Raw genomic sequence first — 57,671 nt, 5'->3', positions numbered from 1 at the left:
GCTCGCCAAGGAGGGCAAGTCCCGCCACGACCTGGGCCGCGAGGCCTTCGTCGAGCGTGTCTGGGAGTGGAAGGCCGAGTCCGGCGGCCAGATCGCCGGCCAGATGCGGCGCCTCGGCGAGGGCCTGGCCTGGAGCCGGGACCGGTTCACCATGGACGAGGGGCTGTCCCGGGCCGTCCAGACCGTCTTCAAGAAGATGTTCGACGACGGCCTGATCTACCGCGCCGAGCGCATCATCAACTGGTGCCCGCGCTGTCTGACGGCCATCTCCGACATCGAGGTCGACTACCAGGACGACGACGGCGAGCTCGTCTCCATGAAGTACGGCGAGGGTGACGACACCATCGTCGTCGCCACGACCCGCGCGGAGACGATGCTCGGTGACACGGCCGTCGCCGTCCACCCCGACGACGAGCGCTACGCCCACCTCATCGGCAAGCAGATCAAGCTGCCGCTGACCGACCGTACGATCCCCGTCGTCGCCGACACGCACGTCGACCCGGAGTTCGGCACCGGTGCCGTCAAGGTGACCCCGGCGCACGACCCGAACGACTTCGCCATCGGCCAGCGCCACAACCTCGAATCCATCGAGGTCCTCGACGAGCGCGGCGTGATCACCACCCACGGCCCCTTCCAGGGCCTGGACCGCTTCGAGGCCCGCTCCGCGATCGTCGCCGCCCTGCGCGCCGAGGGCCGGATCGTCGCCGAGAAGCGCCCGTACGTCCACTCCGTGGGCCACTGCTCGCGCTGCAAGACGACGCTGGAGCCCCGCCTCTCGATGCAGTGGTGGGTCAAGGTCGAGACGCTGGCCAAGGCCGCCGGTGACGCGGTCCGCGACGGTCGGGTCAACATCCACCCGGCCGACATGTCGCAGCGCTACTTCGACTGGGTCGACAACCTCAACGACTGGTGCATCTCGCGCCAGCTGTGGTGGGGCCACCGCATCCCCGTCTGGCACGGCCCGAACGGCGAGCTGGTCTGCGTCGGCCCCGACGACGAGGCGCCCACCGGCGAGGGCTGGACGCAGGACACCGACGTCCTCGACACGTGGTTCTCGTCCGGCCTGTGGCCGTTCTCCACGCTCGGCTGGCCGGAGCAGACGCCGGACCTGGAGAAGTTCTACCCGAACTCCGTCCTGGTCACCGGCTACGACCTGATGTTCTTCTGGGTCGCCCGGATGATGATGTTCGGCCTGTACGCGATGGACGGCCAGCCGCCGTTCCACACGATCGCGTTCCACGGCATGGTCCGCGACGAGTTCGGCAAGAAGATGTCGAAGTCGTTCGGGAACACGGTCAACCCGCTGGACTGGATGGACAAGTACGGCTCCGACGCCCTGCGCTTCACCCTGGCCAAGGGCGCCAACCCCGGCGTCGACGTCCCGATCGGCGAGGACTGGGTCCAGGCGTCCCGGAACTTCGCCAACAAGATCTGGAACGCCACCCGCTTCGCGATGATGAACGGCGCGACGGTCGAGGGCCCGCTGCCGGACGCCTCCGCGATGTCGGCGACCGACCGCTGGATCCTGTCCCGCCTGAACAAGGTCGTCGCCGAGGCGGACGCCTACTACGACGACTACCAGTTCGCGAAGCTCGCCGACGCGCTCTACCACTTCGCGTGGGACGAGGTCTTCGACTGGTACGTCGAGCTGTCCAAGACGACGTTCTTCGAGGGCGGCGAGCAGGCCGAGGTCTCGGCCCGCGTCCTGGGCGAGGTCCTGGACGTCACCCTCCGCCTGCTGCACCCGATCGTCCCGTTCGTCACGGACACCCTGTGGACCACGCTGACGGGCCGCGAGTCGGTCGTCATCGCCGAGTGGCCGACCGACTCCGGGTTCCGCGACGAGGCCGCGGAGAAGGAGATCGAGCTGGTCCAGCAGGTCGTCACCGAGGTCCGCCGCTTCCGCTCCGACCAGGGTCTCCAGCCCGGCCAGAAGGTCCCCGCCCGCCTGGAGCTGGCCGGCACCGCCATCGCCCCGCACGAGGCCGCCATCCGCCAGCTGCTGCGCCTCCAGCCGGAGGGCGAGGGCTTCGCCGCCACCGCCTCCCTGCCGGTCGCCGGTGCGACGGTCTCGCTCGACCTGTCGGGCACGATCGACGTGGCCGCCGAGCGCAAGCGGCTCGCGAAGGACCTCGCCGCCGCCGAGAAGGAGAAGGCGCAGGCCGAGGGCAAGCTCGGCAACGAGGCGTTCCTGGCCAAGGCGCCGGACAACGTGGTCGACAAGATCCGCACCCGCCTCGCCAAGGCGGACGAGGACATCGCCCGCATCCAGGCGCAGCTGGAGCGCCTGCCGCAGGCGTAGCCCGTAGGCAGTACGGAAGGGCCCGGTACCGCACGCGCGGTGCCGGGCCCTTCCCCGTATCGCCGGCGCGTCGTCTGTCCCCGCCCGCGCGCCCCCGGACCGCGGGCCGACGCCCTCGCCGGGTCCCGTCCGGTCCTGTCGGTGGTGCTCCGTAGACTGGACGCGTGAGTGAGCCGAGCGAACCGACCGACCCGCGCGATGCCAGCGACGACCTGTTCGACGACATCGTCGACACCGAGACAGACCGCGACCCCGACCTGGCGGTGATCGAGGCCGGCAGCCGCACTCTGCGCACCATGGGCGGCCCGCCGCAGGGCGACCCGGTGCCGGCCGTGCCGGCCGACCCCGAGGTCGCCAAGGCGCTGCGCGAGGTCGAGACCGAGCTGTCCACCCGCTGGGGCGAGACCAAGCTGGAGCCCTCCGTCACGCGCATCGCCGCGCTGATGGACGTGCTCGGCGAGCCGCAGCGCGCGTACCCCTCGATCCACATCACCGGGACCAACGGCAAGACCTCCACCGCCCGGATGATCGAGGCACTGCTCGGCGCCTTCGACCTGCGCACCGGCCGCTACACCTCGCCGCACGTGCAGACCATCACCGAGCGCATCAGCCTGGACGGCGCCCCGATCACCCCGGAGCGTTTCGTCGAGACCTACCGGGACATCGCGCCGTACGTGGAGCTGGTCGACGCGCGCGAGGAGTACCGGCTCTCCTTCTTCGAGGTCCTCACCGGAATGGCGTACGCGGCCTTCGCCGACGCCCCGGTCGACGCGGCCGTCGTCGAGGTCGGCATGGGCGGCACCTGGGACGCCACGAACGTCATCGACGCCTCCGTCGCCGTCGTCACCCCGATCGACCTCGACCACACCGACCGGCTCGGCGAGACGCCCGCCGAGATCGCCGGCGAGAAGTCCGGGGTCATCAAGCAGGGCGCGACCGTGATCCTCGCCCAGCAGCCGGTCGACGCGGCCCAGGTCCTCCTGAAGAAGGCCGTCGACGTGGACGCGACCGTGGCCCGCGAGGGCATGGAGTTCGGCGTCGTCTCCCGCGAGATCGCGGTCGGCGGCCAGCTCCTCACCCTGCGCGGCCTCGGCGGCGAGTACGACAACGTGTTCCTGCCGCTGCACGGCGCGCACCAGGCGCACAACGCGGCCGTGGCGCTCGCCGCCGTCGAGGCCTTCTTCGGCATCGGCGCGCAGCACGCCCGCACGCTCGACCTCGACACGATCCGCCGGGCCTTCGCCCAGGTGTCCTCGCCGGGCCGCCTCGAGGTCGTGCGCAAGTCCCCGACGGTGATCCTGGACGCCGCGCACAACCCGCACGGCGCGCGCGCCACCGCCGAGGGCGTCAGCGAGGCCTTCGGCTTCTCGCGGCTCATCGGCGTGGTGTCCACCAGCGGCGACAAGGACGCGAAGGGTCTCCTGGAGGCCTTCGAGCCGATCTTCGCGGAGGTCGTGATCACCGCGAACTCCAACCCGCGGGCCACCGACGTCGACGCGCTCGCCGCGCTGGCCGTCGAGGTCTTCGGCGAGGACCGGGTGGTGGTCGAGCCGCGGCTCGACGACGCCCTGGAGACGGCGATCACCCTCGCCGAGGAAGAGGGCGAGTACGCGGGCGCGGGAGTCCTCGTGACCGGTTCGATCTTCACGGTCGGCGACGCCCGGCTGCTGCTCAAGAGGGGCTGAGGCGGGGCCATGCGGGTGCTGTGTTCCTCGACGCTGATCGGCGAGTTCTTCGTCATCGGCTTCGCCGGTCTGGTCGCCATGAAGGACGACTCGCTGGCGATGTCCACGGTGTGGTGGGTCTGCGGGAGCGCCATGCTCCTGTCGGTGCTGCTCTGCGGGACGCTCACCCGTCCGGGCGGCGTGCAGCTCGGCTGGGCCCTCCAGATCGCGCTGATCGCCAGCGGTCTCTTCGTGCCGGTGATGTTCTTCCTCGGCGCGGTCTTCGCCGTCCTGTGGTGGGCCTCGGTGCACTACGGACGCCGGATCGACCAGGTCAAGGCCGACTGGGCCGCCCGGCAGGAGGCCGCCCAGGCCTCCGTAGGGCCTGACGCTGCGTGATCGGGGCCGGTGAAGGCCCTGTAGATTCGGAGTTCCGCACACCGTAGGAGAAGGAGTTCCCCCGTGAGCCAGCGCACGCTCGTCCTGCTCAAGCCCGACGCCGTCCGCCGTGGTCTGATCGGCGAGATCATCGGCCGTATCGAGCGCAAGGCCGGCTGGAGCATCGCGGCCCTGGAGATGCGCGAGCTGGACCAGGAGACCCTGGAGCAGCACTACGGCGAGCACAAGGGCAAGCCGTTCTACGAGCCGCTCATGGGCTTCATGGCCTCCGGCCCGATCGTCGCGCTGGTCGTCGAGGGCGAGCGGGTCATCGAGGGCCTGCGCACCCTGGCCGGCCCGACCGACCCGATCGCCGCCGCGCCCGGCTCCATCCGCGGCGACTACGGCACCATCGTCCGCGAGAACCTGATCCACGCCTCGGACTCCGAGGAGTCCGCCGCCCGCGAGCTGAAGCTCTTCTTCCCGGGCCTCTGACCTGGCCTTCGGCCGACCTCACGGGGCTCGGCTGAACGGGTGTCAGCCGAACGGCGTCATCGCCTGGGGGCGACCGAAGGAATTCGGTCGCCCCCAGGCATATGAACGCCGAACCCGGGAACGGATCGCCGCGTCCTACCGTCACCACTACAGAGGTGGACTGGGGCGGTCCGCCGCGCGGTATCCGTGCGGGCGGCACTACGATGGGAAAACTCCACGCCGCACCACCTGCAGTCACCACCTCGCCGACCTGAGAAGCCGTCAACGCTCCGCTAGGGAAGGCCCGACGCATCCTCATGGGAAACAAGGGGAACTCAATGTCGTTCATCGGCCGTGACATGGCTGTCGACCTCGGGACCGCCAACACGCTGGTGTACGTCAGGGGTCGAGGCATCGTTCTGAACGAGCCGTCCGTCGTCGCGATCAACACCAACACCGGCGGCATCCTCGCGGTCGGTTCCGAGGCGAAGAAGATGATCGGCCGGACGCCCGGCAACATCGTCGCCGTCCGCCCGCTCAAGGACGGCGTCATCGCCGACTTCGAGATCACGGAGCGGATGCTCCGCTACTTCATCCTCAAGATCCACAAGCGCCGCTACCTGGCCCGCCCCCGGGTCGTGGTCTGCGTGCCCTCCGGCATCACCGGAGTCGAGCGCCGCGCCGTCATCGAGGCCTCCACCCAGGCCGGCGCCCGCCAGGTGCACATCATCGAGGAGCCCATGGCCGCGGCCATCGGCTCGGGCCTCCCGGTCCACGAGGCCACCGGCAACATGGTCGTCGACATCGGCGGCGGCACCACCGAGGTGGCCGTCATCAGCCTCGGCGGAATCGTCACGGCACAGTCCATCCGGGTGGCCGGCGACGAGCTGGACAACGCGATCATCCAGCACATCAAGAAGGAGTACTCGCTCCTCCTCGGTGAGCGCACCGCCGAACAGATCAAGATCACCATCGGCTCGGCGTACGACCTCGAACAGGACGAGCACACCGAGATCCGCGGCCGCGACCTGGTGTCCGGACTGCCCAAGACCGTGGTGATCTCCGCCGCCGAGGTCCGCAAGGCCATCGAGGAGCCGGTCAACGCGATCGTCGACGCGGTCAAGACCACCCTGGACAAGTGCCCGCCGGAGCTCTCCGGTGACGTCATGGACCGCGGCATCGTTCTCACGGGTGGCGGCGCCCTGCTCCGCGGCCTCGACGAACGGCTCCGCCGCGAGACCGGCATGCCGATCCACATCGCCGAGGACCCGCTGGACTCGGTGGCGCTCGGATCCGGCAAGTGCGTCGAGGAGTTCGAGGCCCTCCAGCAGGTCCTGGACGCCCAGCCGCGTCGCTGACCCGCGTCGCTGACCCGCGGCGCGCCGCCGACCCGGGGCGCCGCACCCGTACCCGTACAACTTCATCTTCAACACCCGTCACATCCCGTCGTTTCGAGGAAGGGCACGGCCGCCGCACGTGAGGGACACACGAGAGAGCCGGCTGCTCCTGGTGCTGCTGATCGCCATCGCGTTCGCACTGATCACGGTGGACATCCGAGGAGGCCAGGAGTCGCCGGTCGACGGTGCCCGACAGGCCGCGGCCGCGGTCTTCGGCCCCGTCGAGAACGGAGTCGCCTCGGCGGTCGACCCCATCGGCAACGCCATAGGGGCGGTCCGCGACTCCGGCGAGCGGCACGACCGGATCGCCGCCCTGGAGCAGGAGAACGCCGCCCTCAAGGCCAGGCTCGGCAGCGACGACCGCAACCGCAGCCGGCTGCGCGAGCTCGACGCCATGCTGAAGACCGCCGGCGCCGGCCAGTACGGCATCAAGGGCGCCGAGGTCATCGCCATAGGAGCGGCCCAGGGCTTCTCCTGGACCGTCACCATCGACGTCGGCGCCCGCGACGGCATCCGCCGCGACATGACCGTGCTCAACGGCTCCGGCCTGGTCGGCCGGGTCACCACCGTCGGCCCGAGCACCTCCACCGTGCTGCTCGCCAACGACCCCGACTTCACCGTCGGCACCCGCATGGAGAAGACCGACGAGCTCGGCTTCGCCACCGGCCAGGGCGACCGTCCGCTGCTCGTGCAGCTCCTCAACGGCAAGGCCAAGGTCAAGGCGGGCGACCGCCTCGTCACCTTCGGCTCGCAGGCCGACAAGCCCTTCGTGCCCGGCGTGCCGGTCGGCGAGGTGGTCCGCGTCGACCCCTCGGGCGGCGGCCTCACCCGCAACATCTACGTCCGCCCGTACGTCGGCTTCACCAAGCTCGACATCGTCGGCGTCGTCGTCCAGGCCCCGCGCACCGACCCGCGCGACATGGTCCTGCCGCAGAAGCCCAAGCCGGCCCCGACCGTCACCGTCACGGTCACCCCGCCGCCCCCGGACGGACAGCAGCAGCCGGGTGCGAACCAGAACCAGGCACAGCAGCAGGGCGTGAAGCCGGAGGACCAGGCCCGGCAGCCGAACCAGCAGCAGCCGCAGGACCAGCAGCCGCAGGACCAGGGGGAGACACCGTGAAGATCAACCGCATCCTCCTCTCCGCGGCCCTGATCGTCGTCGCCCTCGTCGTCCAGGTCTCCGTCCTCGCCCGCCTCCAGCTCCCCGGCGCCGTCCCCGACCTCGTCCTGCTCACCGTCGTCGCCCTCGCCCTCGTGTACGGGCACGTCACCGGCGCCCTCGCCGGCTTCACCGCCGGACTGCTCGCCGACCTCGCGCCGCCCGCCGACCACGCCGCCGGGCGCTACGCCCTGGTGCTGTGCGTCGTCGGCTACCTGTGCGGACTCGCCAAGCCCGAGAACGGCCGGCTCAAGTCCGCCTCCGGCCCGATGACCGTGGTCGTCGTCGCCGCGATCGGCTCCACCCTGCTGTACGCGGGCGTCGGCGCCCTCGTCGGCGACACCGCCGCCCGCCATGTCGGCCTCGGTTTCCTGCTGTTCACCGCGGCCCTCTACGACCTGCTCCTCGCGCCCTTCACCGTGCCGCTGATCATGGCGATCGCCCGGCGCGCGGAGAACGACCCGCTGGCCGACACCAACGGAGGCAGCGGCTCCGACGTCGCCTCCGGCTGGCTGTCCTCCGGCACCGGCCTGAGGATCGGCACCCAGCGCGGCGGCCTGCGCGTCAAGGCCGCCCGCACCCGCGCCTCACGCGCCGGACGCATCAAGGGAGTCAAGCGACTGTGACCCAGGGGGAAGCCGCAGCATGAGCAACATCCCCGAGACCGGGCGGACCCCCCGGGTCCAGATCCGGCTCGTCGTCATCCAGGTCCTCGTCTTCTCGCTGCTCTTCACCCTCGGCGGACGCCTCTGGTACCTCCAGATCCGCAACGGCAAGGAGTACACGGACGAGGCGAAGAACAACCACGTCCAGCAGGTCGTCCAGCCCGCCGTCCGCGGCTCCATCCTCGACGCCCGCGGCGTGCCGCTCGCCGACAACGAGACCCGGCTCGTGGTCTCCGCCTCGCGCACCGAGCTGATGAAGATGAAGGACGACGGCAAGGGCGTCCTCACCCGCCTCGCCGGCATCCTCGGCATGAAGCCCGAGGAGGTCGTCAACAAGATCCGGCTCTGCGACTCCAAGACCCCCAAGCCCTGCTGGAACGGTTCGCCCTACCAGCCGATCCCGGTCACCGACGAGGCCACCACCCAGCAGGCCCTGCAGATCCGCGAGCGCGCCGAGGACTTCCCCGGCATCACCGCCGAGCCCGCCGCCGTGCGCCGCTACCCGGCCCCCGGCAAGTCCCGCACCTCCCAGGTCCTCGGCTACCTCTCGCCCGTCACCGACGACGAGATCACCAAGGCCAAGGACACCGACTCGCCCTATCTGCGCTCCGACCAGGTCGGCCGCTCCGGCCTCGAGCGCACCTACGACAAGCAGCTGCGCGGCAAGGCCGGCGTCACCCGCTACGAGGTCGACAACCTCGGCCGGGTCATCGGCCAGGCCAAGAGCGACGAGGCCGTGCCCGGCGCAAACGTCGTCACCTCCATCGACGCCCGCGTCCAGGCGGTCGCCGAATGGGAGCTGCACAACGCGATGGTCGAGGCCCGCAAGACCTTCGACAAGAACACCAACGAGAACTACAAGGCCGACGCCGGCGCCGTCGTCGTCCTGGAGGCCAGGACCGGCCGCGTCGTCGCCATGGCCTCGCAGCCCGACTACGACCCCAACGCCTGGGTCGGCGGCATCTCCGCGAAGGACTACGCGGCCCTCACCGGCAAGAACTCCAACTTCCCGCTGCTCAACCGGGCCATCCAGGGCCAGGCCGCCCCCGGCTCCATCTTCAAGGTCATCCCGACCACCGCCGCCGTCAACGCGGGCTACGACTTCGACGGCCGCTACCCCTGCACCAGCTCGTACTCCATCGGCAACCAGGTCTTCAAGAACTTCGAGTCCCAGAACCACGGCCCCATCAGCCTCGGCCGCGCCCTCGAGGTCTCCTGCGACACCGTCTTCTACGCCCTCGCCCACCAGCAGTGGATCAAGGACGGCGGGATGAAGCCGAAGAAGAACCCGGCCGACTGGTTCTACAAGACGGCCCATCAGTTCGGCCTCGGCGCCGAGACCGGCATCGACCTCCCCAACGAGGTCACCGGCCGCGTCCCGGACCGCCAGTGGAAGCAGAGGTTCTGGCAGGACAACAAGGAATGGTGGTGCAAGAACGGCAAGAAGGGCGGCACCTACGTCCAGCAGCTCTCCTACGAGAACTGCCTCGAAGGCAACCTGATGCGCGCCGGTGACTCCGTCAACTACTCCATCGGACAGGGCGACACCCTCGTCACCCCCATCCAGATGGCCACCATCTACGCCGCCATCTCCAACGGCGGCACCCTGTGGAACCCCACTGTCGGCAAGGCCGTCATCAGCGCCGACGGCAAGACCGTGAACGAGATCGCGCCCAAGTCCCACGGCAGGCTCCCCTTCGACGCCAAGACCCGCGACTTGATAGACGAAGCCCTCGCGGGAGTCGCCACCCGCGGTACGGCCGCCTGGCGCTTCGGCGGCTGGCCGCAGGACAAGATCCCGATGCACGCCAAGACGGGTACCGCAGAGGTCTACGGCAAGCAGACGACCTCCTGGTTCGCCACGTACACCAAGGACTACGCGATCGTCATGACGATCGCCCAGGGTGGTACGGGCTCCGGCGCCTCCGGCCCCGCCGTGCGCAACATCTACGACGCGCTGTACGGGCTCGACGACTCCGGCAAGCAGGACCTGAAGAAGGCCCTCCTGCCGCAGCCGCAGAAGGCGCTGCCGAAGATCGAGGCCGACGGCTCCATCGACGCGCCGAAGATCAAGCCGTACGACCCGGAGGCCGGGAAGATCGACCCGGAGAAGGCGACCGCGGACGGCACCCAGCCCGCCGACCCGCCCGCCGACCCGGCGAAGAAGCCCGACGACGACCCACAGGAACTCGCGGGCCCGCCCGCCACCCGGGGAAGGCTGTGACCCGATGAGCGCACCCCACGGCTTCTCCGTCTCCCGTTACGCCCCCGAGCGCGGCGCCCTCGCCAAGCTCACCGCCCGCGACTCGGTGCTGCGCCGGCTCGACTGGCCGATCCTGCTCTCGGCGCTCGCGCTGTCCCTCATCGGCGCGCTGCTCGTGTGGTCCGCGACCCGCGGCCGCACCGAGCTCAACCAGGGCGACCCGTACTACTTCCTCTTCCGGCACGTCCTCAACACCGGCATCGGGCTCACCCTGATGATCGGCACGATCTGGCTCGGCCACCGCACCCTGCGCGGGGCCGTGCCGATCCTCTACGGCATCTCGATCCTGCTGATCCTCGCCGTCCTCACCCCGCTCGGCGCGACCATCAACGGCGCGCACGCGTGGATCGTGATCGGCGGCGGCTTCTCGCTCCAGCCCAGCGAGTTCGTGAAGATCACCATCATCCTGGTGATGGCGATGCTGCTCGCCGCGAAGGTCGACGCCGGCGACCAGCTCCACCCCGACCACCGCACCGTCGCCAAGGCGCTCGGCCTCGCCGCCCTGCCCATGGGCATCGTCATGCTGATGCCCGACCTCGGGTCCGTGATGGTCATGGCGGTCATCGTGCTCGGCGTGCTGCTCGCCTCCGGCGCCTCCAACCGCTGGGTCCTCGGCCTGATCGGCGCGGGTGTCCTCGGCGCGGTCCTGGTCACCACGCTCGGCATGCTCGACGAGTACCAGATCAACCGCTTCGCCGCCTTCGCCAACCCCGACCTCGACCCGGCCGGCGTCGGCTACAACACCAACCAGGCCCGTATCGCCATCGGCTCCGGCGGCCTGCTCGGCGCCGGCCTCTTCAAGGGCTCCCAGACCACCGGCCAGTTCGTGCCCGAGCAGCAGACCGACTTCGTCTTCACCGTCGCGGGCGAGGAACTCGGCTTCGTCGGCGCGGGCCTCATCCTGGTCCTGCTCGGCGTCATCCTCTGGCGCGCCTGCCGGATAGCGCGGGAGACCACGGAGCTGTACGGCACGGTCGTCGCCGCCGGCATCATCGCCTGGTTCGCCTTCCAGTCCTTCGAGAACATCGGCATGACGCTCGGCATCATGCCGGTCGCCGGCCTCCCGCTGCCCTTCGTGTCGTACGGCGGCTCGTCGATGTTCGCGGTGTGGGTGGCGATCGGACTGCTCCAGTCGATCCGCGTGCAACGCCCGATGACGGCCTAGGGACGTTCCGGACACCCCCTGGGACCTGTCCGGCGTCGTACTCCCCTTGGCGCGCTTCCGGTCGTAGATTCGTTGCATGGCGGAGAAACGGCCCGAGACGAAGCGTGAGATCGAGCGGAAGTACGAGGGCGAAGGCGCGGACGTGCGGCTCCCGGACCTGACCCGGGTCCGGGGCGTGGCCGCCGTCCACGACGAGGGGGTCACCGAGCTCGACGCGGTCTACTACGACACGGCGGACCTGCGCCTCGCCGCCGCCTCCCTCACCCTGCGCCGCCGCACCGGCGGCTCGGACGCCGGCTGGCACCTGAAGTTCCCGGTCGCCACCGGAATCCGCGACGAGATCAGAGCCCCGCTCTCGGAGAGCCTCCCGCACTCCCTGGCGGGGCTCGTCCGTTCCCGCGTCCGCGACCAGCCCGTCGTCCCGGTCGTCCGCCTCCGCTCCTCCCGGGACGTCCGGCACCTGGCGGCCGAGGACGGCACCCTGCTCGCCGAACTCTCCACGGACACCGTCCGTGCCACCCGTCTGCCGCTACGCGCCGAGACCAGCTGGACCGAGATCGAGGTCGAACTGGCCGACGACGCCGACGAGGCGCTCCTCGACGCCGTCGAGAAACGTCTGAAGAAGGCCGGCATCCGGCCGTCGGCCTCCTCGTCGAAGCTCGCCCGGGCCCTGGAGGAGACCGGCGCGGACGTGCCGGAGGCCCGGGGAGGGACGCAGGACGACGGGACCGCGGGCGCCGCCGTGCTCACATACGTACGCACCCAGGTCGACGCCCTCGTCGCCCTCGACCCCGCCGTCCGCCGCGAGCTCCCCGACGCCGTCCACCAGATGCGCGTCGCCTCCCGCCGCCTGCGCAGCGCGTTCAAGACGTACAAGTCGGTGCTCGACCGGAGCGTCACCGACCCGGTCGGCGAGGAGCTGAAGTGGCTCGCCGGAGAGCTCGGGCACGCCCGCGACCAGGAGGTGCTCGAAGCCCGGCTGCGGGCCGGAGTCGACGCGCTGCCGGGCGAACTGGTCGTCGGCCCGGTGCGCGGGCGGCTGCGCACCTGGCACGAGGCCAGGAGCGGCGGCGCCCGGAGCAGCACCCTCGTCGCACTCGACTCCGCCCGCCACCTCGCCCTGCTCGACCGCCTCGACGCCCTCCTCGCCGACCCGCCCCTCCTCCCCGGCGCCCGCAAGAAGGCCACGAAGGCCCTCCCCAAGGCCGTCCGGCGCGACTACCGCCGGCTCGCCGACCGCGTCGAGCACGCCCTCGCCCTCGACCCCGGCACCGAGCGCGACCTCGCCCTCCACGAGGCGCGCAAGGCCGCCAAGCGCGCCCGCTACGCCGGCGAGGCCGCCACCCCCACCCTCGGCAAGCCCGCCAAGCGCCTCGCCAAGCGCATGAAGCGCGTCCAGTCCTGCCTCGGCGACCACCAGGACAGCGTCGTCGCCCGCGCCGCGCTGCTCGACCTCGCGGCCCAGGCCCACGAGGCCGGCGAGTCCGCCTTCACCTGGGGCGTTCTTTACGGCCGCGAGCAGGCGGCCGGGGACGCGGACGAGCGCGAGCTCCCGGAGCTCTGGGACCGGGCCTCCGCCCCGAAGATCCGGGCGGCGCTGAGCCACTGAGCACCGGGGTACGCTTGAGAGTCGCCCCCCTGCCAGCTCACGAAGGTTCGAGATGTCTGCTGCCGAGTCTGTCTTCCCGCAGCTCGAAGCTCTGCTCCCGCACGTGCAGAAGCCGATTCAGTACGTCGGTGGAGAGCTGAACTCCACGGTCAAGCCGTGGGAGTCCGCCGACGTCCGCTGGGCGCTGATGTACCCGGACGCGTACGAGGTCGGTCTGCCCAACCAGGGCGTCATGATCCTCTACGAGGTGCTGAACGAGCGCGAGGGCGTCCTCGCCGAGCGCACCTACAGCGTGTGGCCGGACCTCGAAGCGCTGATGCGCGAGCACGGCGTGCCGCAGTTCACCGTGGACTCGCACCGCCCCGTGAGCGCGTTCGACGTCTTCGGCCTCAGCTTCTCCACCGAGCTGGGCTACACCAACATGCTCACCGCCCTCGACCTGGCGGGCATCCCGCTGGAGTCGAAGGACCGCACCGTCGACCACCCCATCGTGCTCGCCGGCGGCCACGCCGCCTTCAACCCCGAGCCGATCGCGGACTTCATCGACGCGGCGATCATCGGCGACGGCGAGCAGGCCGTGCTCGACATGACCGAGATCATCCGCCAGTGGAAGGCCGAGGGCCGGCCCGGCGGCCGCGAGGAGGTCCTCTTCCGCCTCGCGAAGACCGGCAGCGTCTACATCCCGGGCTTCTACGACGTCGAGTACCTGCCGGACGGCCGCATCGGCCGCGTCGTCCCCAACAAGTCCGGCGTGCCGTGGCGCGTGTCCAAGCACACCGTCATGGACCTCGACGAGTGGCCCTACCCCAAGCAGCCGCTCGTCCCGCTCGCGGAGACCGTCCACGAGCGCATGTCCGTCGAGATCTTCCGCGGCTGCACCCGCGGCTGCCGCTTCTGCCAGGCCGGCATGATCACGCGCCCCGTGCGGGAGCGAAGCATCACCGGCATCGGCGAGATGGTGGAGCGCGGTCTGAAGGCCACGGGCTTCGAGGAGGTCGGCCTCCTCTCGCTGTCCTCCGCGGACCACACGGAGATCGGCGAGATCGCCAAGGGCCTCGCCGACCGCTACACGGACGACAAGGTCGGCCTGTCCCTCCCCTCGACCCGCGTGGACGCGTTCAACGTCGACCTCGCCAACGAGCTGACCCGCAACGGACGTCGCTCCGGCCTCACGTTCGCCCCCGAGGGCGGCTCCGAGCGCATGCGCAAGGTCATCAACAAGATGGTCTCGGAGGAGGACCTGATCCGGACCGTCGCCACCGCCTACGGCAACGGCTGGCGCCAGGTGAAGCTGTACTTCATGTGCGGCCTGCCCACCGAGACCGACGAGGACGTGCTGCAGATCGCCGACATGGCGATCAACGTCATCGCCAAGGGCCGCGAGGTCTCCGGCCAGAACGACATCCGCTGCACCGTCTCCATCGGCGGCTTCGTGCCCAAGCCGCACACGCCGTTCCAGTGGGCCCCGCAGCTGTCGGCCGAGGAGACGGACGAGCGCCTGGCCAAGCTCCGCGACAAGATCCGCGGCGACAAGAAGTACGGCCGCTCGATCGGCTTCCGCTACCACGACGGCAAGCCCGGCATCGTCGAGGGCCTGCTGTCCCGCGGCGACCGCCGCATCGGCGCGGTCATCCGCGCGGTCTACGAGGACGGCGGCCGCTTCGACGGCTGGCGCGAGCACTTCTCGTACGACCGCTGGATGGCCTGCGCCGAGAAGACGCTCCCCGAGTTCGGCGTGGACGTCGCCTGGTACACGACCCGCGAGCGCACCTACGAGGAGGTCCTGCCCTGGGACCACCTGGACTCCGGTCTCGACAAGGACTGGCTCTGGGAGGACTGGCAGGACGCGCTCGACGAGACCGAGGTCGAGGACTGCCGCTGGACCCCGTGCTTCGACTGCGGCGTCTGCCCGCAGATGGACACGGCTATACAAATTGGCCCCACGGGCAAGAAGCTGCTCCCGCTCACGGTCAAGAAGTAGCCGTGACCAGCGGCGATGCCATCCGGCGGATGGCTGAGGCGCTTGCCGACGTACCCGAGGCGGACCGCGCCGAAGCCCTTCGAGGGCTCGGCGCGAAGGAGCGCGAGCAGGCTCCCCGCCCTGAGCGGCGCACGCCGCTTCCCGCCCCTCGACGGGACTCGGGCATCGTCTCGGCGGTCGAGTGGGTGTAGGGCGTAGAGAGGCGTTCGGACGATCCTGTCCGGGCGCCTCTCGGCGTTCTCGGGGCCCGGTTTATGCGACAACGCGCATAGTCGCGTTTCCGCATAGACGGCACATCGGCCCCGCTCGTACGGTCGTGGCGACCGGCCCGCAGAGGGCTCGCACGAGGGGGTTCAGCATGGCGCGCGAAGAACTCACACGGCTCACCGGCAACACCAACGGAGGCAACTGCGGACAGGGTGACTGCCCGAACGTCTACCGCACTGCCTCCGGCTCCTTCGTCGTCCAGGGCGACGTGTCCTTGGCCTTCACCCCGCCCGCCGGGGAAGGGCTCGTGGAGATCCCCGAGGAAGTCCTGCGGGAGGCCGTCCGTGCTCTTGGATGGTGAAGCCTGGGGGGACAAGTTCAAGACCTTCCAGACCGAAGCCTGGCGGCTTGAGACCCTGCCGCAGTACCTCGTGCCGCAGGAAGCGGAAGAGTTCGCCGCCTTCAAGGCGGGGGCCCGCTTCCCCGGACCGTACGAGGACGCTTGGACGGCCATGGTCCGCACCCGCAACGTGGGCCGCGTCCACATCGTCACCCGGCCGCTCACGGACTACCTGCGGTTCGAGTTCGAGCGGTACTACCAGCACCAGGCCCCGGCGGGGGAGGACATCCGCAGCCTCGACATCACCGACCGGCCGAACCCGCTCCCAGGCGTCCAGGACTTCTGGATGTTCGACCGCTCGACGGTCGTCCTCATGAAGTACGAGGTCGACGGTACGCAGATCGAGCGGGAGCTGTACGAGGGTGACCCCGCCCCGTTCCTCGAATACCAGCGCATCGCCATCGCGGAATCGGTCCCGTTCCTGGAGTACGTGACCGAGTGACGTTCGAGCCCGAGCAGCTCGGCCAGTCCTCCCAGGAACTCGCCGCCACACTGTGCAAGCTGCGGAAGGAGGCCGGTCTCTCCGGGGACCGGCTCGCCGCGCGCTGCAACATGTCGCAGTCGAAGGTGAGCCGGATCGAGAGCGGGAAGGTGCGCCCGTCCCTGGTGGAACATAGAGCGCATCCTCAGGGCCTTGGACGCCCCGCCGGCCTTGGTCGCCGAGGTGTCCGCGCTGGCCCGCATCGCCACTACGGAGTGGCAGGACGTACGGTCGATGCGGCGGAAGGGTCTGGACAAGAAGCAGCTTGAGCTGGCCGGGCTCGAAGCGTCTTCGACGGAGTTCCGGTTCTTCCTGCTTTCGATGCTCACGGCCCTGCTCTCCACTCCGGAGTACATCAGAGCCAGCCTCGCTCACATCCCCGGGGACCACAGCAAGGCCGTGGCGAGGAAGCTGGAGCGGCAGGAGGTCCTGTACGACCGCCGGAAGAAGTTCACCTTCATCGTCACCGAGCAGGCGGCCCGCTCCCCGTTTGTCTCCCCGGATGCCATGGCTGTCCAGCTCGACCGGCTGGCTTCGCTGACCCACCTGCCGAACGTGTGTCTTGGCGTGCTCCCGATCGAAACGCGCCTGCCGGGGTGTCCGCTGAACACGTTCACCGTGTATGACGAGCGGCTGGCCACGGTGGAGACGACGGCGGGGGTGTTGGTGTTCCGCGACCCGAGGGACGTCCGGATGTACCTCGATGAACTCGCTGGTTACGACGAGAGCGCCCTCTTTGGCGAAGACGCGCGGGAACGGCTGGCCGAGTGGGCGATGGCGTTCCGGTCCTGATCTTTAGTCCAGTACGCGACTGAACCTCGAATCGCCCCCTGCCAGCGGGCAAGGATGCCGTGCCATCGGAGAACGCACGGAAGGCGTACGAGATGAGCAGCGAGCAGACCACCATGTCGGGACCCGTACACCTGTCCCTTCCGTCTCCACCTCCGGACCCCGTGTCGGGTTGCCGTGAGTGCCTTGGCTTCGCGGTGGGCAGGGCGAACGCCACCTCTGTGGGCGACTACTCGAAGGCTTCGGATGTGAACGTGGCCCTCCGTGCCCACCTGCTGAGCAAGCACAGGGGACGCTGCTGGCGCGTGCCACCCTTCGGTTCGTGGCTCATCGGATCACGCAGCATCCGGACACGGACGTGACCTTTGAGGCGGAGTGCCTGCACTGCAAGTGGAAGGCGGAGCCGTCGACGGACAGTGCGGCGGTCGACGTCGAGTGCATGAGCCACACCGGTCTGAGTAACCATCGCGGCTTCCGGCGGATGTGTACGTCGTTCGCCATGGTGGTGCGGGCCGAGCCGGAGAGACCCCCGGCGCACTGAGGGACGGCGAGCAACACCAGAGGTGCGCTGGAAGGGGCGCAGCGTGAGCGACACGCGCCCCTGTGCTGGCCCCTTGCCGACTCCCCCCGTGGTCGGCAGGGGGCCAGCATCGTTGCAGCCGTCCACCAGCGTTGTGCGTCCATGTACGACAACGGCCCCCGCCGTAAAGCCGAGGGCCTGTCTGAACTCCAGTGCGCCTGTCTCAGGCGCTCTCTCCCAGGTGCCGGTACAGCGTGGCTCGGGAGACTCCGAGGGCCTTAGCGATGGCGCTGATGCTCTCGCCCTTCGCCTTCCTGGCACGGGCCACGGTGAGCACGTCCTCGTCCACCACAGACGGCCGGCCGCCGGTACGACCCTGTGCCATGGCGGCTTCCAGACCGGCCCGAGTGCGGTCCTTGATAAGCGACCGTTCGAACTCCGCCATGGCCGCGATGATCTGGAAGAACAGGCGACCGTCGGCCGACGTGGTGTCGACGGAGGAGAGCGCACCGTCGAGCACGCGGAAACCTATGCCTCGCTCGCGCAGGCCGTCGACGATGGACACGAGGTCGATGAGCGACCGCCCGAGCCGGTCAAGCTTCCACACGCACAGGACGTCGCCCGGTCGGGCGTAGTCCAGTAGGGCCGTCAGTTCCGGCCGGTCGGTGTTCTTCCCACTGGCCTTGTCCTCGAAGATGCGGGCGCACCCTGCGGCCGTCAGCGCGTCGTACTGAAGCTGCGCTTCCTGGTCGTCGGTGGAGACGCGGGCGTAACCGATGAGCTGGCCAGTGATCGTGTTCGTCGTCATGGCACGGACTGTCTCAGAACTCGTCTCAAAAGATCAAGTCCGAGACGGAGGTTTCGAGACGGGTTTTGAACAGGGCTGCGCCCCCTTCTGGGGTGCCTGCTGTCTCGTCTCACAAACCTTGGTTTTCGAGACTCTGTCGCGTCGTTACGCTTCGCAGCGAAGCTAGGCTCCCGCGCATGACCAACGATCTCGGTTACACCTGTTCGTGCTGCGGCGAGTACCACGCGGAACTTCCGATGGGCTACAGCGCCACGGCCCCCGATGTCTGGGATGCGAGCTTCGAAGGCCGATCTGACAGCCTGCTCTCTTCAGACCAGTGCGTCATCAAGGCCCAGCACTACTTCATCAAGGGCTTGATCGAGATACCCGTCATCGGCAGTGACGAGGTCTTCTCGTGGGGAGTCTGGGTTTCCCTGAGCCGAGACAGCTTCTCCCGGGCCGCCCACATGTGGAACACGCCCGGCCGCGAGGACGAAAAGCCGTACTTCGGCTGGCTGACGACCGAGCTGCCGATCTACTCGCCCGGCACCACCAACCTGAAGACGAACGCTCACACCCGCCCGGTCGGCCAGCGCCCCTTCATCGAGCTCGAACCCACCGATCATCCCCTCGCGGTCGAGCAGCGCACAGGCATCACTCTCGACCGCGTCCGTGAGATCGCCGAAACCGTCCTCCACGGCAACGGCGAGGACCGCTGACCGAAACGGCTGAGCACGTCGACGGCGAAGGGGTGGGGGATGACCCCCTGAGCACAACGAGGCGGACCGCCATGTCTTGGCAGCCAAGATTCCGCCACGGTTTCAAGGTCCGTCTGTCCTGTCCGCGGACTGTTACGGCGGGACGTATGACCTGGTCACCGTCTTGCCCTGACTAGCTCACGACGGCGGAAGGCTGCAAGGAGCAGAGCCTTACGGCTGAGACATTGGGGCGCGGTAGCGCCCCCACGGGTCTTGCCGGCTTGCTCCTGTCGGCCCCTTCCGGGGCCGCACTGCTGTTGAGCGCTGCGACTGTGGCGGCCGGTAGGCCGCCCCTGCCGCTTCTCTCTGCGCCGTTGCCCTGCTCCTGTACGGCGCTGCCGCGCCCCTGCTTCTCTTGGCGTTGGTCCTCGTGGCCTTCCTCAGTCGGCCCCGACAGGGGCCGCGCTGCACTGGATCCAAATAGATAAGAGAGCACGCGAACGTTTCCGCAGGTCCGGTGCCATGCCGGTATACGCCAGACGTGCTCTGACTACACGTACCGCGTGTGCTCACCGGTCCTGATGGAGGCGGCAGGGGACCGGCGCGCCCTTGCCCTTCTGGAACAGGTGAGCAGGAAGGACGAGGCAGGCGGCCCCGGAACGGGGCGACACAAGGTCCACTTCCTTGGCGCGGGCCACCGCGTTACGGGTGCTCTGGTCGGACAGTGGCTTGCCGTTCTTGCCCAGCAGGGTGGCCAGCCGGCCGGGCTCGAAGCCTGCGTGTCCCTGCCTGTCCGCCCATCCGATGGCGGCGAAGTGCACGCGGTAGGCGAGAGGGTGTCCTGGGTTCTGCGCCATGCGTCGGTACTCGTGCTGGGAGACTGCGCCCCACGAGCGGTCACGGCCGAAGCTGATAGCCACCGGTCGCACCCCCTTCCTGCGGGGCACGGCCGCAGTCGTGCGTCTCTCCCTCGACGAGGGGTGAGGTGCAGACCTCACAGGTCCAGACGACTTCGATCGTGATGTTCAAGGGCTGGCGACTCCTGGCGCTGGCCGAGGGCAGCACGGAGCTGCGCCTCAGCGTCGGGTGGAAGTCGCGCAGTACCGTCCTGCGCTTCGGGATGTCCTCGACGTCCCTGCGAGCCCCTCGGGATCGCGGCCCCTCACGGAGTGGCCAGCTCTACCGCCGCTGAACGGCGGGAGCTACGGTGTCCGCTTCAGAAGGAGCGGGAGAGTCTTCCTATCCGGAGCCCGGGCGGCCCGTCAAGCCGGAACACCTCCGGGCATGGCTGACCGAGCCGCCCGGAGACGTCTGTCCCGGCTTCCTTGTCAGAGCCTTGCGGCGAAGTCGTCGCCCTTGATGACTAGGCGTTCGCGTACGTCGCGGGGGATCTTCAGGCGCAGATGTACGGACGGGGCGCGCACCCCCTTGACCTTCGTACGGGTCACCTCGCACGAGATGCCCACGCGGCGCAGGTCCTCAGCCATGGCCTCCATGCCGCCCGCTTCCCACATCTCCCGGAAGGTCTTGCCGTTGTGCACGAGGACCCAACGGTCTTGCGTGGTCTCAGGATCGATGGCGTTCAACTCTTCCGTGAGCTTGTCGAGTGTCTTCTCCGCCCGCTCGCGAGTGAACCGCGTCTTCGAGAAGCGGCCCTCTGGTTCGAGCTCCGCCATGTAGTAGGAGATGGCGTCTTCGAGCCGCCTCACCTCGGCGCGCGCCTCGGCTCCCTTCGCGTACTCCCGGACCTGGACGGGGAAGTCACCGAGCACACGGAGCACGTCGCCCACCAGGACGTCGTAGACGTCTTGAGGGTTGGGCGCGCCGAGCCCGCCGCCCTTGCACTTGCCGCAGCGAAGGTAGGTGTAGCTCCGGCCGTTGCTCATGTTCTTCTGCACGGTCATGTTGGTCGAGCAGTCGACGCAGATCAGTACACCGAGGAACTGCGTCGCTCCGCCCGCCTGCCGGGTGGGCTGGCTCTTGCCCCGGCGATCGAGTGCCGCTTGCAGAGTCTCGAACTCCTCCTCGGTGAAGATCGGGGGGCCGACCCGAATCGGTTTGCCGTCGTTGCCGAGGACGAGCCTGCTCCGCCGCTTCCCGCCCTGCTTGTTCTCCTCGACCCGGTAGCCCATGAGCGCGGGGTTACGTAGGCGTCGGAGGAGAGTCGACGTGGTGAGTCCTGTCGACATGAGTCCGGAGCGGACGAGACAGAGGGCCATGCGGCGGGCGGAGACGCCCCGGAGCGCCATGCGCCGGGCCCAGTGCAGCGCCCCGTGTGCGCTCGGCTCGATGGCGAGCGCCGGCTTGCCGTCCGCCTTCGTCGTGACGTAGCCGTACGTCGGTTTGCCCACGAGCCATGAGTCCTGCGTGCGCGTGTAGTCCCACAGTGACGTGACGCGGGTCGACGTGTTCGCCGCCTCGATCTCGGCGATGCCGCCGATGAGCGTGACCATGATCCGGCCCACGGTCGTGCTGAGGTCGATCGCGTCGTTCTTCGACACGAGGTTCTTCCCGTACCGCTCGCACCACTCGATCATCGTGGACAGGTCCGTCATGCGACGGATGAAGCGGTCGAGCTTCCAGAAGAGCAGAGCATCGAACTCCGGAGCCCGGTTGTTGAGCCACTCCCCGAGCTCCTTCCGCTTCCACGGCGGAACCTTCGTCGCCGACACGTTGAGATCGGAGGCGACGCCGACGACGCGGTACCCCTTCTCTCTCGCCAGGAGACGCAGGTCGAGTTCCTGTCGTGCGGGTGAGGTGGTGTCTTCCGTAAGTACGGACAGGCGGACGGAGAGGAGCGCGCGCGGAGCGTCCTCGGGGAGCAGGGTCTCCGCTCTCTTCAGGTCCTCTAGAAGGGCCAGGTCCGAGGCGGTCCACTCGCTCTCGATGTCGTACGTCTTCATGGTCGCGGAGCCTACAGGTTGGATGTGGGGCTGTCTTGCTATGGCCGCAGATGGACACGCACATCCAGATCGGCCCGACGGGCAAGAAGCTGCTGCCGCTGACGGTCGTGAAGTAGCAGTCCCGGTATTGCGATCGGGTGACAGATCGGGTGACGGCCCGGCGGAGGGAGAACCCTCCGCCGGGCCGTCCGCGTCCCTCCCCTCATGAGCACGGAAAACCCGGCGCCGCCCCCGCCCGCCGCCCCGCACGCGCTGATCCGCATCCCGGTGCGGATCGTGGTGCTGGTCCTGATCCTCCCGGTCCGTATGACCTGGGACGCCCTCAAGACCACCGCCCGTTTCCTGGACCGCACCGTCCTCCGCCCCCTCGGCCGGACCCTCGGCCTGGCCGCGGCCTGGCTCGGCCGGTTGGTCGCATGGCCCTTCGTCATGCTGTGGCGGTACGTGATCGTCGTCCCGGTGGTGTGGCTTTACGGGGCGGTGCTCGCGCCGCTGGGCCGCGGTCTGGCCTGGGTGTTCACCGGCCTGGGCCGGGGGATCGGCTGGCTGCTCACCGTCCTCGGCCGGGCCGTCGCCTGGCCGCTGGCGATGCTGTGGCGGTACGTGATCGTCGCCCCGGTGGTCTGGTTGTACGGCGCGGTGCTCGCGCCGCTGGGTCGGGGGATCGGCTGGCTGCTCACTCGTACGGGGCACGGTCTGGCCTGGGTGTTCACCGGCCTGGGGCGGGGGCTCGCGTGGTTCTTCGGCGGGATCTGGCAGGGCCTGGCCTGGGCGGGCGCGCAGCTCGGCCGCGCCCTCGCCGTCGCCGCCCGCTGGACCGGGATCGTCGTCGCCTGGCCGTTCGCCGCCCTGTGGCGCTATCTGCTCGTGCCCTTCGTCACGTACGGCATCGTCCGCCCCGCCGGCTGGCTGTGGCGCCGGGTGCTCGCCCCGCTCGGGCGTGAGGTGCGCGACGCCGTCGGGATCTGCTGGCGGGCCGCCGGCTTCGTGTCGCGGGCCGTCGGGCGGGCGATCGGGTGGGCGCTGCGGATCCTGCTCGTACGGCCGCTGGCCTGGCTGGGCCGCAACCTGGTGCGCCGCCCCGCCGCCTGGGCGTACCGCCAGGTCTGCACCCCCGTCGGCCACTGGATCCGCGACGCCGTCTGGACCCCGGCCCGCACCGCGCTCGCCCAGGCCCGCCACGCCACGCGCACCGCGCTCGCCCAGGCCCGCGACACCGTCCGCCGGGCCCGCCAGGATGCCTGGCGCGCGCTCGTCGGCGGGGCGGAGCCGGACCGGGGCGGGGAACCGCAGGTGGCGGGTGCGCGTACTCTGGGTAGTACAACGAACGTCCCCGGCGCGGTGCCCGCACCCGAGATCTCCCTGCACAAGCAGGGGTGAGCCGGGCGGGCCCCCCAGGGCACCACCGCATTTCGAGGGCGGCGCGGACGGCCGCGCCCGCCCCGCACCGAGGAGAAGAACCACTGGGCAAGCGACAGCCCGAAGGCCCGCCGCCCGCACCGGCGGTGCAGCGCATCCGACTGCGCTACACCAAGCGCGGCCGCCTCCGGTTCACCAGCCACCGTGACTTCCAGCGCGCCTTCGAGCGCGCACTGCGCCGTGCCGAGGTGCCCATGGCGTACTCGGCCGGCTTCACCCCGCACCCGAAGGTGTCGTACGCCAACGCCGCCCCGACGGGTACCGGCTCCGAGGCCGAGTACCTGGAGATCGCGCTCACCGCGGCCCGCGACCCGGAGACCCTGCGGGCCATGCTCGACGAGTCCATGCCGACCGGTCTCGACATCGTCGACGCCGTCGAGGCCCGGACCTCCGGCCTCGCCGACCGGCTCACCGCCTCCGTGTGGGAGCTGCGCCTCGACGGCGTCGACGCCGACACGGCCCGCAAGGCCGTCGAGGCGTTTCTCGCGGCCGAGACCGTGGAAGTACAGCGCAAGACCAAGAACGGAATCCGCACCTTCGACACCCGCGGTGCCGTCGTGGAGCTGACCGCGACCCCCGCCCAGGGCGATCCCCGGGGTGATGGGCCGCTGGACGGCGCCTGTGCGATACTGCGGCTGGTTGTTCGGCACGTAGCACCTGCCGTGCGACCCGACGACGTCCTGTCCGGTCTCCGAGCTGTGGCCGACCTGGCGCCGCCGGTCCCCGCAGCGGTGACCAGGCTGGCGCAGGGGCTCTTCGACGAGGAGTCCGGCACGGTGACCGACCCGCTCGCGCCCGACCGCGAGGCAGTCACGGCCGCTCCACCCACGGCCGCCGCGACCGCTTCTGCGACGGCGCCGGGTGCGGGCACCGCGTAGGGAGCGTCGTCGCAGCGCCGCCCTGGCACTCGGGAGCCACCTGGGTCGGGCAGCGCACTGACCAGGAGACTTTCGCCAGGCCGTCCGCAGAAGGCGTACGGAACCGGCGAGCCAGACACTTAAGCTCCCGTGCGGCGCCCGCGCCCCGGACGGCGGCACCGCGCTTCACGCGCGTCCGTGCCGCCGGACCGGAACAAGGCGCGGCGCCCGGGAGCGTGACGGGAGAACCGCCCGCATGCTCGAACAGCACGAAGAGAACGAGAACGGCACCGCGCCCGGTGACAAGCTGCCGCCGCGCCGCCGTCGCCGCGCCGCGTCCCGGCCGGCCGGTCCGCCGGTGACGGCCGAGGCCGCCGCCGAGACCACCGAGATCGTGGAGACCACGCCGGTCGCCGCGCCCGTGGCCGAGGCCGCGCCGACCGAGGAGGCCGCTCCGGCCCCGCGTACCCGCCGCCGCGCCACCCGCAAGGTCGCCGCGCCCGAGACCACCCCCGCCCCGGCCGAGGCCGAGACCGCCGCCCCGGTGGCGGAGCCGGCCGCCGAGCCCGAGGCCGCCCCGGCGCCCCGTACCCGCCGCCGCGCCACGCGCGCCACCGCCGCCCCGGCCCCCGAGGCCGCCCAGGCAGTGGCTCCCGCCGAGGAGCCGGCCGCCGAGCCCGACGCCGCCCCGGCCCCGCGCACCCGCCGCCGCGCCACCCGTGCCGCCGCCGCCCCGGCCCCCGAGACCGTGGAGACCACGCCGGTCGCCGCGCCCGTGGCCGAGGCCGCGCCGGTCGAGGAGGCCGCTCCGGCCCCGCGTACCCGCCGCCGTGCCACCCGCAAGGTCGCCGCGCCCGCCCCGGCCGAGGCCGTGACCGCGGACGCCGCCGCCGAGATCGCCGCGGAGACCTCCGGCGAGGCGCTGCCCGAGGACACCGTCGAGGAGATCGCCTCGCACGCCGTCGAGGTCGCCGCCGCCGAGCAGGCCGCCACCCGTGGCCGTACCCGCCGCCGCGCGTCCTCGCCGCAGTTCACCGCCGGCACCGAGGCCGCCCCGGCAGCCGCGGCCAAGGAGGCCGAGGAGGCCCCGCGCGGCCGCCGTGCCGCCCGCCCGGCCGTCGCCGTCTTCCAGGCCCCGGTCTTCACCGAGCCGATGTTCCAGACCCCGGAGACCGCCGCCGCCATGGCCGCGGCCGAGGTCGCCGAGGAGGAGCCGGAGGAGGAGACCGCCGAGGTCGAGGCCGCCGCGCCCGTCGTCGAGGAGGAGTCCCCGCGCTCCCGCCGCCGTCGCCGCCGCCGCGGCGAGCCCGTCGCCGTCGAGCCGGTCCCGGCCACCGTCGCCGACGAGCCCGAGGTCGAGTCCACCCCCGAGGCGGAGGCCGAGGTCGAGGGCGAGGCCGAGGAGGGCGACGAGTACGAGGACCGGCCGTCCCGCCGCCGCCGTCGCGGTGGCCGCCGCCGGCGCCGCGGTGAGCTCGCCGAGGCCGAGGAGACCGAGGAGTCCGAGGAGGGCGAGGAGTTCCACGCCGAGGACACCGAGGGCGAGGAGGCCGAAGAGGGCGAGGAGGCCGAAGAGGCCGAGGGCGCCGCGGGCGGCTCCAGCAGCTCCCGCCGTCGCCGCCGTCGCCGTCGCCGCAGCGGTGACACCGCCGGTGAGTCCGAGGCCGCCGACGAGGACGGCGTCCGCACGGTCGTCAAGGTCCGCGAGCCGCGCCCGGCCCGCGAGAAGGCCGAGCCGTCCGACGAGGTGCAGTCCATCAAGGGCTCCACCCGCCTGGAGGCCAAGAAGCAGCGCCGCCGCGAGGGCCGCGAGCAGGGCCGCCGCCGCGTCCCGATCATCACCGAGGCCGAGTTCCTGGCCCGCCGCGAGGCCGTCGAGCGCGTCATGGTCGTCCGCCAGAACGGCGAGCGCACCCAGATCGGCGTCCTCGAGGACAACGTGCTCGTCGAGCACTACGTCAACAAGGAGCAGGCCACCTCGTACGTCGGCAACGTCTACCTGGGCAAGGTCCAGAACGTGCTGCCGTCGATGGAGGCCGCCTTCGTCGACATCGGCAAGGGCCGCAACGCCGTCCTGTACGCCGGCGAGGTCAACTTCGAGGCGCTCGGCATGGGCAACGGCCCGCGCCGCATCGAGGCCGCCCTCAAGTCCGGCCAGTCGGTCCTGGTGCAGGTCACCAAGGACCCGATCGGCCACAAGGGCGCCCGCCTGACCAGCCAGGTCTCGCTGCCCGGCCGCTACCTGGTCTACGTGCCCGAGGGCTCCATGACCGGCATCAGCCGCAAGCTCCCGGACACCGAGCGCGCGCGTCTGAAGACCATCCTCAAGAAGATCGTCCCCGAGGACGCGGGCGTCATCGTGCGCACCGCCGCCGAGGGCGCGAGCGAGGACGAGCTGCGCCGCGACGTCGAGCGCCTGCAGGCGCAGTGGGCCGACATCCAGAAGAAGGCCAACCAGATCTCGACCTCCGCGCCGAGCCTGCTCTACGGCGAGCCGGACATGACCGTCCGGGTCGTCCGCGACATCTTCAACGAGGACTTCTCCAAGGTCATCGTCAGCGGCGAGGACGCCTGGGAGACCATCCACGGCTACGTGAACCACGTCGCCCCGGACCTGTCCGACCGCCTGTCCAAGTGGACCAGCGAGGTCGACGTCTTCGCGACGTACCGGATCGACGAGCAGCTGATGAAGGCGCTCGACCGCAAGGTCTGGCTGCCGTCCGGCGGCTCGCTGGTGATCGACAAGACCGAGGCGATGGTCGTCGTCGACGTCAACACCGGCAAGTTCACCGGCCAGGGCGGCAACCTCGAGGAGACCGTCACCAGGAACAACCTGGAGGCGGCCGAGGAGATCGTGCGCCAGCTGCGGCTGCGCGACCTCGGCGGCATCGTCGTCATCGACTTCATCGACATGGTCCTGGAGTCCAACCGCGACCTGGTGCTGCGCCGCCTCCTGGAGTGCCTGGGCCGTGACCGGACCAAGCACCAGGTGGCCGAGGTCACCTCGCTCGGCCTGGTGCAGATGACCCGCAAGCGGGTCGGCCAGGGCCTCCTGGAGTCCTTCTCCGAGACCTGCGTCCACTGCAACGGCCGCGGTGTCATCGTCCACATGGAGCAGCCCGCCACCCACGGCGGCGGTGGCGGCGGCAAGCGCTCGAAGAAGCGCGGCCGCGGCGCCGAGCACGTCCACGAGCACGAGCACGCCGAGGCGGCGGAGCCGGAGACGACGGAGGCCGAGACCGAGGCCGAGGTCGCCGCGGAGCTGGCCGCCCCGGTGGCCCTGCCCGAACCGATCGCCCCGGACGAGGAGCTGTACGGCAGCGCCGCCGAGGCCGAGGCGGCCGCCACGCGCGGTCGCGGCCGGCGCCGGGCGACCCGCCGGGTGTCCGCGCCCGTCGCCTCGCCGGCGGTCACCGGGACGGAGACCTACGAGGTCGTCGTACCGGAGCCGAAGCCGGAGCCGAAGGCCGAGGAGCCCGTCGCGGCGCCGGAGCCGGTCGTCGCGCCCGTCGCCGAGGAGGAGGCCGCCCCGGCGCCCCGTACCCGTCGTCGTGCCACCCGTAAGGTGTCCGCCCCGGCTCCCGAGGCCGTCGCCGAGCCGGTGACCGAGGAGGCCCCGGCCGCCCCGGCCGAGACGGTGGAGCCGGTCGCCGAGCCCGTCGTCGAGGAGGTCCCTGTGACCGCCCCGCCGCGGGCGCGCCGCCGGGTGGTCCGCAAGGCCACCGCCCCGGCCGGTTCGCCGACCGGTGCCGAGGAGGCCGCCGTGGTCGTCGTGGCGTCCGCCCCGGCCGAGACCGCGGAGACCGCGGAGGAGGCCGCCGAGGCTCCCGCCCCGGCCAAGAAGGCGGCGGCCCGCAAGACGGCCAAGAAGGCCACGGCGAAGAAGGCCGCCACCAAGAAGACGGCGGCCAAGAAGACCGCGGCGAAGAAGGCGACCGCCAAGAAGGCCGCCAAGAAGACCGCCGCTCCCGCGCAGGACTGACCCAGTCCCCGACGCGACCCGTGTGGACCGTCCTCCGCCGAGGACGGTCCACACGGCATTCACCCAGGATCGGAACCAGGAACCCAGCCCGATGAACAACACCCCCGCTCCCCGCGTGCGCAAGGCCGTCATCCCGGCCGCAGGTCTCGGCACGCGCTTCCTGCCGGCCACCAAGGCGACGCCCAAGGAGATGCTGCCGGTCGTCGACAAGCCGGCCATCCAGTACGTGGTGGAGGAGGCGGTCTCGGCCGGGCTGTCGGACGTCCTGATGATCACGGGCCGCAACAAGCGCCCGCTCGAGGACCACTTCGACCGGAACTACGAGCTGGAGGAGGCGCTCGTCCGCAAGGGCGACGAGGAGCGCCTGGCCCGGGTCCAGGAGTCCAGCGAGCTCGCCACCATGCACTACGTGCGCCAGGGCGACCCGCGCGGCCTCGGACACGCCGTGCTGTGCGCGCAGCCGCACGTCGGCGACGAGCCCTTCGCGGTGCTCCTCGGCGACGACCTGATCGACCCGCGCGACCCGCTGCTCGCCCGGATGCTGGAGGTCCTGGCCGAGCAGGGCGGCAGCGTCGTCGCCCTCATGGAGGTCGACCCGGCGCAGATCCACCTGTACGGCTGCGCCGCCGTCGAGCCGTCCGCCGACGCCGACGTCGTACGCATCACCGGCCTGGTCGAGAAGCCGGCTCCGGCCGAGGCGCCCAGCAACTACGCGATCATCGGCCGCTATGTCCTCGACCCGGCCGTCTTCGACGTGCTGAGCGGGACCGAGCCGGGCCGCGGCGGCGAGATCCAGCTGACCGACGCCCTGCAGAAGATGGCGGCGGACGAGCAGCTCGGCGGGCCGGTGCACGGCGTGGTCTTCAAGGGCCGCCGCTACGACACCGGCGACCGCGGCGACTACCTGCGCGCCATCGTGCGGCTCGCCTGCGAGCGCGAGGACCTGGGCCCGGACTTCCGTACCTGGCTCAAGGCCTTCGTCGCCGAGACGGACGCGGGCACCGGGACCGTCTGACCACCGGGGCGGCCGGGGATTTGACCCCCTCCCGGGCCCGCCCGTAACCTAGACCGTCGGCGTGTCGACTGGCACGTCACCACCTCTGAGCACATTCCTCCCGGCTCACGCCGGGAGAGGCCGTACGTCCGTCAGGGCAGGGCGGCTGGCGTCAGAGGTCCCTTTACCGAGTGAGAGAGAGATCCGCGTGTACGCCATCGTGCGCAGCGGTGGTCGCCAGCACAAGGTTGCTGTCGGCGACATCGTTGAGGTTGACAAGATTTCCACCGCCAAGGCTGGCGACACGGTCGAGCTCTCGACCCTGCTCGTCGTCGACGGCGACGCCGTGACCAGCGACCCGTGGGTCCTGGCGGGCATCAAGGTCCAGGCCGAGGTCGTGGACCACACCAAGGGCGCCAAGATCGACATCCTGCGCTACAAGAACAAGACCGGCTACCGCCGTCGCCAGGGTCACCGTCAGCAGTACACGGCGATCAAGGTCACGTCCATCCCGACGGCCGCGAAGTAAAGAGGGACTGAGCAATGGCACACAAGAAGGGCGCATCGTCCACCCGGAACGGTCGCGATTCCAACGCCCAGCGGCTCGGCGTGAAGCGCTTCGGCGGTCAGGTCGTCAACGCGGGTGAGATCCTGGTCCGCCAGCGCGGCACCCACTTCCACCCGGGCTCGGGTGTCGGTCGCGGTGGCGACGACACGCTGTTCGCCCTGCAGGCCGGTTCGGTGCAGTTCGGCACCTTCCGTGGCCGCAAGGTCGTGAACATCGTTCCGGTCGCCTGATCGGAACAGCTTGGCGGAGGCGGACCTCACTTCCCGTAAGGGAAGCGGGTCCGCCTTTCGCGTGTTACTAGATAGACATTCCCACCCATAGCTTCTCGCTTTCGCTCTAGCTTTCTGGAGGCACAACCATGACCACCTTCGTGGACCGCGTCGAGCTGCATGTCGCCGCGGGTAACGGAGGCCACGGCTGCGCCTCCGTCCACCGGGAGAAGTTCAAGCCGCTCGGCGGCCCCGACGGCGGCAACGGCGGCCGTGGCGGCGATGTGATCCTCACGGTGGACCAGTCGGTCACCACGCTGCTCGAGTACCACCACTCGCCGCACCGCAAGGCCACCAACGGCAAGCCCGGCGAGGGCGGCAACCGCGCGGGCAAGGACGGCCAGGACCTGGTCCTGACCGTGCCCGACGGCACCGTCATCCTCGACAAGAAGGGCAACGTGCTCGCCGACCTGGTCGGCCACGGCACGACGTACGTCGCCGCCCAGGGCGGCCGCGGCGGCCTCGGCAACGCGGCGCTCGCCTCGGCCCGCCGCAAGGCCCCCGGCTTCGCGCTGCTCGGCGAGCCCGGTGACCTGGAGGACATCGTCCTGGAGCTCAAGACGGTCGCCGACGTGGCGCTCGTCGGCTACCCCAGCGCCGGCAAGTCCTCCCTGATCTCCGTCCTCTCGGCCGCCAAGCCGAAGATCGCGGACTATCCCTTCACGACGCTCGTCCCGAACCTCGGCGTGGTCACGGCCGGTTCGACCGTCTACACCATCGCCGACGTCCCCGGCCTCATCCCCGGCGCCAGCCAGGGCCGCGGCCTGGGCCTGGAGTTCCTGCGCCACGTCGAGCGCTGCTCGGTGCTCGTGCACGTCCTCGACACCGCGACGCTCGAGTCCGACCGGGACCCGGTCAGCGACCTCGACGCGATCGAGGAGGAGCTGAAGCAGTACGGCGGCCTCGGCGACCGCCCGCGCATCGTCGTCCTCAACAAGATCGACGTCCCGGACGGCAAGGACCTCGCGGACATGATCCGCCCGGACCTGGAGGAGCGCGGCTACCGCGTCTTCGAGATCTCCGCGGTCGCCCGTACGGGCCTCAAGGAGCTGTCCTTCGCGATCGCCGACATCGTCGCGAAGGCCCGCGCGGCCAAGCCGAAGGAGGAGGCGACCCGCATCGTCATCCGCCCGAAGGCGGTCGACGACGCCGGCTTCACCGTCACCTACGAGGAGCACGAGGACCTCTACCGCGTGCGCGGCGAGAAGCCCGAGCGCTGGGTCCGCCAGACCGACTTCAACAACGACGAGGCCGTCGGCTACCTCGCGGACCGCCTCAACCGCCTCGGTGTCGAGGACGAACTGATGAAGGCCGGCGCCCGCGCCGGCGACGGCGTCGCGATCGGCCCCGAGGAGAACGCGGTCGTCTTCGACTGGGAGCCCTCCATGGTCTCCGGCGCCGAAATGCTCGGCCGCCGCGGCGAGGACCACCGCCTGGAGGCCCCGCGTCCGGCGGCTCAGCGCCGCCGTGACCGCGAGGCGGAGCGGGATGACGTGCAGCGGGAGTTCGACGAGTTCAACCCGTTCTAGGCCTGTTCGGCTGCGCGTGCTCCTGGGCCCTGCTTGGACTTTCCCGTCCGGGCGGGGCCCGTCGCGTGCCGGCGGACGGAGTCCGGCGCAGCCGTCCGAAGCCCGTGAGGCCCCCTGGGGCCGAGCGGTGCGAGGGCGGCCGTGGACGATCCAGCCCACCGCCTCGAGGCCCCGCGTCCGGCGGCTCAGCGCCGCCGTGACCGCGAGGCGGAGCGGGATGACGTGCAGCGGGAGTTCGACGAGTTCAACCCGTTCTAGGCCTGTTCGGCTGCGCGTGCTCCTGGGCCCTGCTTGGACTTTCCCGTCCGGGCGGGGCCCGTCGCGTACCGGCGGACGGAGTCCGGCGCAGCCGCTCGGCTGCCGGGCCGGGGGGCGGAGGGGCTCCCGTAGGATTCTGATGTGAGTCTCAGCCCCGCCGCCTCCGCGCCCGACATCGACGGTCGGCTCAGCGTCGTCGTCATCGCCTACAACGACGAGGAACTGGTGGGTGAGGCGATCAGATCCGCGCTCGATCAGGGGGCGGTGGTCGCCGAGGTCGTGGCCGTGGACGACGCGTCGAGCGACGGTACGGGCAAGGTGCTCGACGAGCTCGCGGCGCTGCACCCGCGCGTGCGGGTGGTGCACCGGGAGAGCAACAGCGGGGGCTGCGGCACCCCGCGCAACGACGGCATCGCCGCGGCGACCGCCCCCTACGTGATGTTCCTGGACAGCGACGACGTCCTTCCGCCGGGCGCGGCCCACGCCCTCGTGGCGGCGGCGGAGCGGCACGAGACGCCGGTCGCGGCCGGGCTGTGCGTGCGCCGGGAGCTGCCGGAGGGGCGCGACGTGCCGTGGCAGCCGGACCTGTACGCGGACGCGGCCGTCCGCGACGGCGCCGCCGCCCTCGCCCCGTACACGCACGACACCCTCTGCGTGAACAAGGTCTACCGCCGCTCCTTCCTCGCCGAGCACGGCATCCGATTCCCCGACGGCCGGTTCGTCTACGAGGACTTCGTCTTCAGCGCGCGCGTGCTGGCCGCCGCGCCGCGCATCGCCGTGATCCCGGACACGGTCTACGTCTGGCATGTGCGCCGCGCCGCCGCCCAGTTGTCCATCTCCCTGGACCGCAAGGGCGTCGAGAACTGGACCGCCCGCATCGAGGCCCACCGCCAGGCCGTCGCGGCCTTCGCCGGCGCCGGCCGCGCCGAACTCGCCGCCGCCTGCCGCACCAAGTTCCTGGAGCACGACGTCCGGCTCTACGCCCGCGAGCTGCCGCAGCGCGGCGCCGCGTACCAGAAGGACTGGTGGACGCTCACCCGCACGTACCTGACCGGCTTCGACGAGGGCGAGATCGCCGCCGCGGCCGTCCCCGCCCGCTGGCTCGCCCGCCTGCTGCTCGCCGCGGCCGAGCCGCGCGACCTGACCCGGACGGCCCGCCTCGCCGCGAACCCCGGACTCCTGCTGCCTCCGTACGCGCGCGTGGACGGGGCCGCCGTCTGGGCGGAGGACCTGCCGGGCGCCGTCCTGGACGGCGTCGACACCGCCCCGCTCGACGCCCTTCCGCTCGTCGTCGACGCCTCCCTGCGCACCAGCGTCACGGGAGCCGGCGAACTGCTCCTGACCCTGCGCGACCTGTACGGCCGGGTCCGCGCGGCGGGCCCCCGTACCGCCGGGGTCGGCTTCGTACCGAGGGGCGCCGCCGAGCCCGCCCGCACCGAGCGCGTCACCCTCACCGAGGGCGCGGACGGCTGGACCGCCCGCATTCCCGCGAGCTTCACCGGCCTCGCCCGCACCGGCCGCCGCCGGGGCACCCGCGGCACCCAGGTGTGGGACCTGAGGATCACCGTGGACTGCGCGGACGACGCCTCCTTCACCACCGTCCCGCGTCTCGCGGGCGGCGCGCGCCGGTCGGTGCTGCCGAGCAGCCGGTACGGTGTAGTGCTGGTCCAGCAGTACACGACGGCGAACGGTTCGCTGGCGGTACGGATCGCCCCGGGGCCCCGCGACGGGCTCAAGGCGGTGGGGGCCAAGCTCGGCCGGCTCGCCGGCACATTGCAGGGAAAGGGCTAGGGAACACGATGACTTTTCTGATCACGGGCGGCGCGGGCTACATCGGCTCGCACGTCGTGCGCGCCATGACGCAGGCGGGCGAGAGCGTCGTCGTCCTCGACGACCTGTCCACCGGCTACGCCGAGCGCCTCCCGGACGGTGTGCCGCTGGTGGTCGGTTCCACCCTGGACCGTGAGGTCCTCGACAAGACCATCGCCGAGTACGGTGTGACCGGCGTGGTCCACCTGGCGGCGAAGAAGCAGGTCGGCGAGTCCGTCGAGCTGCCGCTGCACTACTACCGCGAGAACGTGGTGGGCCTGACCGTCCTGCTCGAGGCCGTCGCCGCCGGCGGTGTGCGCAACTTCCTGTTCTCCTCCTCCGCCGCCGTCTACGGCATGCCGGACGTGGACCTCGTCACCGAGGACACCCCGTGCCTGCCGATGAGCCCGTACGGCGAGACCAAGCTGGCCGGCGAGTGGCTGGTCCGCGCGGCGGGCAAGGCCCACGGCATCTCCACCGCCTGCCTGCGCTACTTCAACGTGGCCGGCGCCGCGACCCCGGAGCTCGCCGACACCGGCGTCTTCAACCTGGTCCCGATGGTGTTCGAGCGGCTCGACGCCGGCGAGTCCCCGCGGATCTTCGGCGACGACTACGACACCCCCGACGGCACCTGCATCCGCGACTACATCCACGTCGAGGACCTGGCAGACGCCCACCTCGTCGCCGCCCGCAAGCTCGCCGAGTGGGCCGCCGCCGGCGAGCCGCGCGACCTCACCGTCAACATCGGCCGCGGCGAGGGCGTCTCCGTCCGCGAGATGGTCGACCTGATCAACGAGATCACCGGCCACAGCGTCGACCCGGCCGTCACCCCGCGCCGCGCCGGCGACCCGGCCCGTGTGGTCGCCTCCGCCGGCCGTATCGAGTCGGAGCTCGGCTGGCAGGCCCGCCACGACGTCCGCGACATGATCAGCTCGGCCTGGGCCGGCTGGACCGCGCGCCATACCGTATCGGCCTGACCGGGGTACGGCCCGACCCTCGAGCACAGCCGGCGTGTGAAAAGGGCTGTGGACCGCCGATGCGCCGGTCCACAGCCCTTTTCCTCGTGACGGTCAGCGCTCCAGGAGCGTGAAGAGGTTCTCCCAGCGCGCGACGATCTCATCCGTCGAGTAGCGCTGGATGTCCACGCGGGCCTTGTCGCCCATACGGTCCCGCAGCTCCTGGTCGGAGATCAGCTCGTCGAGGCGACGCGCGAAGTCCACGGTGTTGCCCGGGGTCACGATGACGCCGTTCTCGCCGTCCGTGATGATCTCGTGGACGCCCGGAGCGACGTCGAAGGCGACGCAGGGCACAGCCGTGGCCATGGCCTCCATCAGCGCGAGGGGGAAACCCTCGCCCCGGGAGGACAGGGCGAACAGCGAGCTGTCCTTCAACGCCCCGGGGACGTCACTGGTCCGTCCCATCCACTCGACCTGGGCGGTCAGCCCCAGCCGGGCGCTCTGCTCCTTGAGCGCCGCCTCCTCCTCGCCGGAACCGTAGACGCGCAGGATCCAGTCGGGGTGCTTGGGCGCGACGTCGGACCAGGCTTCGAGCAGCAGGTCGACGCCCTTCTCCTCGTGCAGTCGGCCGATGCTGACGACGACCTTGGCCGTGCGCGGCGACGGCTCCTCGGGGAAGAACGGCAGCGGATTCGGCATGGCACCGACGTGGTCGAAGCGCTGCTGGATCCAGAGGTCCGCGTCCTCGCGGGTCAGCACGAGCATCCGGTCGACATCGGCGTAGTACTTCTGGACCCGCTGGAAGCGGGACGATCCGCGGCAGGTCTGGAAGGACTCGTGGCTCATGCCGATCACACGCAGCCCCGCGGTGTCCGCGAGAGCGACCCACTCCATGGCCCAGACCTGCGTCACGATCAGGATGGAACCCGGGCGGGCGGTGCGGAAGATCGCGCTGAGCTTGGCGGCCTCGCGTCGCATGCCGGCCTCGCGTGACGCCCTGCGCCGGCGCTCGACGAGGTCGAGCCTGCCCTTGATGCCGCGCATCGGCTTCAGGACCGGCGGATGGGTGTCGTAGAGCGTCGTCGTCTTGTACGGCAGATCGTCACCGAGGTCGGCGCGCCGGCCCTCGGGGGCGGGGACGATGCCGATCACGTGGACGGCGTGCCCGCGCTCGCTGAAGAGCCGTGCCATCTGGTGCGACCAGCTGGTGATCCCGCCGAGCTCGTCGACGCTGTTGGAGACGAGGTAGATGTCCCGCGTCTCGGCGTCGTTCTTGGCGGCGGTCAGGGTCGTCGTCGTCATCTCGGTCATCAACGGCTCCACCCGGAGAAGAACTTCTCGACGATCGACCGGGCGGCGTCGCCCTGGTCGTACTCGCCGAACTCGGCCACGAAACGCTTGCGGGCGTCGCAGTACTCCCGGCCCTCGGACTCGAGGTTCCGTACGGCGGCGTGCAGTTCGTCCTCCGTGCGGAAGACCGGTCCGGGCGCGTGCTCCAGCAGATCGAAGTACGTGCCGCGGTCCTCGTGGACGTAGCTCTCGTAGTCGAAGGTGAAGAACAGCATCGGGCGGTCGAGCAGCGCGTAGTCGAACATCACGGACGAGTAGTCCGTGATCAGCGCGTCGGCGAGCTCCATCAGCGGCGTCACGTCGTGCTCCGCCGAGACGTCGATGATCTTGCCGTGGACGTTGGGCGGCAGCACCACGTGGTTGAAGTAGTGCGCGCGCACCAACAGGACGTAGCGGTCCCCGAATTCCTCGGCGAAGCGCTCGACGTCGAAGGGAAGCTCGAACTGGCTGGCCTTGCCCGACGTGCGGAACGTCGGCGCGTACAGCAGCACCGTCTTGTCCGCCGGGATGCCCAGCTTCTCGGCGAGCGGGCCGCGCACCCGGCGACCCGCCTCCTCCTCGCGCTGCCGGGCCTGAACCAGCAGGTCGTTGCGCGGGTAGCCCGAGCGCAGCGGCGTGCGGTCCTTCAGCCGGAAGGCCTTGACGAGCGTCCGGACATCGTGCTCCGAGCGCACCAGGAAGTGGTCGTAGCGGTCGAGGTGCTTCTGCTCGGCCGCCTGCTGCTGCCGCGTCTGAGTCTTGAGCTTGGGCTGGTCGAAGCCCATCTTCTTGAGCGCGGATCCGTGCCAGGTCTGGATGTACGTCGTCTCGGGGCGCTTGGCCAGACGCAGCGGGTAGCTCTGGTTGTCCACCCAGAACTCGGCGCGGGCCAGCGCCTTCAGATACGGCAGGGACCAGCGGCGTACCAGCTCGATGTCCTTGGGGAAATCGCCGGGATCGCCCGTGTACGACCAGATCGCGGTGAAGTCCAGGCCCTGCCGGCGCATCTCTTCGTAGATCGCGCGCGGGCTGTCGCTGTACTGCTTGCCCAGCTGGCTCTCGAAGACGACCGTCCGCTTCTTGATGGGCAGGCGGCTGTAGACGTCGTGATACAGCCTCAGCTTGGTGTCGCCGGAGGTGAGGCTCTTGCGCAGGTTCTTGGCGCGGCGATAGCCGGACTTGGCGATCTGTCCGGGCTTGCCGTGCAGACCGCGCTGGACGAACTCCTCGATCCTGTCGCTGTCGCCCTTCGAGGAGACGAGACGGAAGGCGAGATGGCCCTTGGCGGTCGAGTGGGGCTCTATGAGGTCGCCCACCAGCCGGGTCAGCCGCGGCTTGACGGGAAGGCCTCCGTCGCCCAGGTGGTCCTGCGAGGTGGTGAGGCGGGTCTGCGTACGGACACCGTTCGCCCGGAGAACGACCCGGACGTCCCACACCGAGTCGATCACGCCGAGCGGCCGCAGCGCGGACCCGATGTCGGTCTTGATCTCCCAGTGGATGGTGTCGCCGTCGTGGCGCAGCGAGGTGATGGGGAAGCTGAACTTCTGCAGGCTGCGGCGGCGCGCCTGGAACGTCAGCTCGGCCTTCAGCGTGTCGTCCGGCCCGATGATCCCCAGCGGGTTGACGATCCGGCCGGCGAGCTTCGCGGTACCGCCGGAGGCCGCGTACTCGGTGAGCTCGTTGCGCAGGAACAGCCTGTTGAGGGGCTCCTGGTGGTAGCCGAGTTCGGTGACGTCGAGCACCTCACGGCCGAACTCGTCGTCGAGGTGCTCGGCGCACCAGTAGATGCGGCCGTTCTGCCGGTGGAGGGGAGAGGACAGCTTCTTGCCGTGGATCAGGGAGTCCACGGCGGGCAGCAGGTTGTCCCAGTCGCCCTTCTCCAGAAGGTAGGCGCAGATCGCCTGGATCTTGGAGGCCTTGGCGTACGCCTCGCGGTTCAGGCCCTGGAGATACGGGCGGGAGAGTTCGGCGAACTCGTTGCGGTATTCCTCGTCCCGGAACGGCAGGTCACGCAGATGAAGGACGAGGTCGTGCTTGAGGAACTTGACGTCCTTCGCCGCCCGCATCTCGTCCAGGCCATGCCGGTCGAGGAGCGCGTCGATGCGGCGGTGGATCTCCAGCCGGTGCTGGTAGTTCACCATCTCGTGCCGGCTGTTGGTGACCGACTTGACCTTGGCCTGCTCGTAGACGTGCCAGAAGTAGACCTGGTTGGGGATGAGGGTGATCTTCTTCGCCGCCATGTAGGCGTCGGCGATGAACATCAGGTCCTCGTAGAACATCCCCTTGGGGAAGCGCAGATCGTTGTCGACGAGGAAGTCGCGGCGGTAGCACTTGTTCGTGGACAGGGTGTCCCAGACGAACAGGTCGGGAAGTTCGGTGACCGAGTCCAGGGTGCGCGTGGTCGAGTAGAGCCACGAGTACCACTCGTTGCGCTTCTCGTTGCGGGTGTCCTTGGTGAGACGCACGCACAGACCCGAGACGATGTCGGAGCCGGTCTCCTCGGCCGCCGAGATCATGTTCCGGCAGGCGTTGAGTTCCAGGACGTCGTCGCTGTCGAGGAACATCACATAGCGACCCCGCGCGTGCCCGATGCCGACGTTGCGGGGCTCGCCGCCCGCGCCGCTGTTCTCGGGCAGCTGGAAGGCGCGGACCTGATCGGGGTGCGCGGCGGCGAGACCCTGGGCGACCTTGAACGTGTCGTCCTTGCTGCAGTCGTCGACGATGACGACCTCGACGCTCTGCAAGGTCTGGTCCAGTACCGATTGGACGGCCGTCGGGAGACGCTCTGCGTCGTTGTAGGCGATGACGACCACGGAGACGTCAGGCACTTGCACCTCGATCCACTTGTCTTCCTCTCGACACATCCAAGCTACCCGCTGTTCGGGACCGCGATTGACACCGAGGACGGCCGGTGCGGCGGTGTGGCCTTCCGGAGGGCTCGTCGGTCGTCCAGGTGACCGACAAGGGGAGCGATTTTCCTCAAGGAATGCGCACGTAGGGTGCAGAGGATCGCAGAATCTGCCCGATTCGACCACAAAGAGTGATTCGGCTCACGGCACCGCTCCGGGCGCGGTGCCGTGCGGTGCGGTGCGGTGTGGTGCGGTGCCGTGAGCCGTCCGGACAAGGTCACGCGCCCGACCGTCGAGCCGGGCGCGGAGCGGGGGCCGGGGGCATGGCCTTCAGGGCCTCGGAGAGCTGTTCGCGCCAGTGCGGCTGCACCGCGACGCCCGCCTCGGCCCAGCGCGCGTGCGCCAGGACGCTGTACGAGGGCCGGCGGGCCGGGCGTACGAACGTCTCCGAGGTGGTCGGCCGCACCCGCTCCGGGTCCAGGCCGGACAGCTCGAAGGCCGCCCGCGCCAGGTCGAACCAGGTCGTCGTCCCGGACGCCGTGCCGTGGTAGACGCCCGCCGGGGCCTCGCCCCTGACGGCCGCCGTGCCCAGGTCCCGCAGCTGGCGTGCGAGGGCCCGGGTCCAGGTCGGCTGGCCGCGCTGGTCGTCGACCACGTCGAGGGTCTCGCGCCGCCCGGCCAGGCTCAGCACGGTGGCCACGAAGTTGCGGCCGTGCGCCCCGTACAGCCACGCGGTGCGCACCACGTAACCGCGCTCGGGCAGCAGCGCCAGGACCGCCTCCTCGCCCGCGAGCTTGCCGCGGCCGTAGGCGTTCAGCGGGGAGGTGGGGGCGTCGTGCCGGTACGGCTCAGGGGCGTCGCCCGGGAAGACGTAGTCGGTCGACACCTGGAGCAGCACCGCGCCGGTCGCGGCGCAGGCCCCGGCGAGCGTGCGGGGACCGTCGCCGTTGATCCGGGTGGCCGCGGCCTCCTCGGTCTCCGCGCCGTCGACATCGGTCCAGGCGGCGGCGTTGACGACGACGTCATGGCCATCGACCGCGGCGCGGACGGCGGCGGTGTCGGTGATGTCCAGGTCGGCGCGGGTCAGCGCGGTGACGTCCGCGCCCGCCTCGGTCAGGACCTCGGTGAGGTCGCGGCCGAGCATGCCGGCGGCGCCGGTGATCAGCCAGCGGGTGGGGGTGTCGGCGCTCATCGGGCGAGCGCCGCCTTCGCCTTCAGCGGCTCCCACCAGGCGCGGTTGTCGCGGTACCACTGGACGGTGGAGGCGAGGCCCTGCTCGAAGGCGACCTGCGGCCGGTAGCCGAGCTCCTCCTGGATCTTGGTGATCGACAGCGAGTAGCGCAGGTCGTGGCCCTTGCGGTCCTCGACGTGCTCGACCATGTCCCAGCCCGCGCCGCAGGCGTCGAGCAGCATGCCGGTGAGCTCCTTGTTGCTGACCTCGGTGCCGCCGCCGATGTGATAGACCTCGCCGGCCCGGCCGCCGCGCAACACCGTCTCGATGCCGCGGCAGTGATCGGAGACGTGCAGCCAGTCGCGGACGTTCAGGCCCTCGCCGTACAGCGGGACCTTCCTGCCGTCCAGCAGGTTCGTGGTGAACAGCGGGATCATCTTCTCGGGGAAGTGGTACGGCCCGTAGTTGTTCGAGCAGCGGGTCACCACCACGTCCATGCCGTGCGTGCGGTGGTACGACAGCGCCAGCAGGTCGGAGCCGGCCTTGGAGGCCGAGTACGGGGAGTTCGGCGCCAGCGGCCAGTCCTCGGTCCACGAGCCCTCGGCGATCGAGCCGTACACCTCGTCCGTGGAGACGTGCACGAACCGGCCGACGCCGTGCCGCCGGGCCGCGTCGAGCAGCACCTGGGTGCCGAGCACGTTCGTGGTGACGAACGGCGAGGAGTCGAGGATCGAGCGGTCCACATGGGACTCGGCGGCGAAGTGCACCACCGCGTCCTGGCCGCGCATCACGTCGTCGACGGTGGCGTGGTCGCGGATGTCGCCCTGTACGAAGGTGTAGCCGGACCGCTCGGCCACGGGGGCCAGGTTGGCCTCGTTGCCGGAGTAGGTGAGGTTGTCCAGGACGGTGACCTGGGCGCCCTCGCCCGAGGGCAGTTCTCCGGAGAGCAGTGCCCGCACGAACTGTGAACCGATGAACCCGGCGCCGCCGGTGACCAGAATCCTCATGAAGGCCACGATTCTATGGAACCGGGTGCCGGCACCAGTGCTCCCGCCTAGGCTCCGTGTTCATGCGTGGGATCCTGCTCGCCGGTGGTACCGGCTCCCGATTGTGGCCCATCACCCGAGCCGTCTCGAAGCAGTTGATGCCGGTCTTCGACAAGCCGATGATCTATTACCCCCTGTCGACCCTCGTGATGGCGGGGAGCAGGGAGATCCTGGTCATCACCGGGCCGGAGGAGCGGCCGCAGTTCGAGCGTCTGCTCGGCGACGGCTCCGACTGGGGCCTCGACATCCGGTTCGCGACGCAGGAGAAGCCGAACGGGATCGCCGAGGCCTTCGTCATCGGCGAGGAGTTCATCGGCGGCGAGCCCGTCGCGCTGATCCTCGGCGACAACATCTTCCACGGCGTCGGCCTCGGCCGGCAGCTGGCGAAGTACGGGCAGCCCGAGGGCGGAGTCGTCTTCGCCCACGCCGTCTCCGACCCCACGGCCTACGGTGTCGTCGACTTCGACGAGAACGGCGTCGCCCGCTCCATCGAGGAGAAGCCGAGGAACCCGAAGTCCCGCTACGCGGTGCCGGGCCTCTACTTCTACGACAGCCGGGTGGTCGAGATAGCCAGGAACCTCGTGCCGAGCGCGCGCGGCGAGCTGGAGATCACCGACATCAACAAGCACTACCTCGAACGCGGCGAGCTGCAGGTCTCGGTCCTCGACCGCGGCACCGTCTGGCTCGACACCGGCACCTTCCAGTCCCTCGTGCAGGCCTCCGAGTACGTCCGCGTGGTCGAGGAGCGCCAGGGCATGAAGATCGGCTGCCTGGAGGAGGCCGCCTGGCGGGCCGGCTTCATCGACGACGCGCGGCTGCGTGCCCTCGCCGAGCCGCTGACCAAGAGCGGCTACGGCGACTACCTGCTCGACCTGCTGGCGTACGAGACCGAGCGGACCGAGCGGACCGCGAAGGTCTGAAGGACCGGCAGGCCTGAGGGACCGGCAGGCCTGAGGGACCGGCATGGCCTGAAGTTCAACCCGACAAGGCCTGAGGGCCCGAGAGAGGAACGGCTCTTTCCATGAAGGTCAACCCCCTTGGCATCGAGGGTGCCTGGGAGTTCGTCCCGGAGCAGCACGGCGACGCCCGTGGTCTGTTCCTGGAGTGGTACAAGGCCGAGCTCATGGCCGAGGCCGTCGGCCACCCGTTGGAGCTGAGGCAGGGGAACATGTCGGTGTCCGCCGCCGGCGTCGTGCGCGGCGTCCACTTCGCCGACGTGCCGCCCGGCCAGGCGAAGTACGTGACCTGCGTGCGCGGCGCGGTCCTCGACATCGTCGTGGACGTCCGGGTCGGCTCGCCGACCTTCGGCCGCTGGGAGGCCGTGCGCCTCGACGACCGGGAGCGCAGGGCCGTCTACCTCTCCGAGGGCCTCGGCCACGGCTTCTGCGCGCTGACCGACGACGCCACCGTGACATACCTCTGCTCCCAGGGGTACGCACCGCAGCGCGAGCACGGTGTCCACCCGCTCGACCCGCGGATCGGCATCGAGTGGCCGGTCGACGGCGATCCGGAGCTGTCCGCCAAGGACTCCCGGAGCCCGACCCTCGCGCAGGCACGCGAGGCGGGGATCCTGCCGGTGTACGAGGAGTGCGTGGCGTTCCGCCGCTCGCTGGCGGCGCGCGGCTGACGGCCCCGCCGGGCGCCGTCGTCCAGCCCGCGGAATGGGCGGGCGGCGCCCGGACCGGCTCGCGTAGATTGCCTGCCGAGCGGGATCATGGGCACGGGCGTGATCACGGGGCCCGGTCCCGGCCTCGGGCCCGGTCCCGGCCTCGAGCCCGGTCCGGTCTGGGCCCGGACCCCGGCACGGGCATGAGCGAGCACGAGCACGAGCAGGACGGCGAGGACGACGCAGGTGACAGTGGCAAGGCAGTACGTGACGGAAGCCCGCAGGATCGTCGTGAAGGTCGGCTCGTCCTCGCTGACCACCGCGTCCGGCGGTCTCGACGCCGACCGCGTCGACGCCCTCGTGGACGTCCTCGCCAAGGTCCGCAGCGGCGGCGAGAAGGAGATCGTCCTGGTCTCCTCCGGCGCCATCGCCGCCGGCCTCGCCCCGCTCGGCCTCACCCGCCGCCCCAAGGACCTGGCCCGGCAGCAGGCCGCCGCCAGCGTCGGACAGGGCCTGCTCGTCGCCCGCTACACGGCCTCCTTCGCCCGCTACGGCATCCGGGTCGGCCAGGTCCTGCTCACCACCGACGACACCAGCCGCCGCGCCCACTACCGCAACGCCTACCGCACCCTGGACCAGCTGCTCGCCATGGGCGCCCTGCCGGTCGTCAACGAGAACGACACCGTGGCCACCGACGAGATCCGCTTCGGCGACAACGACCGGCTCGCCGCGCTCGTCGCCCACCTCGTGCGCGCCGACCTGCTGGTGCTGCTCTCCGACGTCGACGGGCTCTACGACGGCGACCCGTCCCGGCCCGGCACCTCGCGCATCGCCGAGGTGCGCGGCCCCGGCGACATCGCGCACGTCGAGATCGGCTCGGCCGGCAAGGCCGGCGTCGGCACCGGCGGCATGGTCACCAAGGTCGAGGCGGCCCGGATCGCCGCCGCCGCGGGCATCCCCGTGGTCCTCACCTCCGCCGTCCGCGCCGCCGACGCCCTGTCCGGCCGCGACACCGGTACCTACTTCCACCGCACCGGCCGCCGCTCGGCCGACCGGCTGCTCTGGCTCGCCCACGCCTCCACCCCGCGCGGCCACCTCACCCTCGACGACGGCGCCGTCCGGGCCGTGACCGAGGGCAAGAAGTCGCTGCTCGCGGCCGGGATCGCCGCCGTCGAGGGCGAGTTCAGCGCCGGCGACCCGGTGGAGCTGCGGGACACCGCGGGCCGCGCCGTCGCCCGCGGGCTCGTCAACTTCGACGCCAAGGAGCTCCCCCAGCTCCTCGGCCGCTCCACCCACGAGCTCGCCCGCGAGCTCGGCCCCGAGTACGAACGGGAGATCGTCCACCGCGACGACCTCGTGGTGATGTGACGAAGCACCGGGGTGAACCGAAACGGCTGAAAGTCTGGTCATCCGGTAGGGACCTTTACCAAAACCGCCCCACGCGCCGCCGCGGGCTGGTCAACTTTGTCTCGGGGGCAACGACGAGGGCGGGGAACGACCAGCACGCGCAGCAGCACGCAGCACAGGCATCACACAGGAGGCCGCCGGTGAGACGAGCGCGCCCAGGGGCCATGGCCCGAGGGACGACCGAACGCGCCCTGACGAGCGTCGAGGCCGGAGCCGACTTCGACGAGAAGTCCTACGACGAGAAACCCCAGGACAGGAGGGCGCCGGAGCGGGAGGTGTCCAAGCTCTGGCACATCACCCTCAGCGTCTCCGGCGCTGCCGCCCCGCTGACGGAGGTGCGCCGGGGCCTGGAGCAGCTGGCCCACGACCACCCCTTCCTGCTGACCAGCCGGTACGCCGACGACCACGCGGAGATCCGCTACTGGGAGGAGGCCCGCGACCTCCACGACGCCGCGGCCGTCGCCCTGCGCCTGTGGGGCGAGCACCGGCAGAGTGCCCAGCTGCCGCCGTGGGAGATCGTCGGCCTGGAGGTCATCGACCGGGAGACCTACCACCAGCGGATCGCCGAGGGCTATGGCCCGCCGCCGGCCGCCCCGGTCGGCGTCCACCCCTACTGACGGACGCGCGGTGCGCGGGCGACGGACGGCTGGCCGGCAGGCGACGGACGGGTTCCCGGAAGGGTTCCCGGGCGGGTTACGCGACCGTCGACTTCCGGTCACTCCGGCGCCCGCTGGGCCGTCTCGTATGACGGGACGGCCCAGGGATACGTGAGGGATGTCCGCAGTGCTGCCAGTACCCTGCGGACATGACCTCGCTCATGCCCTTCGACAACATGTCCCCGGTCGCCCAGACCGCCTACCGGGCCCGCGCCGCGGCCGCCGACATCGCGCCACTGCCGCGCGCCACGAAGGACGACGCCCTGCTGGCCATGGCGGACGCCCTGGAGGTCCGCACGGCCGAGATCGTCGAGGCCAACGCCGAGGACATCGCCCGCGCCCGCGAGGCCGGCACCAGCGAGGCCATCATCGACCGCCTCACCCTCACCCCCGAGCGAGTGCGGGCCATCGCCGCCGACGTCCGGCACGTGGCCGCGCTGCCCGACCCGGTCGGCGAGATCGTCCGCGGCTCGACCCTCCCCAACGGCATCGACCTGCGCCAGGTCCGCGTCCCGCTCGGCGTCGTCGGCATCATCTACGAGGCCCGCCCCAACGTCACCGTCGACGCCGCCGCGCTCTGCCTCAAGTCCGGCAACGCGGTCCTGCTCCGCGGCTCCTCCTCCGCCTACTCCTCCAACACCGCCCTGGTGAAGGTGCTGCGCGACGCGATCGGCGGCGCCGGCCTGCCCGCCGACGCCATCCAGCTCGTCCCCGGCGAGTCCCGCGACTCGGTGCGCGAGCTCATGCGCGCCCGCGGCCTCGTCGACGTCCTCATCCCGCGCGGCGGCGCCTCCCTCATCAAGACGGTCGTCGAGGAGTCCACCGTCCCCGTCATCGAGACCGGCACCGGCAACTGCCACGTCTACGTGGACGCCCAGGCAGACCTCGACATGGCCGTCGACATCCTGGTCAACTCCAAGGCCCACCGGGTCAGCGTCTGCAACGCCGCCGAGACCCTCCTGGTCCACCAGGACATCGCCGACGCCTTCCTGCCCCGCGCCCTGGACGCCCTCGCCGAGGCCGGCGTCACCGTCCACGCCGACGAGCGGGTCCTCGCCCATGCCGAGGGCAGCAAGGCCACCGTCGTCCCGGCCACCCCCGAGGACTGGGAGACCGAGTACCTCTCCTACGACATCGCCGCCGCCGTCGTCGACTCCCTCGACAAGGCCGTCGAGCACATCCGGCTCTGGTCCTCCGGTCACACCGAGGCCATCGTCACCACCTCCCAGGCCGCGGCCCGCCGCTTCACCCAGCTGGTCGACTCCACCACCGTCGCCGTCAACGCCTCCACCCGCTTCACGGACGGCGGACAGTTCGGCTTCGGCGCCGAGATCGGCATCTCCACCCAGAAGCTGCACGCCCGGGGCCCCATGGGCCTTCCGGAACTCACCTCCACCAAGTACATCGTGACCGGCGACGGTCACGTCCGGTAACCGGCACCCACCCTCCGTGCCGCTTGCACGGGCAGGGACAGTTCGCGCTCTCCCTGCCCAAAACCCCCTCTCCGGTCTACTCTGAACCCGTGCCGGACGACGTGGGGGGCACGCCGTTCCAGGACGGCCAGGACCCCGAGGACTCTGTCGACCGCGGCGGCGCCGACGAGGAATTCGCCACCGTGGCCTTCGACGAGGACTTCGTACGGGGGGCGCGGTTCCACGAGCCCACCGCGGTCGAGCGGCTGCTCGCCGCCGCCCAGGCCCGCGCCGAGGCCGAGGCCGCCCGGGCCCGCGCCGTCGCCGGCCTCGCCGACGAGGACCCGTACGAGGACGCCTACGACCTCGGCCGGCACCCCGACGGCTACGACCCGGACACCGCCGACGACGCCTTCGGCCCCTACGGCCCCCACGGCGGCGCACTGCGCCCCTACCGGGGCAGCGCCCGCTGGCACCGCCCGGTCGCCTGGGTGCTGGCCCTGGTGATGGGCGTCGGCATGGTCGCCCTCGCCTTCAGCGCCGTCTACCGCGGCGCCTCGGCCAACCGCCAGGACCGTATGCCGCCCCCGGCCACCACGGGCGTCGACAAGGGCCCCGCCACCCCCTCGGCGGCCACCATGTCCTCCGCCCCGCCCGTCCCAGCCGCCCCGGGCGTCCCCTGACCTCTCCCCTCCGGCCCCGCCCGCCGGGCCCTTCGCCCGTTCGCCGCAGCCGCGTCGTAATTCTTCCGAAGTTGTCGTGTACCTGGGCGTTTACCGGGGCTTCCGCGGACCTACCCTGAAGGTATGGCAGGGCGTGGCGACCCGCCTGAGGGGAACCCCGAGGGACTCCCCGGCGGTGAGGACGAGTACCGATCCGTCGTCTTCGACGAGTCGTTCGTCCGCGCTGCCCGACTCCAGGAGTTCTCCGCCGAGGAGCGGATGGGGGAACACGCCCAGGCGGTCCGCTCCCGCCCCGGCCGGGAAGGCCGCAGCGGCTCCCGGCAGGCCCTCATGCTCGTCCTGCTGATCCTCCTGGCCTTCGGCACGGCGGTCTATCTCGGCGTGCGCAACCCGTACCAGTCCCCGCTCGACCAGCGCGCCGAACCCCTGCGCACCACCACGGTCCCGCTCGCCCCGCAGGGCACCGTCCCCGGCGGCACCCCCGCCAGTCTCTTCGCGCACAGCCCCGCCGCCGAGTACCGCACCGGCGCCGCCGGCATCAACCTCCCCCTCGCCGCCCGCACCACCAGCTTCTCCGAGAGCCAGGTGGTCAACGCCCTCAGCATCGCCAAGGAGTACCTGGTCGCCTCCTCCCTCGACCCCGACGTCCTGGCCGGACAGACCGTCCGCCCGCCGCGCCTCCTCCTCGACCCCGACCAGCTGGAACAGTTCGACCGGAGCGTCGAATCGCCCCAGGACGACGGCCGGCACGCCGTCTCCGGCTGGCTCGTTCGCTTCGACCCGCACACCGTCGTCCTCGCCGACCCGAACGTCCGGGTCCAGGGAACCCTGCGCTTCGCCGAGATCAACGCCGACCTGCTGGACGTCACGGCCGACCACACCTTCACCTACGCGGTCCGGCCCGCGACCTCCGGCCCCGGCCCGGCGCCCCGCGCCTCGCTGTTCACCGTCCACCGCGAGCTGCACTTCCGCTTCGACCGCGAGGACCTGCGGATGCACCGCGCCGAACTGCTCACCAGCACCGTCCAGGCCGGCCCGCAGTCCTGCGACGCCGACCCGACCGGTGCGCTCCGGCCGCTGCTCGCCGGACAGCAGGCCGGCGACCGGAGCCGGCAGGCGGTCACCGACCCGTACACCACGGGCCGGCCCACCACCTCCTTGCTCTGCGGGACCCTGGCCCCGAGCGCTCAGCCCTCGCTCTGACCGTCCGGCTCGGCCTTCGGGCCCTTGGCGGCCCCCTGGCCGCCGCCGGAGCGGCCGAACAGCTTCTCGCCCAGGCCGCCCGCCAGGTCACCGGCGCCCCCGGCTATGTCGCTGACCAGCTTCATCAGCGGATCCTTGCTGGTGCGCACCGTGTCCGCGTAGTGCCGCCCGGACTCGCGGAAGGAGTCGGTCACCGAGGTGTCCTTGTCCTCCGTGCGCTTCGGGTAATGGCCGTCCATGATCCGCTGGTAGTCCCGGGTCTCGGACCACTTCTTCAGCTCGGCCGCCCGCACCGTGGTGAACGGGTGGGAGCGCGGCAGCACGTTGAGGATCTTCAGGACGGAGTCCCGCAGGTCGCCGCCCTTCTCGTACTCGTCGGCCTGGGCGAGGAACGCGTCCACGTTCATCTCGTGCAGGTGGTTGCCGCCGGCGATCTTCATCAGACCGCGCATCGAGGCCTGGACGTCCTGCCCGACGAGCAGCCCGGCCCGGTCGGCCGACAGCTCCGACTTGCGGAACCACTCGCGCAGCGCCGTGACGATCGCCATGATCGCCACGTTCCCCAGCGGGATCCAGGCGATCTTCAGCGCCAGGCTGGTGAGGAAGAGCAGCACCGTCCGGTACACGGAGTGACCCGACAGCGCGTGGCCGACCTCGTGTCCGACGACGGCCCGCATCTCCTCCTCGTCGAGGAGCTCCACCAGGCCGGTGGTGACCACGATGATCGGCTCGTCGAGACCGATGCACATCGCGTTGGGCTTCGGGTCCTGCGTCACGTACATCGGCGGGACCTTCTCCAGGTCCAGGATGTAACAGGCGTCCCGCAGCATGTCGTTGAGGTGGGTGAACTGCGCGTCGCTCACCCGCACGGAGTCGGACAGGAACAGCAGCCTCAGGCTCCGCTCCGGCAGCAGCCCGCTCAGCGCCTTGAAGACGGTGTCGAAGCCGCTCAGCTTGCGCAGCGCGACCAGTGCCGAGCGGTCCGCCGGGTGTTCGTAGGCCCGGGAAGAGATGCCGGGGAAGCGCTTGCGCTGCCGGCCCGGCAGGTGTCCCTGGTGGTGATCGGTCATGGATACCCCCTGTTCGTACGAGTCGATGCTCGTCCCCCTGACGCAACCCAGCCTAGGGGAGGGGACTACCGCCTGCCGGAGCCTGTGGATAACTCGGACACCGTGGACGACCGTGGAGCGCGGTGGTGAAAGGGGAGCCGGCGCCGACGCCGCCGGGTCCGCCCCGGCGCGCGATGAAACGGCCCCGGTGACGCCAACGCCTGAGTCGGCGTGAGCGCTCCGCGACGCGCCGCATACGATGTGCGCGAAGTCTCCGCTCCCGTCCCCGATCGAAGGTCACGTCGAAGATGAGCCTCCACGCCACCGCCGCCAACCTGGTCACGCTCGCGAACGAGGGTGCCGAGCACGGCGGCAACCACGAAAGCCTCAGCCCGTACGTCACGGGTGGTGGCGCCCTGCTCGCGCTGCTGCTCCTGCTCTGGGTGACCACCCGCTTCAACCGCGACCGCTGAGCCGCCGGGCGGCCGAGCCGCGAGGCCGCTGATCCGGTGTTCGACGCCGTGCCAGTAGGCTCTGCACGCATGGGAGAGCAGGAAGTGCCTACTGGCGGTCGCGGCAAGCGCAGACTCGGCGTGATGGGCGGAACGTTTGACCCGATCCACCACGGACACCTGGTGGCCGCCAGCGAGGTGGCCGCCCTGTTCCACCTCGACGAGGTGGTGTTCGTGCCGACCGGGCAGCCCTGGCAGAAGAGCCACAAGGCGGTCTCGCCCGCCGAGGACCGTTATCTGATGACGGTCATCGCCACCGCGTCCAACCCGCAGTTCTCCGTCAGCCGCATCGACATCGACCGCGGCGGGCCGACGTACACCATCGACACCCTGCGGGACCTGCGCTCCCTGAACAGTGACTCGGACCTCTTCTTCATCACCGGCGCCGACGCGCTGTCGCAGATTCTCACCTGGCGCGACGCCGAGGAGCTCTTCGCCCTCGCCCATTTCATCGGGGTCACCCGGCCGGGTCACGACCTCACCGACGACGGCCTGCCCAAGGGCGGCGTGTCGCTCGTGGAGGTCCCCGCGCTCGCCATCTCGTCCACCGACTGCCGGGCGAGGGTCGCGCAGGGCGACCCGGTCTGGTATTTGGTCCCGGACGGTGTGGTGCGCTACATCGACAAGCGCCAGTTGTACCGCGGCGAGTGAGTCTCGGGGAGGGGCACCGGTGAACGATCAGCAGAACCCGTACGACCCGTACTATCCGCAGCCGCAGATCATCGGCTACGACGCGTACGGGCAGCCGGTGTACCAGCAGCAGGTCCCGCAGCAGCACTACGACCCGTACGGACAGCCCGTCCAGCAGCCTCAGCAGCAGCCGTCACAGCAGCACTACGGCTACGACCCGTACGGGCAGCAGCAGGCCGCGCCCCAGCAGGCCCGGCAGCCCCAACAGCCGCAGTACGACCCGTACGCCCAGCAGCCCGCCTCGTACGACTACCAGCAGTACGACACGGGCCAGACCGGTCAGGTCGGCCAGGTCGACCAGACGGGGCAGCAGTGGGCGGTCCGCACCGAGCCCGCCCCCGCGCCGCAGGCCCCGCGGCCGCCCCGCCCGCCGCAGGCCGCACCCGGCGCCCCGGCCGCCGTGCCCGGGCAGCGCCCGGCGCCCGAGAACGACGGGCGGGACTACCGCACCGAGCAGTTCTCGTTCATCGAGGAGCCCGACGAGGACTCCGAGGACGTCATCGACTGGCTCAAGTTCACCGAGAGCCGTTCCGAGCGCCGCGAGGAGGCCCGCCGGCGCGGCCGCAACCGCCTGGTCACCCTCGTCGTGGTCCTGGTGCTCGTCGCGGTCGGCGGCGTCGGCTATCTCTGGTCGGCCGGCAAGCTCCCCGGCCTGTCCTCCGGCGAAGGGGCAGCGCAGAACACCGCCACCGGCCCGCAGCAGCGCGACACGATCGTCGTCCACCTGCACAACACCAAGGGCGGCGGTACCTCCACCGCCCTGCTCGTCGACAACAGCACCACCAAGCAGGGCACCACCGTCCTGCTGCCCAACGCGCTCGCCGTCGCCGACGAGGACGGAGCCACCACCACCCTCGCCAAGTCCGTCGAGGACGACGGCTCCAGCGGCACCCGCGAGGCCCTCGGCAACCTCCTCGGCGCGAGGATCGCCGGCACCTGGCGGCTCGACACCCCCTACCTGGAGAACCTCGTCGAGCTCGTCGGCAACATCGACATCACCACCGACACCGAGGTGCCCGGCGACAAGCCCGGCGCCGAGCCGCTGGTCAAGAAGGGCGAGGACCAGACCCTCAACGGCCGCGCCGCCGTCGCCTACGCCACCCACCGGGCCTCCGGCGAGGCCGAGGCCAAGCAGCTCCAGCGCTTCGGCCAGGTCATGTACGGCGTGCTGCGGAAGATCTCCGACGATCCCAAGGCCGCCACCGTCACCATCGAGACCCTGGCCCAGATCCTCGACCCCTCGCTGCCCGAGAAGGACCTCGGCGTCTCCCTGGCCAAGCTGGCCGAGCACGCCAAGATCGGCGCCTACAAGACCGCCGTGCTGCCCGTCGAGACCGACGGCTCGCTGAGCGAGGCCACCGGCGACAGCGTCGTCAAGGACATCCTCGGCGGCAAGGTCACCGCCCCCGAGCAGGGCGCCGCCACCCGGGTCGCGATCCGCGACGGAAGTGGCAAGGACGCCACCGAGGCCGCCCGCGTGGTCCTGATCAACGGCGGCTACGCCGTGGTCGGCGGCACCAAGGCCGGATCCGAGGAGAAGTCGCAGGTCCTCTACGCGGACGACGCCCAGAAGCCGGCCGCCGTGGAGGTCGCCAAGACCCTGGGTCTGCCCGCCGGATCCGTCGCCAAGGGCAAGGCCGCCGGAAACGCCGAGGTCACCGTGGTGCTGGGCGCGGACTACAAGGTTCCCGGGGGCGGGCAGTGACCCTTCGGTAATCCTTTTCGGGCCCGTCGGCGGTACATGAGACCCTTGAGGTGTCTCAGACCGCCGACGAAAGCCTGCTTGTGACCGCCACGGATCGCTCCATCGAGCTCGTCAACGCCGCCGCCCAGGCGGCGGCCGACCGGCTCGCTCACGACATCATCGCGTACGACGTCAGCGACGTGCTGTCGATCACCGACGCCTTCCTGCTCGCCTCCGCGCCCAACGACCGCCAGGTCAAGTCGATCGTCGACGAGATCGAGGAGCGGCTGCTCAAGGAGCTCGGCGCCAAGCCGGTGCGCCGCGAGGGCGACCGCGACGCCCGCTGGATCCTCCTCGACTACGTCGACATCGTGGTCCACGTCCAGCACAGCGAGGAGCGGGTCTTCTACGCCCTGGAGCGCCTGTGGAAGGACTGCCCCGAGCTGCCGCTTCCCGAGGACGCGCAGAAGACCCGGGGCAAGGCGGAGGAGCACGCCCGGCTCATGGGCGCCGAGGGAGCGGACGGTGAGCTGAGCTGACCAGCGGCAAGGGCGGCAGCGGCCGCCGTATCGTGCTCTGGCGCCACGGCCAGACCTCGTGGAACCTGGAGCGCCGTTTCCAGGGGAGCACGGACATCGAGCTGACCGAGACCGGCGTCGCCCAGGCGCGCCGGGCCGCCCGGCTGCTCGCCGCGCTGAGGCCGGACGCCATCGTCGCCTCCGACCTCAGGCGGGCGGCGGCCACGGCCGCCGAGCTGTCCGCGCTCACCGGCCTCGCCGTCGCCCACGACTCCGCCCTGCGCGAGACGTACGCGGGGGAGTGGCAGGGCCTGACCCACGACGAGATCACCGCGCGGTACGGCGAGCAGTACGCCGCCTGGAAGCGTGGCGAGCCCGTGCGGCGCGGCGGCGGCGAGCTGGAGACCGAGGTGGCCGACCGGGCCGCCCCGGTGGTCCTGGAGCACGCCGAGAAGCTGCCCGTGGACGGCACGCTCGTCGTGGTCAGCCACGGCGGCACCATCCGCACCACGATCGGCCGGCTGCTCGAGCTGGAGGCCCGGCACTGGGAGTCGCTCGGCGGCCTGTCGAACTGCTGCTGGTCGGTCCTCGGCGAGGGGGCCCGCGGCTGGCGCCTCCTGGAGCACAACGCCGGCACGCTGCCCGAGCCGGTCCTCGGCGACGACGACTGAGCACCGCGTGTGGCCTGCCGGACCGATTTCACTTTCCGGCAGGTCACAGGCTAAAGTTCATCTTGTTCGCAGCGCGGAGCGCGAAGAACGCGCGGGGCTATAGCTCAGTTGGTAGAGCGCCTGCATGGCATGCAGGAGGTCAGGAGTTCAATTCTCCTTAGCTCCACAATCACCGGATCCCGTCCCCAGCAGGGGGCGGGATCCGTCGTTTCCCCCTGCCTCCCGCTCCGTCACTTCCCGCCCCGTCACTTCCCGTTCAGTAGCAGGTCGATGGAGCGCCGGCTCTCCTCGTCGTTCGGCGTGTAGGTGACGATCCGGCACTCCGGCATCCCGTTGATCGACAGCGACACCGAGGTCATCCGTATCTCGCCCACCCGGTGGTGCCGGAAGGTCTTCACCCGGGTGCCCGGCGGCACCACGTCGCCGTTGCGCCACAGCTCCGCGAAGTACGGGCTCGCCTCGCTCAGCAGCTGTACGAACGACTCCCACGCGGGCTCGCCCACATGGCGCCCGTACCCACCCCGCAACTGGGCCACCATGAGCGGCAGCTCCAGGTGCCTTTCGACGACCGGGCACTTGTCGCCGGGCATCGTGAAGAGGCTCCACAGCACGTTGCGCACGCCCAACGGGCCCGTCCAGGGCCTGCCGTCCTCCCGGAGGAACAGCATCTCGTACGTGACGTTGGTGGCCAGCACGTCGTACCGCGCGTTGTAGACCACGGCGGGCAGCGGCACCAGGGCGTCCAGGATGCCCTGGATCTCCGGGCCGGCCCCCATCACGTGCTCGGGCGTCGACTCCGGCTCGTACGGCACCTCCGCCAGGTGGTACAGATGCTCGCGCTCCGGCCGGTCGAGCCGCAGCGTGCGGGCCACCGCGTCGAGCACCTGCGCCGAGGCGTTGATCGGCCGCCCCTGCTCCAGCCACGTGTACCAGGTCACGCCGACCCCGGAGAGCTGCGCCACCTCCTCGCGGCGCAGCCCCGGCGTGCGCCGTCTCAGGCCCGGCGGCATGCCCACGTCCTGGGGCGTCACCCGCGCCCGCCGGCTCCGCAGGAACGCCGCCAGCTCCGGCCTCCGCCGCGTCTCGCCCAGTGCTGCCACAGTCGTCACATCCCCCATGGTCGAGTCCCCGCGCCGCCGCTGCCAGGTGCTGTCAGTACCAGCATCGACGGGCTCTCGTTACCCGTATCCGGCCGGCGTCACCCTCCTCGTATGACGACGACCACCACACGTCCCGTACTCAGTAAAGACCCCACCACCGACAACCGCCCCCGTGCCCTGCTGGCCGTCGTGCTCGCCGCCCAGTTCATGGCGCTGCTCGACGTCTTCATCGTCAACGTCGCCGCCCCCACCATCCGTACCGAACTCACCGCCACCGGCGCCGGGATCCAGCTCGTCGTCGCCGGATACACCATCGCCTACGCGGTGTTGCTGATCACCGGCGCCCGGCTCGGCGACCGGCTCGGCCACCGGCGCGTCTACCTCGCCGGGCTCATGGTCTTCACCGCCGCCTCGCTCGCCTGCGGACTGGCCGCCGGAACCGGCCAGTTGATCGCCTTCCGGGTCGTCCAGGGCGCCGGATCGGCCCTGATGATCCCCCAGGTGCTCAGCCTCATCCAGCGCAACTTCACCGGCGAGGGCCGGGTCCGCGCACTCAGCGCCTACTCCGCCGTCCTCGCCACCGGAGCGGCGGCCGGCCAGGTCGTCGGCGGAGTCCTCGTCAGCGCCGACCTGTTCGGCACCGGCTGGCGCCCGGTCTTCCTGGTCAACGTGCCCATCGGCCTGCTGTTGCTGTCCCTCGGCGCCAAGGTGCTGCCGCGCGACGCGGGCACCGAGGCCGAGCGGGCGCGCTCCCTCGACATGCCAGGACTGCTGCTCCTCGCCGGCTCCGTCACGCTGCTCACCGTCCCCCTGGTCCTCGGCCAGGAGAAGGACTGGCCGCTGTGGACCTGGCTGTCCTTCGCCGGCGCACTGCTTCTGTTCGTCGCCTTCGGCGCGTACGAGGCGGGGCTCGCCCGGCGCGGCGGCGCCCCGATCGTCGCGCCGCGGGTGCTGCGCAGCCCCGGCATCGGCCGGGCCGTCCTGCGGATCGTCGCCGTGATGGCCGTCAACGCGGGCTTCCTGTTCACCCTCACCCTGCACCTGCAGGGCGCGCTCGGGCACAGCGCGCTGCGCACCGGCCTCACCTTCGCGCCGACCGCCGCCGTCTTCGGATTCGTCGGCCTCACCTGGCGTCGCTGGCCCGCCCGGCTGCAGCCCGTCCTGGTTCCCGCCGGCTTCCTGCTGACGGCCGCCTCCTCGGTCGGTGTGGGCGCGCTCCTGCGGGACGGCGGCGCGGGCGGCTGGGCGCTCTATCCGGTGCTCTGCGCCATGGGCGCCGGTCTGGCGCTGGCCTTCAGCCCGGCCCTGACCGGCGCGCTCGCGACCGTACGGCCCGAGGACGCCGCCGACGCCAGCGGACTGCTCGCCACCGTGACCCAGCTCGGCCAGCTGATCGGCGTCGCCGCGTTCGGCGCGCTCTTCCTCGGCCGGATCACCGGAGAGGGGGCGCATGTGTCCGCCCACGCGCTCTGGGTATGCACCCTCGCGCTGGCCGCGGCGGCCGTCCTGGGGGCCTCGGCGAGCCTGCTCCGTCGACGACGCTGACCCCCTTGCGGGCCCATGGCAGAATCGGACCGCCGGTGGGGAAGAGGGTCCGGGCGGGAGGGAGCGCGCATGGCCGTGGACGGTGCCGACGAGGTCGCAGCCGATGCCGTCGCGGAATCCGCCCCCGGGCCGTGGAAGTCACCCCTCACCCGTGCGGCGCGTGCCGCCTCCGCGACGGGAGCCGAATGATGGGGGCGCACCGGCGGAAGTGCGACTGGTGCGGCAGCGGGACGCCCATCGTCCGTGACATGGACCCCGTGAACCCCTCGTTCCAGTACTGGTGCGAGGAGTGCGCGCGGGCGCTGATCATAAAAGGCGACCCCATCGAGACCTACCGCGAGCTCGAAGGAGAGCCGATCTACGGCCGGCTCCTCGACGAGCACTGCACCCTGAAGCGGTTCTACTCGTTCGCCACGGCCTGAGGCTCCCGCGTCTCCTCGCGGGGCCGCGGGACCGTCTCCGGGCGAGTTCGGCCGTGTGTCCGCCGCAGCGACAGCGCATAGCCGGCGAAGACCGCGAGCGCCGTCAGCGGATAGACCGCGGAGAGCAGCATCTGCCCGGCGTTCTGGTCGAGTTCGGGACGGCCCGGGTCGTGCGGCACCCACCACAGCGCGAACGAGGCGAAGGCCAGAGCCACGGCTCCGGTCACCGGCCACGCGCGCGTGGAGCGGTCGTACAGCAGGATCAGCAGTGTCACGCACCACACCCAGTGGTGGGACCAGGAGATCGGGCTGACCATCAGCGCCGCGAACGCCGTGACCACCACGGCCACCGCCCGGTCGCCGCGGACCGCCGCCCGTACGGCGAGCACCATGGCCGCGCCGCCGAGCAGGACCGCCGCGGCCAGCCACCACAGGCCCGGCGCGTCCGTGTGCATCAGCCGGGCCAGGACGCCGCTGAGGGACTGGTTGGCGGTCTCCTCGGCGTGGCCGACCCGGCCGGTCTCGAACAGGGTCCCGGTCCAGAACCTCTTCGAGTCGGCGGGCAGCGCCAGCGCCATCGTCAGCGTCGTCACGAGGAAGACGCCGGTCGCCGTGAGCGCCGTCCGCAGCCACTGGTTCAGGGCGCGGTCCCGGCGCCACAGGAGCAGCCCGGCGGCGAACAGCAGGACCACGAAGAGGCCCGGGGTGAGCTTCACCGCGGTGGCCAGACCGATGCCGAGGCCGGCCCAGCGGCTGCCCCGGCCGCCCTCGCGACGGGTCAGGTCCCACAGCACGGCCACCGCCACGAGCAGATTGATCTGCCCGTACCGCAGCGTCGTCCACACCGGCTCGCACCACACCACGACCGCCGCGATCCACAGTGCGGTTCGCCACAGCTCGGCGCGGGCCGCCGGACGGGCCAGGGCCGGGCGGACCAGCTGCAGCGACAGCTGCACCAGCGCGACCACCAGGAGCAGGTTCCCCGCCGTCGTCAGCGTCCGCATCAGCGGGACGCCCACCACGGTCAGCGGGAGGAACAGCACGGCGGCGAACGGCGGATAGGTCATCGCCAGGTTCGCCGAGGTGGCGCGCATCGCGTAGAGGTCGCCGCCGGCCCGCAGTGTCTCCGCCTCGGCCCGGTAGACCATCACGTCCAGCATGTTCACGTGGGCGAGCCGCTGCGCCACCCAGAACGCCGTGAACGAGAGCAGACAGACCGCCGCGGCGACGGCCAGGGGCCGGAGCCGGGCGCGGGACGGGGAGACCGGGGGCAAGGAGGAGGCGGACACAGACGGCGACCCTACCCGCACCGCCCGACGGGCCCGCGATATGGATTTGGCGAACGGCCCGGCGGACGGTTACTGTTCTATCCGTCGCCGCACGGGAGACCGGCGCGACACAACTAAACAAGGGGCTATAGCTCAGTTGGTAGAGCGCTTGCATGGCATGCAAGAGGTCAGGAGTTCAATTCTCCTTAGCTCCACAGAACCCGTACAGGGGGCTATAGCTCAGTTGGTAGAGCGCCTGCATGGCATGCAGGAGGTCAGGAGTTCAATTCTCCTTAGCTCCACAGAAGAGAAGCGGGGGGGGGGGGGGGGGGGCCCCCGGGGGCGGAGGTGGGGTCTCCGCTTGGCG

At 71.0% G+C, this 57,671-nt stretch carries 51 protein-coding genes and 3 tRNA genes (1 of these 54 running past the window's edge); 44 read left to right on the top strand and 10 right to left on the bottom strand.

Going from position 1 to position 57,671, the window contains the following annotated elements:
- From AB0M18_RS32255 to AB0M18_RS32175, 17 genes are all read left to right on the top strand, one after another.
- Positions 1-2,302, top strand: the 3' portion of a protein-coding gene (locus tag AB0M18_RS32255) for a valine--tRNA ligase (protein WP_365764345.1). It extends 320 nt beyond the left edge of the window; only the last 2,302 of its 2,622 coding nucleotides appear in the window; its start codon lies beyond the left edge, outside the window; it ends in the stop codon at positions 2,300-2,302.
- A gap of 164 nt (positions 2,303-2,466) precedes the next feature.
- Positions 2,467-3,987, top strand: coding sequence for a folylpolyglutamate synthase/dihydrofolate synthase family protein (locus AB0M18_RS32250; protein WP_365764343.1), 1,521 nt, complete (start codon positions 2,467-2,469; stop codon positions 3,985-3,987).
- Between the two features lie 9 nt (positions 3,988-3,996).
- Positions 3,997-4,365, top strand: a complete 369-nt coding sequence (locus AB0M18_RS32245) for a DUF4233 domain-containing protein (protein WP_365764341.1) — start codon at positions 3,997-3,999, stop codon at positions 4,363-4,365.
- 63 nt (positions 4,366-4,428) lie between these two features.
- Positions 4,429-4,839 (top strand): nucleoside-diphosphate kinase, encoded by a 411-nt coding sequence (gene ndk / locus AB0M18_RS32240; RefSeq protein ID WP_365764339.1) that lies wholly within the window; start codon positions 4,429-4,431, stop codon positions 4,837-4,839.
- Positions 4,840-5,156: 317 nt separating this feature from the next.
- Positions 5,157-6,176, top strand: coding sequence for a rod shape-determining protein (locus tag AB0M18_RS32235; protein WP_309050388.1), 1,020 nt, complete (start codon positions 5,157-5,159; stop codon positions 6,174-6,176).
- Positions 6,177-6,294: 118 nt separating this feature from the next.
- A complete protein-coding gene (gene mreC, locus AB0M18_RS32230; RefSeq protein WP_365764336.1) occupies positions 6,295-7,335 on the top strand; it encodes a rod shape-determining protein MreC in 1,041 nt (346 codons plus the stop codon).
- A complete protein-coding gene (gene mreD / locus AB0M18_RS32225; protein ID WP_365764334.1) occupies positions 7,332-8,000 on the top strand; it encodes a rod shape-determining protein MreD in 669 nt (222 codons plus the stop codon). Before mreC ends, mreD begins: the two co-directional genes overlap by 4 nt.
- Positions 8,001-8,019: 19 nt before the next feature.
- Positions 8,020-10,263: a penicillin-binding protein 2 gene (mrdA, locus tag AB0M18_RS32220; RefSeq protein WP_365764332.1), complete on the top strand. Its 2,244-nt coding sequence runs from the start codon at positions 8,020-8,022 to the stop codon at positions 10,261-10,263.
- Between the two features lie 4 nt (positions 10,264-10,267).
- Positions 10,268-11,467 carry a rod shape-determining protein RodA gene (rodA, locus tag AB0M18_RS32215; protein WP_365764330.1) on the top strand — a complete coding sequence of 400 codons (1,200 nt, stop codon included), beginning with the start codon at positions 10,268-10,270 and terminating at the stop codon, positions 11,465-11,467.
- Positions 11,468-11,543: 76 nt separating this feature from the next.
- Positions 11,544-13,076 carry a CYTH and CHAD domain-containing protein gene (locus AB0M18_RS32210; protein WP_365764328.1) on the top strand — a complete coding sequence of 511 codons (1,533 nt, stop codon included), beginning with the start codon at positions 11,544-11,546 and terminating at the stop codon, positions 13,074-13,076.
- 52 nt (positions 13,077-13,128) lie between these two features.
- A complete protein-coding gene (locus tag AB0M18_RS32205) occupies positions 13,129-15,057 on the top strand; it encodes a TIGR03960 family B12-binding radical SAM protein (RefSeq protein ID WP_365764326.1) in 1,929 nt (642 codons plus the stop codon).
- A 29-nt stretch (positions 15,058-15,086) separates the two neighbouring features.
- Positions 15,087-15,248, top strand: coding sequence for a hypothetical protein (locus AB0M18_RS32200; RefSeq protein WP_365764324.1), 162 nt, complete (start codon positions 15,087-15,089; stop codon positions 15,246-15,248).
- A 167-nt stretch (positions 15,249-15,415) separates the two neighbouring features.
- Complete coding sequence (locus tag AB0M18_RS32195; protein ID WP_365764322.1) at positions 15,416-15,625, top strand: hypothetical protein; 210 nt, start codon at positions 15,416-15,418, stop codon at positions 15,623-15,625.
- Entirely contained in the window at positions 15,609-16,106 is a 498-nt protein-coding gene (locus AB0M18_RS32190; RefSeq protein ID WP_365764320.1) for a DUF6879 family protein, read from the top strand. Before AB0M18_RS32195 ends, AB0M18_RS32190 begins: the two co-directional genes overlap by 17 nt.
- A complete protein-coding gene (locus AB0M18_RS32185; RefSeq protein WP_365764317.1) occupies positions 16,103-16,414 on the top strand; it encodes a helix-turn-helix transcriptional regulator in 312 nt (103 codons plus the stop codon). Before AB0M18_RS32190 ends, AB0M18_RS32185 begins: the two co-directional genes overlap by 4 nt.
- Positions 16,299-16,937, top strand: a complete 639-nt coding sequence (locus AB0M18_RS32180; protein WP_365764315.1) for a DUF5753 domain-containing protein — start codon at positions 16,299-16,301, stop codon at positions 16,935-16,937. The genes AB0M18_RS32185 and AB0M18_RS32180 overlap by 116 nt, the downstream gene beginning before the upstream one ends.
- Positions 16,938-17,256: 319 nt before the next feature.
- Entirely contained in the window at positions 17,257-17,475 is a 219-nt protein-coding gene (locus AB0M18_RS32175) for a hypothetical protein (RefSeq protein WP_365764313.1), read from the top strand.
- Between the two features lie 202 nt (positions 17,476-17,677).
- On the opposite strand, the gene AB0M18_RS32170 is transcribed toward AB0M18_RS32175, so the two are convergent.
- Entirely contained in the window at positions 17,678-18,262 is a 585-nt protein-coding gene (locus AB0M18_RS32170) for a recombinase family protein (RefSeq protein WP_365764311.1), read from the bottom strand.
- Between the two features lie 236 nt (positions 18,263-18,498).
- Between AB0M18_RS32170 and AB0M18_RS32165 the strand changes: the two genes are divergently transcribed.
- Positions 18,499-18,960: a DUF2199 domain-containing protein gene (locus AB0M18_RS32165; protein WP_365764352.1), complete on the top strand. Its 462-nt coding sequence runs from the start codon at positions 18,499-18,501 to the stop codon at positions 18,958-18,960.
- A 548-nt stretch (positions 18,961-19,508) separates the two neighbouring features.
- On the opposite strand, the gene AB0M18_RS32160 is transcribed toward AB0M18_RS32165, so the two are convergent.
- Both AB0M18_RS32160 and AB0M18_RS32155 read right to left on the bottom strand, forming a co-directional pair.
- Positions 19,509-19,859, bottom strand: a complete 351-nt coding sequence (locus tag AB0M18_RS32160; protein ID WP_365764309.1) for a hypothetical protein — start codon at positions 19,857-19,859, stop codon at positions 19,509-19,511.
- Between the two features lie 408 nt (positions 19,860-20,267).
- Positions 20,268-21,842 carry a recombinase family protein gene (locus AB0M18_RS32155; RefSeq protein WP_365764307.1) on the bottom strand — a complete coding sequence of 525 codons (1,575 nt, stop codon included), beginning with the start codon at positions 21,840-21,842 and terminating at the stop codon, positions 20,268-20,270.
- 204 nt (positions 21,843-22,046) lie between these two features.
- Here AB0M18_RS32155 and AB0M18_RS32150 point away from each other — a divergent pair, with 204 nt between their 5' ends.
- The 9 genes from AB0M18_RS32150 to galE all read left to right on the top strand — a co-directional run bounded on the left by AB0M18_RS32150 (position 22,047) and on the right by galE (position 34,504).
- On the top strand, positions 22,047-23,222 hold the full coding sequence (locus AB0M18_RS32150; protein ID WP_365764305.1) for a hypothetical protein: 1,176 nt from the start codon (positions 22,047-22,049) through the stop codon (positions 23,220-23,222).
- Between the two features lie 125 nt (positions 23,223-23,347).
- Complete coding sequence (locus AB0M18_RS32145) at positions 23,348-24,139, top strand: TIGR03936 family radical SAM-associated protein (protein WP_365764303.1); 792 nt, start codon at positions 23,348-23,350, stop codon at positions 24,137-24,139.
- A 235-nt stretch (positions 24,140-24,374) separates the two neighbouring features.
- Positions 24,375-28,100, top strand: coding sequence for an Rne/Rng family ribonuclease (locus AB0M18_RS32140; protein WP_365764301.1), 3,726 nt, complete (start codon positions 24,375-24,377; stop codon positions 28,098-28,100).
- 91 nt (positions 28,101-28,191) lie between these two features.
- On the top strand, positions 28,192-29,115 hold the full coding sequence (gene galU / locus AB0M18_RS32135) for a UTP--glucose-1-phosphate uridylyltransferase GalU (RefSeq protein ID WP_365764299.1): 924 nt from the start codon (positions 28,192-28,194) through the stop codon (positions 29,113-29,115).
- Between the two features lie 187 nt (positions 29,116-29,302).
- A complete protein-coding gene (rplU, locus tag AB0M18_RS32130; protein WP_265862363.1) occupies positions 29,303-29,623 on the top strand; it encodes a 50S ribosomal protein L21 in 321 nt (106 codons plus the stop codon).
- 14 nt (positions 29,624-29,637) lie between these two features.
- Positions 29,638-29,892 carry a 50S ribosomal protein L27 gene (gene rpmA / locus AB0M18_RS32125; RefSeq protein ID WP_030494090.1) on the top strand — a complete coding sequence of 85 codons (255 nt, stop codon included), beginning with the start codon at positions 29,638-29,640 and terminating at the stop codon, positions 29,890-29,892.
- 128 nt (positions 29,893-30,020) lie between these two features.
- Entirely contained in the window at positions 30,021-31,460 is a 1,440-nt protein-coding gene (obgE, locus tag AB0M18_RS32120) for a GTPase ObgE (protein WP_365764296.1), read from the top strand.
- A gap of 399 nt (positions 31,461-31,859) precedes the next feature.
- Positions 31,860-33,509 carry a glycosyltransferase family 2 protein gene (locus tag AB0M18_RS32115; protein WP_365764294.1) on the top strand — a complete coding sequence of 550 codons (1,650 nt, stop codon included), beginning with the start codon at positions 31,860-31,862 and terminating at the stop codon, positions 33,507-33,509.
- A gap of 8 nt (positions 33,510-33,517) precedes the next feature.
- On the top strand, positions 33,518-34,504 hold the full coding sequence (gene galE / locus AB0M18_RS32110) for a UDP-glucose 4-epimerase GalE (RefSeq protein WP_365764292.1): 987 nt from the start codon (positions 33,518-33,520) through the stop codon (positions 34,502-34,504).
- 93 nt (positions 34,505-34,597) lie between these two features.
- Here galE and AB0M18_RS32105 read toward each other — a convergent pair whose 3' ends face one another.
- The 4 genes from AB0M18_RS32105 to rfbB form a co-directional block, all read right to left on the bottom strand.
- Positions 34,598-35,794, bottom strand: a complete 1,197-nt coding sequence (locus AB0M18_RS32105; protein WP_365764290.1) for a glycosyltransferase — start codon at positions 35,792-35,794, stop codon at positions 34,598-34,600.
- Positions 35,794-38,676: a bifunctional glycosyltransferase family 2 protein/CDP-glycerol:glycerophosphate glycerophosphotransferase gene (locus AB0M18_RS32100; RefSeq protein WP_365764288.1), complete on the bottom strand. Its 2,883-nt coding sequence runs from the start codon at positions 38,674-38,676 to the stop codon at positions 35,794-35,796. Before AB0M18_RS32100 ends, AB0M18_RS32105 begins: the two co-directional genes overlap by 1 nt.
- Before the next feature lie 262 nt (positions 38,677-38,938).
- The gene (gene rfbD, locus AB0M18_RS32095; protein ID WP_365764286.1) at positions 38,939-39,853 is read right to left on the bottom strand and encodes a dTDP-4-dehydrorhamnose reductase; all 915 of its coding nucleotides are present in this window, start codon (positions 39,851-39,853) and stop codon (positions 38,939-38,941) included.
- A complete protein-coding gene (gene rfbB, locus AB0M18_RS32090) occupies positions 39,850-40,839 on the bottom strand; it encodes a dTDP-glucose 4,6-dehydratase (protein ID WP_365764284.1) in 990 nt (329 codons plus the stop codon). Before rfbB ends, rfbD begins: the two co-directional genes overlap by 4 nt.
- A 62-nt stretch (positions 40,840-40,901) precedes the next feature.
- On the opposite strand from rfbB, the gene rfbA reads away from it, so the two are divergent.
- The 7 genes from rfbA (at position 40,902) to AB0M18_RS32055 (ending at position 47,845) form a co-directional block, all read left to right on the top strand.
- Complete coding sequence (rfbA, locus tag AB0M18_RS32085) at positions 40,902-41,798, top strand: glucose-1-phosphate thymidylyltransferase RfbA (protein ID WP_365764282.1); 897 nt, start codon at positions 40,902-40,904, stop codon at positions 41,796-41,798.
- Between the two features lie 101 nt (positions 41,799-41,899).
- Positions 41,900-42,505, top strand: a complete 606-nt coding sequence (rfbC, locus tag AB0M18_RS32080; RefSeq protein WP_365764280.1) for a dTDP-4-dehydrorhamnose 3,5-epimerase — start codon at positions 41,900-41,902, stop codon at positions 42,503-42,505.
- A 225-nt stretch (positions 42,506-42,730) separates the two neighbouring features.
- A complete protein-coding gene (proB, locus tag AB0M18_RS32075; protein WP_365764278.1) occupies positions 42,731-43,852 on the top strand; it encodes a glutamate 5-kinase in 1,122 nt (373 codons plus the stop codon).
- 179 nt (positions 43,853-44,031) lie between these two features.
- The gene (locus AB0M18_RS32070) at positions 44,032-44,508 is read left to right on the top strand and encodes a hypothetical protein (protein ID WP_365764276.1); all 477 of its coding nucleotides are present in this window, start codon (positions 44,032-44,034) and stop codon (positions 44,506-44,508) included.
- A gap of 188 nt (positions 44,509-44,696) precedes the next feature.
- Complete coding sequence (locus AB0M18_RS32065; protein ID WP_365764274.1) at positions 44,697-45,980, top strand: glutamate-5-semialdehyde dehydrogenase; 1,284 nt, start codon at positions 44,697-44,699, stop codon at positions 45,978-45,980.
- An 89-nt stretch (positions 45,981-46,069) separates the two neighbouring features.
- Complete coding sequence (locus AB0M18_RS32060; protein ID WP_365764272.1) at positions 46,070-46,642, top strand: hypothetical protein; 573 nt, start codon at positions 46,070-46,072, stop codon at positions 46,640-46,642.
- 123 nt (positions 46,643-46,765) lie between these two features.
- Positions 46,766-47,845 carry a hypothetical protein gene (locus tag AB0M18_RS32055; RefSeq protein WP_365764270.1) on the top strand — a complete coding sequence of 360 codons (1,080 nt, stop codon included), beginning with the start codon at positions 46,766-46,768 and terminating at the stop codon, positions 47,843-47,845.
- Here AB0M18_RS32055 and AB0M18_RS32050 read toward each other — a convergent pair.
- Positions 47,830-48,915 (bottom strand): M48 family metallopeptidase, encoded by a 1,086-nt coding sequence (locus AB0M18_RS32050; RefSeq protein ID WP_365764268.1) that lies wholly within the window; start codon positions 48,913-48,915, stop codon positions 47,830-47,832. The genes AB0M18_RS32055 and AB0M18_RS32050 overlap by 16 nt on opposite strands.
- 287 nt (positions 48,916-49,202) lie before the next feature.
- On the opposite strand from AB0M18_RS32050, the gene AB0M18_RS32045 reads away from it, so the two are divergent.
- The 6 genes from AB0M18_RS32045 to AB0M18_RS32020 all read left to right on the top strand — a co-directional run bounded on the left by AB0M18_RS32045 (position 49,203) and on the right by AB0M18_RS32020 (position 53,135).
- The gene (locus AB0M18_RS32045; RefSeq protein WP_265862321.1) at positions 49,203-49,367 is read left to right on the top strand and encodes a hypothetical protein; all 165 of its coding nucleotides are present in this window, start codon (positions 49,203-49,205) and stop codon (positions 49,365-49,367) included.
- A gap of 69 nt (positions 49,368-49,436) precedes the next feature.
- Positions 49,437-50,057: a nicotinate-nucleotide adenylyltransferase gene (nadD, locus tag AB0M18_RS32040; RefSeq protein WP_265862320.1), complete on the top strand. Its 621-nt coding sequence runs from the start codon at positions 49,437-49,439 to the stop codon at positions 50,055-50,057.
- Between the two features lie 19 nt (positions 50,058-50,076).
- Positions 50,077-51,801 carry an LCP family protein gene (locus tag AB0M18_RS32035; protein WP_365764266.1) on the top strand — a complete coding sequence of 575 codons (1,725 nt, stop codon included), beginning with the start codon at positions 50,077-50,079 and terminating at the stop codon, positions 51,799-51,801.
- Between the two features lie 80 nt (positions 51,802-51,881).
- Positions 51,882-52,319 carry a ribosome silencing factor gene (gene rsfS / locus AB0M18_RS32030; protein ID WP_365764264.1) on the top strand — a complete coding sequence of 146 codons (438 nt, stop codon included), beginning with the start codon at positions 51,882-51,884 and terminating at the stop codon, positions 52,317-52,319.
- The gene (locus tag AB0M18_RS32025; protein ID WP_365764350.1) at positions 52,316-52,969 is read left to right on the top strand and encodes a histidine phosphatase family protein; all 654 of its coding nucleotides are present in this window, start codon (positions 52,316-52,318) and stop codon (positions 52,967-52,969) included. The genes rsfS and AB0M18_RS32025 overlap by 4 nt, the downstream gene beginning before the upstream one ends.
- Before the next feature lie 93 nt (positions 52,970-53,062).
- A tRNA-Ala gene (locus AB0M18_RS32020) sits at positions 53,063-53,135 on the top strand.
- A 79-nt stretch (positions 53,136-53,214) separates the two neighbouring features.
- On the opposite strand, the gene AB0M18_RS32015 is transcribed toward AB0M18_RS32020, so the two are convergent.
- Complete coding sequence (locus AB0M18_RS32015; RefSeq protein ID WP_365764262.1) at positions 53,215-54,087, bottom strand: helix-turn-helix transcriptional regulator; 873 nt, start codon at positions 54,085-54,087, stop codon at positions 53,215-53,217.
- Between the two features lie 93 nt (positions 54,088-54,180).
- On the opposite strand from AB0M18_RS32015, the gene AB0M18_RS32010 reads away from it, so the two are divergent.
- Entirely contained in the window at positions 54,181-55,614 is a 1,434-nt protein-coding gene (locus AB0M18_RS32010) for an MFS transporter (protein WP_365764260.1), read from the top strand.
- Between the two features lie 188 nt (positions 55,615-55,802).
- A complete protein-coding gene (locus AB0M18_RS32005; protein WP_265862737.1) occupies positions 55,803-56,036 on the top strand; it encodes a hypothetical protein in 234 nt (77 codons plus the stop codon).
- On the opposite strand, the gene AB0M18_RS32000 is transcribed toward AB0M18_RS32005, so the two are convergent.
- Positions 56,015-57,325 carry a glycosyltransferase 87 family protein gene (locus AB0M18_RS32000; RefSeq protein ID WP_365764258.1) on the bottom strand — a complete coding sequence of 437 codons (1,311 nt, stop codon included), beginning with the start codon at positions 57,323-57,325 and terminating at the stop codon, positions 56,015-56,017. The genes AB0M18_RS32005 and AB0M18_RS32000 overlap by 22 nt on opposite strands.
- A 121-nt stretch (positions 57,326-57,446) precedes the next feature.
- On the opposite strand from AB0M18_RS32000, the gene AB0M18_RS31995 reads away from it, so the two are divergent.
- Together AB0M18_RS31995 and AB0M18_RS31990 are read left to right on the top strand one after the other, a co-directional pair.
- Positions 57,447-57,519: transfer RNA gene (locus tag AB0M18_RS31995), tRNA-Ala, on the top strand.
- 14 nt (positions 57,520-57,533) lie between these two features.
- Positions 57,534-57,606: transfer RNA gene (locus AB0M18_RS31990), tRNA-Ala, on the top strand.
- The last annotated feature ends 65 nt before the right edge of the window (positions 57,607-57,671 follow it).

This window comes from Streptomyces sp. NPDC051909, assembly GCF_040681095.1.
Classification (GTDB): domain Bacteria; phylum Actinomycetota; class Actinomycetes; order Streptomycetales; family Streptomycetaceae; genus Streptomyces.
This window is presented reverse-complemented; position numbering and strand designations above follow the sequence as displayed.

Bases quoted from the DNA above. Each gene is read 5' to 3' on its own strand.
- AB0M18_RS32245 (WP_365764341.1), top strand. From the start codon at position 3,997: ATGCGGGTGCTGTGTTCCTCGACGCTGATCGGCGAGTTCTTCGTCATC.
- AB0M18_RS32235 (WP_309050388.1), top strand. From the start codon at position 5,157: ATGTCGTTCATCGGCCGTGACATGGCTGTCGACCTCGGGACCGCCAAC.
- mrdA (WP_365764332.1), top strand. From the start codon at position 8,020: ATGAGCAACATCCCCGAGACCGGGCGGACCCCCCGGGTCCAGATCCGG.
- rodA (WP_365764330.1), top strand. From the start codon at position 10,268: ATGAGCGCACCCCACGGCTTCTCCGTCTCCCGTTACGCCCCCGAGCGC.
- AB0M18_RS32210 (WP_365764328.1), top strand. From the start codon at position 11,544: ATGGCGGAGAAACGGCCCGAGACGAAGCGTGAGATCGAGCGGAAGTAC.
- AB0M18_RS32205 (WP_365764326.1), top strand. From the start codon at position 13,129: ATGTCTGCTGCCGAGTCTGTCTTCCCGCAGCTCGAAGCTCTGCTCCCG.
- AB0M18_RS32200 (WP_365764324.1), top strand. From the start codon at position 15,087: ATGGCTGAGGCGCTTGCCGACGTACCCGAGGCGGACCGCGCCGAAGCC.
- AB0M18_RS32195 (WP_365764322.1), top strand. From the start codon at position 15,416: ATGGCGCGCGAAGAACTCACACGGCTCACCGGCAACACCAACGGAGGC.
- AB0M18_RS32170 (WP_365764311.1), bottom strand. From the start codon at position 18,262: ATGACGACGAACACGATCACTGGCCAGCTCATCGGTTACGCCCGCGTC.
- AB0M18_RS32165 (WP_365764352.1), top strand. From the start codon at position 18,499: ATGGGCTACAGCGCCACGGCCCCCGATGTCTGGGATGCGAGCTTCGAA.
- AB0M18_RS32155 (WP_365764307.1), bottom strand. From the start codon at position 21,842: ATGAAGACGTACGACATCGAGAGCGAGTGGACCGCCTCGGACCTGGCC.
- AB0M18_RS32150 (WP_365764305.1), top strand. From the start codon at position 22,047: ATGAGCACGGAAAACCCGGCGCCGCCCCCGCCCGCCGCCCCGCACGCG.
- AB0M18_RS32140 (WP_365764301.1), top strand. From the start codon at position 24,375: ATGCTCGAACAGCACGAAGAGAACGAGAACGGCACCGCGCCCGGTGAC.
- galU (WP_365764299.1), top strand. From the start codon at position 28,192: ATGAACAACACCCCCGCTCCCCGCGTGCGCAAGGCCGTCATCCCGGCC.
- rpmA (WP_030494090.1), top strand. From the start codon at position 29,638: ATGGCACACAAGAAGGGCGCATCGTCCACCCGGAACGGTCGCGATTCC.
- obgE (WP_365764296.1), top strand. From the start codon at position 30,021: ATGACCACCTTCGTGGACCGCGTCGAGCTGCATGTCGCCGCGGGTAAC.
- galE (WP_365764292.1), top strand. From the start codon at position 33,518: ATGACTTTTCTGATCACGGGCGGCGCGGGCTACATCGGCTCGCACGTC.
- AB0M18_RS32105 (WP_365764290.1), bottom strand. From the start codon at position 35,794: ATGACCGAGATGACGACGACGACCCTGACCGCCGCCAAGAACGACGCC.
- AB0M18_RS32100 (WP_365764288.1), bottom strand. From the start codon at position 38,676: ATGTGTCGAGAGGAAGACAAGTGGATCGAGGTGCAAGTGCCTGACGTC.
- rfbD (WP_365764286.1), bottom strand. From the start codon at position 39,853: ATGAGCGCCGACACCCCCACCCGCTGGCTGATCACCGGCGCCGCCGGC.
- rfbB (WP_365764284.1), bottom strand. From the start codon at position 40,839: ATGAGGATTCTGGTCACCGGCGGCGCCGGGTTCATCGGTTCACAGTTC.
- rfbA (WP_365764282.1), top strand. From the start codon at position 40,902: ATGCGTGGGATCCTGCTCGCCGGTGGTACCGGCTCCCGATTGTGGCCC.
- rfbC (WP_365764280.1), top strand. From the start codon at position 41,900: ATGAAGGTCAACCCCCTTGGCATCGAGGGTGCCTGGGAGTTCGTCCCG.
- AB0M18_RS32065 (WP_365764274.1), top strand. From the start codon at position 44,697: ATGACCTCGCTCATGCCCTTCGACAACATGTCCCCGGTCGCCCAGACC.
- AB0M18_RS32055 (WP_365764270.1), top strand. From the start codon at position 46,766: ATGGCAGGGCGTGGCGACCCGCCTGAGGGGAACCCCGAGGGACTCCCC.
- AB0M18_RS32050 (WP_365764268.1), bottom strand. From the start codon at position 48,915: ATGACCGATCACCACCAGGGACACCTGCCGGGCCGGCAGCGCAAGCGC.
- AB0M18_RS32045 (WP_265862321.1), top strand. From the start codon at position 49,203: ATGAGCCTCCACGCCACCGCCGCCAACCTGGTCACGCTCGCGAACGAG.
- nadD (WP_265862320.1), top strand. From the start codon at position 49,437: ATGGGAGAGCAGGAAGTGCCTACTGGCGGTCGCGGCAAGCGCAGACTC.
- AB0M18_RS32015 (WP_365764262.1), bottom strand. From the start codon at position 54,087: ATGGGGGATGTGACGACTGTGGCAGCACTGGGCGAGACGCGGCGGAGG.
- AB0M18_RS32010 (WP_365764260.1), top strand. From the start codon at position 54,181: ATGACGACGACCACCACACGTCCCGTACTCAGTAAAGACCCCACCACC.
- AB0M18_RS32005 (WP_265862737.1), top strand. From the start codon at position 55,803: ATGGGGGCGCACCGGCGGAAGTGCGACTGGTGCGGCAGCGGGACGCCC.